This window comes from Radiobacillus sp. PE A8.2 (genome assembly GCF_045635475.1).
Classification (GTDB): domain Bacteria; phylum Bacillota; class Bacilli; order Bacillales; family Amphibacillaceae; genus JBJGXI01.
This window is the reverse complement of sequence record NZ_JBJGXI010000036.1, coordinates 1-54,961: the sequence shown is the minus strand read 5'-3', so window position 1 is coordinate 54,961 and position 54,961 is coordinate 1. Positions and strand designations below refer to the sequence as shown.

Sequence of the window (54,961 nt, the reverse complement as noted above, 5' to 3'; positions counted from 1 at the left end):
ATCCTAAGAACCTAGTGTTGTGGTAATAGCAACACCGCCTGTTAGGTACATATACACAAAAGGTGTATAGAACGAAACAGGACGAGGTGATGACACACCTCTTAACCAAAGGCTAGTTCAAACCAGAAACGGACTGCGAACGCGATAGCACTTTAGAATTCCATTGCTTTAGCTATGGGAGTGTCAAGTGATGATTTTTCTTATGAATAATATGATAAATACAATGAATAAGGCGATGGTAATTAAACTCAGCCAATACCAATGTAGCCAAATGATATTTAAAATAGCTAATATCACTACAACTGAAAATGCGCTTACTATCTTTCTGGTAGTCTTACTTTGATTAGTGGCCTTTTCAAAAAACAAGCCCATTGTTACCGCCTCCGATTCTTAAGATAAGATTTCCCACATACAAATTATCACCACCGGTATTAGCCTTTTTCTCATCATACCATATTAGTTCGTTTATATAGCATTAAGCTTAAGAACAATAAAAATGACTACTAATTGCAATGCAATCAAGTAGTCCTTTTTAGGTAACGATAATAACCCCAATTTATCTATAATAGGGATTTGCCTGGTAATGTGGATGAGGCTGGTTTGGATAATACGCTTGGTTTGCATAAGGTTGCGTCATTTGTTGATTACAATCTTTATACGGTCCGATATACGTGGAGGGCTTCACATTAGCTATCATGTTATTCCACTGGTTTTCATCGATACAATACGTATGAGCGATGATGTTTGATGGTGTGAATTTTAACAGATCGGATCCTAATATTACTTCTGGTGTTGGTGCATCAAAAATCGCTAACAAATGTGTCTGGTCAACGGTCGCAACCTCATAATGCCACCAGCCCTGTGGCACATTGGCGACTTGGCCAGGTGTAATCGGAAAATTGAGTATTTGTTTTGTATATGGATTCATAATCGAAACCGTTGCCGCACCAGATATACAATAAACTAACTCAGCTGCATTTTGGTGATAATGCGGCTCAACAACATTATCTTTACTCATGAAAATATCGAGCAAAGAAGTGTTTTCCAAAGAATTAAGCTGATTAATTCCTAAGATATTGATGTAGTTGTTCTTGTCTTTCGTAAACAAATTGCTCTTATTTACATCAAATGTATATTGCATTGCAGGAGATGTATGATCCCTGTTAGTACTCATTTTTGTTCACCTCGGGTAAAATATTTGCTACTATATGCTATGTGTTGTTTACAAAATAGGTGAATGCCTTGGTTATATATTAAATTTAAGTAATGTTACGATATAACTATTCAAGGAAGAGGTGGACGCATCATGATTACAGCTAAAGAGCGTTTACTCAAAATAATCGAAGAAATACTAGAACAAGAAGTCGATAAAATTCTTGACTATGCAGAGTATATAAAAGCAAAGAAAGAAAAAACCTTATCTAAAGATTTATCAAAGGCAAGTGAAAGTAGTTTAGATTTCTGGGACAATGATATTGATGACGAGGTTTGGAATGATGTATAAGCAGGGTGAGATTGTTTTAATCCTTGTTCCGTTCAGCGATTTGTTAAATAGAGAGCAGCGACCTGTTCTTATAGTCGGATTAAACCGTCTCCGAACTATAGATGGATGAGATAACTGTATAAGGTAATTATGAATGACTTAGTTAGCTATTGAAACGCAATTCTAATATTCTGAAGTATTACTCTTAAATTGACATTCAACAATACCATAACAAACGCTTGGATGTTTTATCCAAGCGTTTCGTGCTATTGCACATCGATAGGTGAATCTACATACTCCGCTTCTTCATCATTTCCCTTTTATGCAATGTATGCTTTGTTCCCCATTCATGCATGGCCATTAAGATTGGTTCTAGGCTTTTTCCGTATTCGGTGATCGAGTACTCCACTTTTGGTGGTACTTGAGGATAGACGACACGTGCCACAATATCTTCTTCCTCTAATTCACGCAATTGTTTTGTGAGCATTTTTTGTGTGATACCGGGCATGGTGCGTTTCAATTCGCTAAATCGCTGTGTACCTTCTTTTAACAAATTGAGTAAAATAATTGGCTTCCATTTACCGACTAATATACTTAATGCATCTTCTACACGACATAATTCAGGCTCTATTTTCATTACAATCCTCCATTGGTATCCTTTTTGATACTATATAACAAAAAAGTGCGTACTTACATTATCCGTTGATTTCCTCCATAATAACATTATTGTGTTTAAATTAGAAGTTGAATCGAAAGTCATGTGCAAGGAAACCTAAGTGAACATTAACTATATATATTATATAAGGATAGGTGAAATAATTTGGAAAAATATCGTATTGACCCAAGTAAAGGATTGGAATTTGGCATATATACATTAGGGGACCACTTACCAAATCCGTTAACAGGGGAACGAATTTCTGCAAAACAGCGTGTGCAGGAGATTATTGAATATGCAAAGCTTGCTGAACAGGCAGGCATTGATTTCTTTAGTGTTGGGGAGAGTCACCAGGATTATTTTGCTACACAAGCACACACAGTCGTACTGTCGGCGATTGCACAAGCGACTGAAAAGATAAAAATCGCAAGTTCTTCCACGATTATCAGTACTTCTGATCCGGTTCGTGTTTACGAAGATTTTGCAACGATTGATTTGATTTCAGGAGGACGCGCAGAGATCGTCGCTGGTCGTGCTTCAAGAATAGGGTTGTTTGATTTATTAGGCTATAACGTTCGTGATTATGAAGAGCTGTTTGAAGAAAAGTTTGATTTACTACGCAAAATTAATGAAGAGGAAGTTGTCGACTGGAGTGGAGAATTTCGCGCACCATTGAGAAATGCCAAAGTTCTTCCGCGTCCACAAAGTGGCTCGTTACCAATCTGGCGTGCAGTTGGCGGATCACCTGCAAGTGCGATAAAAGCGGGGTATGCTGGTGTACCGATGTTTATGGCGCATTTGGGTGGACCGGCTACTGTATTTAAACGAACAGTTGATGCCTACCGGGAGGCTGCTTCGCGTGGAGGGTTTGATCCAGCAGAATTACCGGTTGCAACAGCAGGATTTTTCTATGCAGCAGAAACATCGCAACAGGCCTTAAAAGATATGTATCCGCATATTAATGAAGGGATGAAGCACACAAACGGTCAAGGATTTCCGAAGCAGCATTTTGCACAAGGTGTTGATCCGCATAATATTATGAATATTGGTAGTCCACAGGAAATTATCGAAAAAATCCTTTATCAGCACGAGTTATATGGTCATCAGCGTTATATTGCGCAAATTGATTTCGGTGGCGTACCATTTGAACGTTTAATGAAAAATATCGAACTAATTGGAAATGAGATTTTACCTACAATTAAAAAGCATACGGCAAAAAAATAGGAGGTAGTCAGCAATGAAAATTGTCGGTTTATCCGGGTCCAAGGTAGGCTCAAAAACGAGGACTGCAATGGAATATACCGTAAAAGCACTTCAAGAAAAATATCCGGAGACGGATGTAACATTTATTGATTTAGCGGAATACGATGTCCAATTTAGCGATGGACGCAATTACATGGACTATGAAGGGGATACCCAATACGTAGCGAAAACGATCATGGAAGCAGATGCGATTATTATCGGGACACCAATTTTCCAAGCATCGATTCCAGCAACGTTGAAGAACATATTTGATTTACTTCCGGTTAATGCATTTTTAGATAAAGTAGTCAGTATCGTTGTCACGGCTGGATCAGCAAAGCATTACCTAATCGCCGAGCAACAACTAAAGCCGATTCTTTCTTATATGAAAGCACAAATTGTTCAAACGTATGCATTCATTGAGGAAGCCGACTTTTATCGAAAAGAAATCACCAACGATGACGTGTTATTCCGCATCGATCGCTTAGTTGAAGACACAGTCGTGTTAACCGAAACATTTAAGAAAATACGGGATGAAAAAGAAGCAGAATACGGGTTTTAAGAGTGCACGCATATCGCCAATTGGGGATATGCGTTTTTTGTTAACAAAAGATATAATAGAATAGGACAAAAAGGGAGGAATCAACATGAATGCTTTATTTGAAAACTTTGCATCCTTATTTGAAGTGGACTGGAGCACAATAACCGAATATATGCTAACGCTTCTAACTACAATCATCATAACCTATGCGTTGGTTTATTTAATCCGCTTCGTTTTTCGTCAAATATTTAAACGGACAACGATCCTGAGTGATAAAAAAGAACAAACGATTGAATCTGTAATACGAAATACAGGGCATTATATTGCCTTTTTCATTATTACCCTTGCTGCGATTAAACCGTTTGTTAATGTACAAGAATTATTGTTGGCAGGCGGAGTCATCGGTATCGTGATCGGTTTTGGGGCGCAAAAGTTAATTCAAGATATTTTAGCAGGCGGCTTTTTCCTGTTCGAAAAGCAATTTCAAAAAGGTGATTTCGTACATATTAATGGTGAAGTTAACGGCGGCACAGTAGAAGAATTAGGATTCCGTGTCGTGAAAATTCGTCTGCTAAACGGTAAATTAATGATTGTCCCTAACGGCGAAGTTCGAAAGCTAGAAAACGGAAATGTCGAAAAAAGACGTGTGTTCGAAAGTGTGATTGTTAGTTTTAATGAAAATCCAGCCACTGTTAAACAATTACTCACGGAAGTTTGCGATGAATTGAATAAATTACAGCAAGATTATTTAAGAAAAGATAAGCTAACTGGTGAATTTATCGAAATCTACCAAGTACACGGCCTATCCTCCTTAGACGCGAGTCCATTAGGATTTCGCTTTTCAATCAAAGCAACCGTGAAGGATGACAATTACTTAGAAGCAATGCAACAAGCAAAGGAATTGTTAGCGCAAAAGATATATGAACACAAAATACAAATGCCAACGCAGCATGTCTATGTAAAGCAGGCGGAGTAGTGCGCTGATGGTGGCTGTCTAGTTTATGTGGCATACTTGGAGTAAGATGTCTTTGCTTCTTTTGTTAGATTTGATTAGCTGATCGGGTATGTTTTTAGATGTATTCCGGGCAAACGTACTCGATCAACGAATGAACGAGTATGTTTATGTAGTGATGAAGGGAGAACGTACTCGATCAGCGAATGAGCGAGTATGTTTTTGCAGTGATGAAGGGAGAACGTACTTGATCAGGTAGTGAACGAGTATGTTTATGTAGTGATGAAGGGAGAACGTGCTCGATCAGCGAATGAGCGAGTATGTTTTGCAGTGATGAAGGGCAAACGTACTCGTATATCAACTAATCGGACAAGAGATCCCGCCCAAGTAGTCAAAAGCTGTCTAATTAACCTCCCAATCGGACAAGAAATCCCGCCCAAGTATTCAAAAGCTGTCCAATTACCCTCTACTCGGACAAGAGATTCCGCCCAAGTATTCAAAAGCTGTCCAATTAACCTCTACTCGGACAAGAGATCCCGCCCAAGTATTCAAAAGCTGTCCAATTACCCTCTACTCGGACAAGAAATCCCGCCCAAGGAGTCAAAACCTATCCGTTAGCCGAACAAGACCTCATCCCCTAACAGAAAAACATACCTAATCAACCAACCGTCCACCCCAACCAATCACCAAATCCCCACTCTCCTAATCAAAAAGCATAATAAACCCAAGCTAAGTAGAAAATAAAACAACTACCTATATGTTAGTATGAAGATAATACGACAAAATGATGAAAAGGGGATAAGATGACAAAGGCACATGATCAAGCTTTAACAGGATGGCACTTGGAAAATAGTTACTCGCGTCTACCAGCGTCATTTTTCTCAATACAAAAACCGACACCTGTCCAAGCACCGAAATTGGTTAAGTTTAACGAACCATTGGCAGCAGAATTGGGATTAGATGCCGAAGATCTACAAACGGATGTTGGTGTGGCGGTGTTTGCTGGTAATGAAATTCCAGAGGGGAGTGAACCTCTTGCCCAAGCATACGCAGGTCACCAATTTGGGAACCTTACGATGTTAGGTGACGGTCGGGCGATTTTGCTAGGGGAGCAGATTACACCGCAAGACGAGCGTTTTGATATTCAACTAAAAGGTTCAGGTAGAACACCATATTCACGAGGTGGGGATGGTCGAGCATCACTTGGTCCGATGCTACGCGAATATATCATTAGCGAGGCAATGCATGGACTGGGCATTCCTACTACAAGGAGCCTTGCAGTAGTTTCAACCGGTGAGCCGGTAATTCGCGAAACAGACTTGCCTGGTGCAATTTTAACCCGTGTGGCTGCAAGTCATATTCGTGTTGGAACATTTCAATATGCAGCAGGCAAGGGTGATGTCGAAGCGTTGAAGGCGCTAGCCGACTACACAATACAACGTCACTTTCCTAGTATTGCGACTAACGATCATCCATATCTCTCGCTATTGCAGGAAGTGATCAAGCAGCAGGCGTCGTTAATTGCAAAATGGCAACTCGTCGGCTTTATCCATGGTGTAATGAATACAGATAACATGACAATTAGTGGGGAAACAATTGATTATGGACCATGTGCATTCATGAATACGTATGATCCGGCAACGGTTTTCAGTTCTATTGACAGAAACGGGCGCTATGCTTATGCTAATCAACGCCCGATTGGCGGATGGAATTTAGCTCGGTTTGCCGAAACACTGTTGCAATTACTAGATAAGGATCAGGACAAAGCGGTCGAAATGGCGCAGCATGAGATGTCACAGTATATGCCATTATTTCAATCAAATTGGCTCGCAGGTATGAGGGCAAAACTAGGGATTGTTGATGAGGAAAAAGATGATGAGAAGCTTGTCGAAGATTTGTTGGATATTATGGAAAATAATCGTGCTGACTATACAAACACGTTTCGTGCTTTAACGTATAATAAACCGGAAGATTCTGCGCTGTTCGATAAGCCGGAATTTGAAAAATGGAAAAAAACGTGGCAAGCGAGACGAGACAGACAGCAGGCATCGAAGGAAGAATCACAAACATTAATGGAAAATAGCAATCCGGCAGTGATCCCGCGTAACCATCGGGTTGAAGAGGCGCTAGAGTCTGCAGTCGAACACGGGGATTACAGTGTAATGGAAAAATTGCTTGATGTGCTTTCAAATCCTTATGGACACAAAACTGAGCAGGAAGAATATTGCTCGCCGCCACCTGCATCATCGTTACCATACAAAACATACTGTGGCACGTGATTGCGAGACGAAGGGACGGATTTCAACTTCAGTCGCTGTTTTTCGATAAATATTGCCCGGGCAATTTTTGATATAAAGGGGAGATTTACATGAAGTATTTTAAATCACAAATGAAACAATTGGTTGAAAATAATCCACCGTTGCAAAAGCGATTAAAAGAAGTTATGAAAGAACATGAATTGGAACAAAGCTTTGCGCTGAAAGCTTTATATCATAGTGAAGTAGCTGCAGGCGGAAAATATCAAGCTGCATACCAAGCACTGGACGCTCCTAAATAATAAATGCCAGGTGACATCCAGTTCATGGATGACACCTGGCATTTATTATTATGCGAAAATCGGCCATTTGTTCTGATCGGCAATCACTTTCATATCATCGTCTGGATTTACGACGACAGGGTGGTGAACGTAATTCAATAATGGGATGTCGCTCTCGCTGTCTGCATAAGCCCAAATGTCATCCGATGAAGCTTGTTCCGATTCGACCCATGCTTGTACTTTTTTTACTTTTTCATCACCATTAATAATTTGTCCGATTTCACCAGTGCAGAGCCCGTTCGAATCAAAAAGTAATTCGGTGCTAATCACATGAACTTCCAATTGTAATTCTTTAGTGAAGGCCATTAAGAATGGGTGAAGTGCACCAGACAATACGATTACCGTATCACCGTTGCGCTGATGTTCAACGATTTGCTCAACTAGCTGTTTGTTAACATCCAGTATTCCAATGTCAACAAGTTGCTGGAAAAACAGCTCCATTTCTGCATTTGTTTTACCTTTAAATGTCTTAGCAAACGCTTTGAAAAATTGGTGTTTAAACGACGTTTTTCCTTTTGGACTGACTGCTATTGCTTTCATTAACCCTACGGACAAAATACCCCATTGCTTTGCAGTAAAGGTCTTCTTGCCTACTTCGAACATCACTTTAAAAGAGTTACCTTGATAAAGTGTGCCGTCAAAATCTACTGTTACAATTGCCAAACCGAATCACCTCCATTATTAATGTAAGTATATGGTAGTTGCCCATCAATGTAAACATCACTTCATCTATTTCGCGTCTATCAGCGGCCAAATTCGTACATCTATCTTTTTAGAAAAATGCAAAACAGGCTGCTCGTTTTCCACTTGAATCCCTTGCTTAGCCAACAAAGTATTCTGGCTAAACTCTGCTTCTGCTTTTTGCAGTTGCCAAGGCTGGTGCAGGATATCACAACGAAGCGGCTGCCCTTTTTTATCTAACGTATATAAGCAATAGCGCTCGGACATCCAAGCGTCAAAAGTACCTTGCTCCGCGTAAAAAGCTTCAGAAATAGGGCGATAGCTGCATTTCAATTGAACGGTATTGTCACTTTGTCGTGTACTACTATAGTCAATCTCAGAACCGTCAATCTTCGCACTCATATCCGCGTAAACATATGGCAAGTGGTACAACTTTTTCGCTAGTTGGACTGCCAACCAGTGAGCAGCATCGAGGCTGAAAAAGTACACGCCAGGCTTGCCGTTTAGTGTAACATATGTGCGTACATTTAACTCAGGGAATTTGTCCGTGCCAGGGATTGCGGGCAGACCACGTAAACGAATGCCCGACATGTGAAAGGGAACAAGACCTACCCAGTATGTGCCATTATAATCGTCTAAGGGTAAACGATCAGGGACTAGCTTACGGAGCACGCTGTATTCAACCGGATAATGCGCAAATAAAAGATCGTTCCATGTTTGCTTCATCACCCAAGGTAGTTTTGGTAATGACCATGGACGATGACTAGCAGCCCATGGATCGATTTTACTATGCGTTTCTTGCACCATCTCTTTCATCCCCCTTTTTATTCATTATAACCTTCTTATTTCATCCCAGATAGGGAAGATGCTAATCATTTCACACTTGTAACTTAACTTTGTTAGAAACACTAACAAATATGTTTTACGTGTTGTGTAAATGAATGTGGAATATAATTTTGTTTAATTATATCTATAGTGAAGTTAAACTCATAATAGTCATTTTTAGTCAGTCCCATCCACACTTCTTCATAACAAACGATCCGAAGATAATGATAGAATTAACTGAGTTAATTAGGAAGGGTTCAGCTTCATATGATTCTGTAAATAATTTTCTAAAAATTCGGAAATTAATTTGTATTGACATGTAAAAGGAGCATTTTTACATGTCAGATAAGGATACCATCTCACCGAACGTAAGCAATAACAATGTTCACCCGATCCAAAGCTATATCTGGTTCAGCTGATCACATATAAAAAAATTCAGTAAATAAGGGAGAAATACAATGAAAAGTAAAGGGAGATAACATCGCGGTTTGCTGTTTCAGTGCTGATCATGCATGTTTTGGCGACTTGTGGAAAAATGCTTCAGGAGATAGCGATGAACTAACACCTGTAAAGATCCAACTAAAAAGGGTTCCACAAGCACAATTTGCTAGATATTTGTTGCACTAGAAGAAGGGTTAGATGTCGAAATGTTTACTAGGTGGACCTGATATTGTTCCAGAACAACAAGTTGCAAATGGCGCTACAGATATTGGTATTGACTGGTTAGCAAGTTTTTTGCCACACTAGTAACAAGGGTTGCCATTGATTGAAATTGCCTTAATTTATCAGAAGAGTGGTTTAGTGTTAGTTTAAAAGGCAGAAATAAGAATTTTATTCTCAGAGGATTAGCAGGCAAACAAATGAAGCAGCCTACACCCATGAAATTATGGAAATGGCTACAGAGTAAAACGACAATATCAAGACCTTAATCCTAGAATCTTAGGGTTAAGGTTTTTTAGTCGTTAAAAAATTGGATAGCTAATGTTAACAAACCAACCTGCCATGTTACGATGAAAGTTAACTAGATTAAGATCATTAGACTGGAGGGAATAGTCGTGAAAAAAACAATCAAAATTAGTTTCATTACACTGACTAGTTCAGCCATCATCTACCTAGGTATGGCATATGGGTTAACGATTTTTAGCACAGTAAAAGCTCCATCGGGCGACCTTGAGAGTCTCAAATTTAACGAATTACAAACAAATCAACAACAGTTGCCAGAATTACAGACGTATCAAACGAGAGATGGTTCCGAATTATCTTATCGTTATTATGAATCAACGGCAGAGCAAGTGCTTATTTTCATTCACGGGTCGGGTTACCATAGTGAATATTTGCAGGAATTAGCTACTTACTTATCAGAAGAAGGTGTTGCCAAGGTGTATACACCAAACTTGCGAGGACACGGTCCTGCCCCGGAAACTCGAGGGGATATTGCATACATTGGGCAGATTGATGATGATATTTACGATCTAATTGATTTCGTCGATCAACGTCATCCCGAACAACCGATTATACTTGGCGGTCATTCAAGTGGTGGCGGCACGGTTATTCGCACGGCGGGTGGAGACGCTAGTCATGAGGCAGTCGAACGCTATCTGCTAATCGCACCATATATACATCATACCGCCCCGACGAACAGCAGTGATAAAAACGAGTGGGCTAATGTGAACACGCCACGCATGATCGGACTAAGCATGTTAAATCAAATTGGGATTACACATGTGAATGATTTGGATGTGATTTCCTTTAATATGCCAAGCGAATACCGAGACCAAACAGAAACGTTAGCATACAGTTATCGACTACAAACGTCGATGCACCCACGCAGTGATTATCAGAAAGACATTTCCTCGATGAATGGAGAAATATTTGTCGTGGCCGGAAGTGAAGACGGATCTTTTTTAGTCGATCAATATCAACAAGTGTTTGCAGAGCATCCTAATACAAAAATTGAAATCATGGATGGCTTATCTCATTTTGGACCGATTTTTGATGAGAGTGCACAAAAAGAAATTGCTGCATGGCTGCAGGATTGAAAATGAATCGCAGTAAAAATGGCAGGTGCTGGTGGTGTATCTAGTAAGTCGGTGCTTTCATATAGCTGGAAATCCTAATAGTAGTTTTTAATATGGATTATTTCCTAAAGAACATTATTGTAAAACTGCGCCAGCGCCTCGCCTATTTAGATGAGATACAAGCTAGTAAAACACATAATCCCTATAGGTTTCCAGTCATGGTGTTAATAATTTGAAATTATTAGAAGAACTCCTCTTTTATTGTTATAATAAGGATATCGAATTGATTAGTGAACTATTTTTCACAGTCCCCAAAGACGCCTTATATGTACCCTCTCTACCACATTCAACAATCCACATTCTTTGCACAATCATCTCCCCATCAATTTCCAAGATAAAGAATTTCTTTAATATGATAAAATGAAAGAAAATACGTTGTTTAATAACGAACTTTGTAGGTAGGTGGATACATGTATAAGCGTGTGAAAGAAGCTACATATTTAACTGCAGAAAAAGCTTGGAGCTACCGAGCTATTTTGCGTTACTTTTATATACAGCACGAACGGATGCGAGAGTTTTTATTCCCGGAAGAAATCTATGAATATCTTAGAAAATCAGATGAGTTTCATGATTATAGCGAGGAGTCACTTCATCAAGATTTGGATGCGCTCGTAAGATGGGGCAATTTGATTGCCAGGCAGGAATCTGGTAAATCGAGAACAATTGAGGAATTTAAAAAGAAGCGATTTCGCTATCAGTGTACGCCGTATACGGTTGAATTTGAACGGATGCTCGTCCAGCTTGAAAGCATGGGTGAAACATTTGGTGGGTCATTAGAGCGGACGCAATTTGAGCGTTTGTACCAGGCGTTAGGTAAGATCGAGCAAATTGCTTTAGTACACAAGCAAGAAACAGATGAAGAATGTGCCCAGTTGTGGGAAGATGTTATGTCTTACTTGCGTCAAATTATTCAAAATACGTCAGATTACATGGCCTATATTAATAGTGAAGAAGTCGAGGATCGCATGCAAACAGAGGCATTTCTCGTTTATAAAGACCAGTTTACGACCTATTTGCGAGATTTCATCATTGCTCTCCAAGGAACGGCGTTACAAATTCAGGATTTGTTGTTAGGTTTAGCAATGAAAGAGCTTCGAGGATTTTTTAAGCAAGTGCAACAGCATCAGGAGCAGACCTTTCGTTTTGATGATGATAAACAGGAAGATCCATATGAGGAGTATAAAGAAAAGTGGTCGAGCCTTAAGGCATGGTTTCTCGGTAATGAGCATGGTGAGAGTGAGTATGAGATGTTGCAGCAGCGGACGAATGAAACGATTCGGCGAATTACACGAGTAGTGCAACGACTTGGTGAGCGACATCAGCATTTTCGTAGCCGAAAGAAGGACTATCTCCACCTTGCCAGATGGTTTGGCACAATCGAAGACATCGACCGTGCACACGAGTTATCTTCAGTTGCTTTTGGCGTGTTTCATACCCGACACTTTTTCATTGATCACATTCCGACAGATGACATATATGTTGACGTGTGGGACGAGGCGCCGATGGTTCATGAGACAAAACCGATTGTTCGTAATTACCGGGAGAAAACGAAAGCCGGTGCGGTCACAAGCAATCGCGTGAAAAAAGAAGAGATGCAGAAAATTCATCTCGAGCAAAAGCAACGCGAGAAAAAAATGATCGAGCAATATATACAAGGAAACGAAATTAAAGTGGAAGATTTACCAATAGTAGAACCGCACGTAAGGAAGCTGCTGCTTTCCTGGTTGGGAAAAGCGATGGCGAAGAAGGATAGAACAATTAAAACAGAGATTGGCAAAAATGTTCATGTTGTTTTAGAAAATGAACGAATTCGTCTTCATGCAGATGATGGAGTATTAGAGATGCCAAAGGCAACGTTTCAGTTTGTTGATGAAGAAGAGGTGAAAGCATAATGGCGGAGCAAGCAACGTTTGATGAGCGTACACAAGACGCACTAGGAATTTTATTTGAGCAGTTTTGGGTACTGCGTGCAGATGATCCCACCACTTATCAACTCATCCGCGAGCGGGAGAAAAAGTTAAAGCGCTATGTTAGTGAGCGATTCGGTTTTGATTTAATCGTGCACCAGCACTTTATTAAACTAGAAAAAATTCCAGTCGACCCTAAGGCTTGGATGGGTATTCAGCAATTTGTTTCATCAAAGGACTATGCGATCTTTTGTTGTGGATTGGCGTTTACGGAGCGACGTTCGGTTGATGAGCAATTTTTGCTATCTGATATTACGGAAGATATTCAAGATATGTACCCAGGAGAGTTTCCACTCGATTGGACGAATTATCAACATCGTAAGTCACTCGTACGGGCGCTGAAAAAAATGGTTGAGTTGAAGATTATTAAAGCGGTTGATGGAGATATCGATATGTTCGCGAATAACGAAGATCAGGAGGTATTATATGAAGTAACGGTGTATGCGCGTTATTTTATGCGGTCGTATCCAGAGGATTTATTTCATTTCCAATCAACACGAGAGATTTTAGATACAGAGTGGCAACGGCAGCAAACAGATGAGCGCAGAAAACGGGTGTACCGGAAGCTGATGTTCTCACCAGTTGTTTACCGTGAAGGAGAGAACGACCAAGATTTTGCTTACATTCGTAACTACCGCAACAGGCTACGTGATGATTTGGAGGAGAATACACCGTTCCAATTAGAAGTGTTTAAAAATGCCGCATTTCTTGTGTTACCAGAACGAAAGCAACGGTATACGCTGTTTCCAGATCAAAAAGCGGTGATGAGCATTGCGCTCCATTTTGCAGCTTATTTGCGGGAGCGTCTAGGAGAATATGAAATAAGTGCGTTAGGTGAGATCAAATTAACAACAACGGAATTTACGCAGATGGTGGAGGCAATTAAAGGCTTGTATGGACATGGGTGGAGTAAGCAATACCGCGATATGAGTTATACAGCTGTGGCAGAAGAGCTGCTCGCCTTGTTCAAGGAATGGGAAATGATCGTAGCAGAAGCTGATACAGGGTTGCTTTTTATCAAACCAGCAATAGGACGTGTCGTTGGGCATTATCCAGCTGATTTTGAGATGGAGGTGAAAGGTAATGAATAAATGGAAAATGAATCGCGCGGGGTTATTGAACTTCTGGTATTACGATGAAGAAGTGTTTGACTTTTCTGATGGGAAACTATTATTGCGAGGAAGTAATGGTTCAGGAAAATCAGTAACGATGCAAAGCTTTTTACCTGTATTGTTAGACGGTAAAAAGTCCCCAGACCGATTAGACCCATTTGGCTCCAGAGCTAGGCGAATGGAGGATTACCTACTCGGGGAAAAGGAAATTGTTAATAGAGACGAACGGACAGGTTATTTGTTTCTTGAGTTTAAACGTCAAGACACTGAGCAGTATACAACGATCGGTATAGGATTACAGGCAAAACGAAACAAACAAATGAAGTTTTGGGGCTTTGTGATTACAGATAATCGCCGGATAGGGTACGATCTTGAGTTATATAAGTATGAGCAACATGCAGGCGAAAAACAGAAAATACCGTGCTCTCGGATAGAATTAGAAAACAGACTTGGTGAAGGCGGACAAGTTGTTCAAACGCAGACAGATTATATGAAGCTAGTAAACAAATATATTTTCGGCTTTGAAACAATCGAAGCTTATGAAGATTTAATTAAGCTGTTAATTCAGTTAAGAAGTCCGAAGCTATCGAAGGATTTTCGTCCGACGGTTATTTACGAAATACTGGAGGCGGCATTACCTCCGCTCACTGACGACGATCTTCGCCATTTGTCAGATACGATTGAGCAGATGGATCAGACGAAACAGCAAATTGAGCAACTTGAGCGTGAAGTACAAGCAATTACTAGTCTGAACCAGGTGTATACGACGTACAACAGTCGAATAATCGCTGATCAAGCGAATGAACTAATTAATGCGACAAAGCGTGTGAACAAGGAAGAAAAAGCTCACGAGCAACTCTTACAAGAAAAAGGCCAATTAGAAACTGATATTGCTACGTTAAACCAGGCGATTCTGGAATTAAAACAGCAACAGGAAACGAATGAAAAACAAAAAGAGCGCCTACAACAGCACAAAGTCTGGAATTTGCAAAAAGAACTAAATGAAGCCAAGCAATCCTGGAATGAGCAAAGTCGCGACCTTAATCGCAAGCAAAAGCAACTAGAGGAACGTCGCCAGAGGGAAAACAATTTAATGCAAACGAAAATTGCGTTAGAAGCCGATATGGAAGCACGACTACAAACGATTAAGGATACATGCATCGATTTGGATAACGATGCAGAAGAAGCTTCGTTTACGAATCATACGATGAACAAGCAGGATTTTGATCGGCATCAGCATGAAGCGTTCAATTTTTCCTTGTGGATCAAGGAAACACAACAGCATACGAGTACGTTGGAGCAAATTGCTTCCGATTTTCGAACGTTTGAAGATTTAAAACAGAAATACCAGGAAAAAGACAAAGAGTTAGCAGGGGAACAAAAGCAATTCGATGACGCAGCACATCAAGAACAAGCATGGGTACAGTTATTTGAAGAAGATAAGCAGCAAAAGTTAAATGACATGTATAATTGGGTACAGCAATCGGATTGGTTAACACCGGGGGAAGCGGCGTTTCAAGAAGCTTCACGTGCGATTCATTCTTTATATGAACCTACGCCATATGAGTTAGTCCGAGCGCCATTCCGAGAGGCAGTCTTTCAGTATGAACAACAGCAAAGACAAAAGCTATCAGAGTTGACGTTTGCAAAAAATCAACTGGGCGAGCAGCTAACAGACAAGCAAACCGAATTGCAAGAATGGAAGGATAAAAAAGATCCTGAACCAGCTACCGATCCGTTAACGAAGGAAGCTAGAGCAAAATTACGAGCAGCTAATGTCTCGCATGTGCCATTTTATGCGGCAATTGAATTTCATGACCATGTTGAGTCGGATGTTCGTAAAAGGATTGAGGCAGCGATGATTGATAGCGGTATGTTGGATGCGTTGATTACAGGTGAAAAAGTGGAAATAGAGCATGATCGTGTGCTCGTAGCCGAACCGAATATTATGGGATACACGCTTGCTGATTTCCTTAGACCAGACTTGGATAGTGATCATCCGATCGCTGCTAGCTCTGTTGATGATGTGCTTAGAAGTATTGTGATTGCAGAAGCGGAACCTTCTACATTTTCAGTTTCGGAAGACGGCCACTATCAGCTTGGTTTGTTAAAGGGGCATGCCGTTCCAGTTGATGATGTTCGTTATATCGGACGAACGGCACGGAAGCGATTTAGACAAGCGCAAATTGACCGTATTCAGGAAGAATTGTTCGATTTACAAGAGCAAAAACGCGACATTACCGTGCAAATCGAAGCAGTGGAAGCGTCGATTGCCGAGGCACGGACAAAGCTTGGACAATTCCCAGATGATCAAGATTTGCAGGAGAACTTTAAGCAAATTTCAGAATCGCGCTTAAAAATGAAGCATCACAAAGAGCGGATGCAAGTATTGTCAGAACAGCTAAAGACAATACATGACGATTATTCTCGTGTGAAAAGTGTGATTGACAAACAGACACGTCTGTTTAACATCGAAGTAAATCGTGCTGCATACGAGGAAGCAATTACAGTTATCAAGCGTTATGACAAGGATTTGTCGAGGGTTGAGAAAGAGCATATTAAATATGTGCATATCATCGAACGCCAAACCGATATTGCAACACAATTACAGGATCTCGTTGATTTGATGGACGAGCTAAAAGGTGAAATTAATATTGCAGAAGATCAAACAGAGCGATTGCAGCAAAATATTGCCCAAATTGAAACACAGCTTGAAGCAGAAGGTGTAACTGATATCAGGCAGCAAATCGCTAACGTACAACAAGCCTTGCAAGAGATCCATGCTAGCTTAGACGCCAAAAAAACAACATTGCCAAGAAAAGAGTCGGATAAACAGCACTTGCTCGGTGATATCCAGTCAAAACAAAAACAAGTGGAGTTTTGGAAAAATATGAAGCAAGCATGGGCACAAACCTTTGAACAAGAACTAAATCGAGGTTATGTGAACGCGGATGTTGACGACAAAGAGTTTGTCGTGGTTGCAGGAAATATAGTCAGTGCACACGGTTTATTGCTAAAAGAAAAAGATGCTAGTAAACTTGCGGGTCAGCTGACAAGTGAATATTATAAGCAACAAAGTGACTTAATGGAGTACCGGATGAGTACGTATGATGCGGTTGCCAGTTTGCCGGAATGGATGAATAGCATTACAGACGAAGAGCAGCAGCCACATATAGAACAGTGGAAGCAAAAAGCTAGCCGCCGTGTGATTGAACTAGATTATCAAGGTAAACAAGTTAGTCCTTATACAGTGCAACAGCAAATCGCAGATGAGCAAGCGCGCCAAGAAAGCTTGCTTGATGATCAGGACCAAGCCTTGTATGAAGAAATCTTATTCAAATCTGTTGGTCAAAAATTGCGTGCTCGGATTCGTCGTGCCGAGCAGTGGGCGAAAAAAATGGATACGCTTATGTCAACACGTGATACTTCATCTGGATTGTCGTTCTCAATTCGTTGGAAACCACGTACCGCCGATTCTGAGGCGGAGTTGGATACGGTTGACCTTGTGCAGCTATTAAAGCAAGATGCACGTCTGTTAAAGGAAGAAGATTTAGAAAGAATTACCGTTCACTTTCGCTCGAAAATTGCGAAAGCAAAAGAGCTGATGGGAAATAATACCGAGATCCAGACACTTCTGCAAGTATTAAAAGAAGTACTTGATTATCGTAAGTGGTTCTCGTTCGTGTTATACTTCCAACGCGAGGGTGAGTCGAAACGAGAGTTAACGAACAACCAATTTTATAAATTTAGTGGTGGGGAAAAAGCGATGGCCATGTATATCCCATTGTTCACTGCTTGTTACTCACGTTATTTAGAGGCGGATGAACAGGCCCCTTACATTATTTCGTTAGACGAGGCTTTTGCCGGTGTAGATGAAAATAATATCCGAGAAATGTTTGAAATCGTTGAGCACTTAGGCTTTGATTATATTATGAATTCACAAGTACTTTGGGGCGATTATGATACAATTTCGCAACTATCTGTCTGTGAATTGGTTCGTCCCAAAAATGCTGATTTTGTGAGTGTTATTCGTTATTATTGGGACGGAAAACAATTGGATTTACAGCTTCCTGAGAGTGAGGAACAGGATATCGAAGACGAAACCTATGTGTAATAAGGTTGTTGAACATGTAATATAAGGGAGATGAATATCTCTATGATCAATCAAGCGTTAGATTATTTTAGCGGCGATGCGGGTCATCGTCGTCTCTTTTTACTTTTTAAGAAAAAATATCAATCATTAGGTCGAATTGGCGGCACCGTAAACATCACAGGTTTTCATGAGCAGGAGCTCGCTACCATCGCCAGTTTTTTTGGGATTACACAATCAGAATTGAAGCAAAACGGTAAGGTGGCGTTGGAACAGTTTCAGCAACAATTACAGCGAACTAAATTTGAAGGAATTGGATTGAAGGAGCTATTAGAGGCTCATTTTGGGGAGACTCTCATTTCTAATAAACAAGCAAAACAGCTAAAGGAACAGCAGCAGGTTGCGCTGCTTGAACAGCTACAGCGAGATTTTCCCGCTTTGTCATTTTGGTTTAGCCACCTGCTAGCGAAAACGGCAGATTCATATTGGATTTATCGTTTGGTCGAGGATTCTGATCAAACATTTATTCAAATGACAGAACAATTACATAAAGCGATATCGCAGTTGCCTGACCGTTTAGAACGGTTGCCGATGTTTAGTCAACGGATTACGCGCAATCCACATGCTTTTGACCGGAATACGAATTTAGGGAAACTATGGATTCATGTGCTAGCTGTTGATCGTGGGTTTGATGAAAAATTGATAGTGCCAGCAGATAGTGAAGGTATGAATGAGTTGCTTTTACATTATTGGATTTTGCGTGACGACATCACCAATTTTGTAACGTGTGCGAATCTGTTGGCAGAATCGGCTAATGAAGCAGATCCGCTGTGGGTAGCGGCCGCAAAAAAACAAAGTGTCATGAACGTCCCGCTCAGGGAACTGGTGAAACTTGATCGTATTTATCCATCAAATCATAAGCAAAAAGTCTGGATTGTTGAGAACTCAGGTGTTTATTCAAGTATTTTAGATGAAGTGCCACATGCACCACTAGTATGTACACATGGGCAATTTAAACTGGCTGCGCTTATGCTGATGGATATGTTGGTTAAAGAAAATTGCTATTTGTATTATGCAGGAGATTTGGACCCGGAAGGCCTCGGTATGGCAGCAAGGCTACTTCAACGTTATCCTGATCACGTGAAGCTATGGCACATGGATGTTGCTGCCTACCATACAACAAAAGCAGATGTTACATTGTCACAAGAAAGATTAAACAAGTTAGCTAGCATAAATGTAGACTGTCTCCGCCCTGTTGTTGAGGCGATCAAGCGTACTAAAAAAGCGGGCTATCAAGAAGCGTTAGTTGATAAAATGATTGCTGGATTGCGATCGGAAAAGTAGTTGCATAACCTAATCCGTCAGAGTGAAACCTATACAAAAGACGGATGACATAAAAAGTGAGGGCTAAACATGACTGAAGCAAGATTTAATGACTATAAAATTAGTGACGATATAACTAGAGCACTATCGATACTGAAATATGAGACACCTACCGAGGTACAAAGGGAAGTTATTCCGAAAGCACTGGACAAGCAAGATCTTGTTGTTCGTTCGCAAACAGGAAGTGGGAAGACGGCTGCTTTTGGGATTCCACTTTGCGAGAATATCGAGTGGGAAGAAAAGAAGCCACAAGCACTTATTTTAACGCCAACTCGAGAATTAGCGGTACAAGTACGAGAAGACGTAACAAACATCGGCAGGTTTAAACGAATCAAAGCGATGGCGGTTTACGGGAAAGAACCATTTTCTAAGCAGCAAGAAGAATTGAAACAAAAAACACATGTCGTTGTAGGAACACCTGGTCGAGTCATGGACCATATTGAGAGAGAAACACTCGATTTGGAGCAAGTCAAATACCTTATTATTGATGAAGCAGATGAGATGCTTAATATGGGTTTTATTGACAAGGTAGAGGCAATTATCAAACAGCTCCCATCAGACCGCGTGACGATGGTATTTTCAGCAACATTACCAAAAGACGTAGAAACGCTTTGCTATAAATACATGAAAGATCCGGTCAATATCGAAATTGCTGCGACAGGAATCACAACGGACACAGTCGAGCACAAAGTGATGGAAGTAAAACAGGAACAAAAGCTTTCCATACTTAAAGACATAACAGTCGTAGAAAATCCGGATAGTTGCATTATTTTTTGTAATACGAAAGAAAACGTCGATACCGTGTTTGCGGAACTCGAAGGATCTGGTTATGCATGTGAAAGACTTCATGGGGGCTTGGAGCAAGTTGACCGATTCGCTGTCATGGATGGTTTTAAAGCGGGAAACTTCAGGTATTTGATTGCAACCGACGTAGCTGCCCGAGGAATTGATATTGACAATGTATCGCTCGTCATTAATTATGACGTACCGATGGAAAAAGAAAGCTATGTGCACCGAACAGGAAGAACAGGACGAGCAGGTAAGCAAGGGAAAGCAATTACCTTGGTTAACTCCTATGATAATAAATATTTAAAAGCAGCCGAAAGATACGTTGGTTTTGAGCTTACGGAAACAGAAGCACCGAGTCCTGCGGAGGTCGCTAAAGGAAAAGCTGCTTTTGAAGAAAAAATGGCGGGCCGCCGCATCGTTAAAAATAATAAAACAGCACGCATTAATAAAGATATAATGAAGCTACATTTCAGTGGCGGGAAAAAGAAAAAAATTCGTGCAGTGGACTTTGTCGGGACGATCACAAACATTCCTGGGGTATCAGCCGAAGACATCGGCATCATCACGATTCAGGATAGTTTTTCCTACGTGGACATCCTTAATGGAAAAGGATCACTCGTCATGCAAGCAATGGAAAATACAACGGTTAAAGGGAAGAAATTGAAGGTAAGCAAAGCGGTTAAATAATTGATTGAAGTTCTGCAAATGGGTCATTTTTGCAGAACTTTTTGTTTTTTTACAGATTTGGCGAGAATGTCTTTCAACAACTCCTAAACTTTGAGAGGTATTAAATCATATTAAATGTGACAAAGTGGATTGATTTAAGCCGTTAGGGCTGGTGAATGCGAGGAACTTAAGTAAAATAGTCTTGTTAAACTACCAAATAAAGTAAAAAAAGTAGATATTTCCTCCAAAAAAGAATGCTATTTTACTAGGAAAGTGATAAAATAGGACTAGAAAATTAATTGAGATATTCATTGAAAAGGCAAACTCATTGAAAGGTGAGGACGCAAAGCTTCAGACCTAAAGGGAAACCTATGGTGGCTGGGCAGCCAAAGGAATGACGGCTTAAAGGTTATTTCCATAGGGAATAACCTTTTTGTTAACTATTTAATAACTTGTAAACGATATCTTTTAATAGAAGAACCGGAGCTTTCTCAATGAAGAATAATATGAAGCTGTGAGGGATAACTATGCTATCAACGAAACGTTCAGCAACACTTTTCTTGATCATTGTTGGACTCGTATATTTGGGTTGGGTGTCTATTTTTAAGGAGAGTGAATCGATTAAGGCCTTGGGAGTTTTGCTATTGTTCACGGCAGCGGGACTGCTTAGTTCGTTGTGGTTATTTAAAGCATATCGAATTCTGCTTCATGAACACCGGTATTACTGGTTATTATTAGGTATTGGTGTGTGTACTTATACAATCGCGAATATTGTTAGACTTTTGTCATGGATAACTGAAGGTACGTTACAATATACGAGCATTGCAACAGGAATTTGGCTAATCTCCAATCTTGTTTTTCTTGTTGCACTCATTTACAAGATTAAGTTAATTAATATTCGCAGGTCTAATAATACTCATCTATTCAATCTTGCTATTAACATGATTTTTGCTGTTGCAATTAGCATCCATTTTTTAATTCAACCGTTTATAGATTTGATGGTTGGATCTGCGACGGATTTAATTGTAGCGGTTGTGTATCCAGTTATAAGCTTATGTATTATATATGTGACAGCAAGTCTATACTACTTATCTAAATATAGCGAAGCTAAAAAGCTAATCTTTTTTGTTGTTATTGGTTTTACGTTTCTGATCTTAGGTGATTGGTACTATGTTTATCATCTACTCACGCATGGCAGTCATCCAGGCAATTTAGCTGAATTACTATGGTTGTATGCTATTCTTTTGATTGGTCTTGGAGGGGGACACGCGCAAACAAAAAGTGTAATTCCGAAATGGGAGATAAAAAATTATATTGATGGAAAAGAGCATATAGTTTCTTTCATCAGTGTAATCATACTATTATTGTTTGTGATAAATAGCTATGAGTGGAAATTCAATGCACTTAGCGCAGGTTTGTCTGTAAGTACGATACTAATGATAGTTAGACAGATTTATGTTATGAAATATAATAAAAACATATTTAAAGAATACAGGTATTTAGCATATCATGACCCTTTAACAGGGTTGAAAAATAGAACTAGATTCCAGCTTGATTTAGACAAGACAATGAAACAGGTGGAAAGTGGGTCCATATTACTTCTTGATCTAGACCGTTTTAAACATGTAAATGACAGCCTTGGTCATGATGTCGGCGATCAAGTATTAAAAGAAGTATCACGTCGATTGCGCCATACGGTTAAACAAAGTGGGAAAGTTTATCGGATGAGTGGAGATGAATTTATCATCATTATGCCTGGCGTAGGAACCAATGGTACGTTGGATTTAGCAAAAGGAATATTGAAAGCATTTCAGAAACCATTTGTCTTTAAAAAACACAATATTATTATGACGCCAAGTATTGGTATAAGTTTGTATCCAGAACACGGATCTAGCAGTGGACAGTTACTCAAACGTGCAGATGTAGCAATGTATGAGGCAAAGCAAACTGGAAAAAACAATGCTAAGCTATTTAGCGGAGAAATGGACGAAGTTATTTCTAGAAAAATGACAATTGAACATGATCTGCGCCATGCGATTGAGAAAAACCAATTTAAGATTTATTATCAACCGAAAGTAGAGATTGAGACTGGAAAGGTAGTTGGTACGGAAGCATTATTACGTTGGCAGCATCCAGAACTTGGTGTAATCCCCCCAGATGAATTTATTGCAATTGCGGAGGAAAGTGGGCAAATTAATAAAATTGGTGACTGGGTACTTTTCAAAGCTTGTAAACAAAATAAGGCTTGGAATGATCGTTACCATAGTGATCTTACCATATCGGTCAATGTGTCTGCTCGTCAGTTAGAAAGTTGCGAATTTGTTAAATGGGTTAAGGAAATTATAAAGGAAACGAATATACACCCTAAAAATATAGAATTAGAGCTAACCGAATCGATCATGCAAAATACCGAGCATTCGACAAAAGCACTAGAACAATTACGGGAAATCGGAGTGAAAACTGCCATTGATGATTTTGGCAAGGGATACTCTTCTCTGCATATTTTAAAGGCTTTGCCAATTGATACAATCAAGATTGATAAAATATTTATCGATGATATTACAGATGCTAGAACCCAGTCAATGATTGAAACGATTATTAACTTAGGTAGGAATTTATCGCTTGAAGTTGTTGCTGAGGGAGTCGAACATGACCATCAGCTAAAAACATTATTGGCATATAATTGTAAATATGGTCAAGGATATTTATTTTCCAAGCCTATTAAAGCTAACGAATTAGAAAAAATGCTAGAAGAACAGATCACCTATAAAGTAAACTAAACCCTTTCGAGCAAGAAAGGGTTTTTTTATACATATGGTAGCGTGGGGTGCAGGACTACGAGGGATTGCACCATACTGCACGGGAATTGCACCAGACAGCGACGTAATTGCACCACAACTCATGAGAATTGCACCAAACCCACCCGTGATTGCACCACGCCACACCGTAATTGCACCAAACCCCGCCACCCAAGGCTCTAGCGAAAGTGTCCCCCGTGCATTTGCTGCATCTGCCACACTTTCAGGCGTTGTTTATCTTTTGCTTTCATTTTTTTGAACACGCTTTTGTCCGGTAACTTTTTAAACAAATCGTAGCCTGGTCTGCCTTTTTTATCGTTTGTATTTACTTCTAATAGCCATAAGTTCCCGTGTTCATCAATTCCAAAATCTACTCCAATATCGATGAATGGGTAGTAACGGTCTAGAATCTGGGCAACCCCTAACGCCGCATTAGCTAAATTATCTTTGATCATCGTAACGTGTGTGTTATGAAACAAATCTTGCAAGACACTTTCTGTTGTCACAACCCCTCCACCGTGCATAAATAGGTTGGAAACAATCGATTGTTTACCGCCAATTCGGATTAAATCTCCAGCATACAACCAGTGCCCATGCTCATCCCGTTGCAGATGAACGCGAATATCAAAAGCACGTGTATCATACGAAATGATCGGTGCCTGTTGTTGGATGATGGCCTGAGTGTTTTGGTATTTCTCATATAAGCTCTGCTTCAGTGCCTGGTTATTAGGAAGAACCCCGCCAGAACCATCAGGGTGTTGCGCCGCATAGCCGTTTAAAACACGCTTTATGAACGTAATATGCTTACCCGCCCATGTATCTACGGGCTTAATGAAAAATGGTACGTCTCCATATAAAAATTGATCCAAAGCTTGTTCTGTCAGATATTCTGTATAAGGCATCGTAAAAGGAAGATCATGTTGGGATAGCAGTTTATACATCTCCCATTTATTAAAATACAGGCGCTCTTTATCAAAGATGGCGATCATGCTCGCCCCGCTATTCTTCACCGTATGATTGTCCATTACTATAGTCGCCCCTTAATCAGTGATTGTAGTATATCCGTATGTTTAAGATGGGCATTTGGTTACTCAAAATCCTTTATTGATTATTCGAAAAAGTTATTTATTCTTTTGTTGACACGCCCAATTGTCATAATGATTTTCATGGGGTATACATCCGATTTATCCTTGGCTATTATGATCCTGCCCGTTATCACACCAATACTAGTATTTATGTTGTTTCCGTATTTTTGTAGGTTTCGATCAATCTATCGTTCAAATTTCAGGTAGTCATTTTTATTCAAGGATTCATACACACGTTAAAACCAATGGTTACTGCTGTGTTGTTGATGTGGAACAAATGCAGGTTCTTCTATTCTTTTCATTTTGTTTCATCTCATATAGGACTTTTCTACAGCATTCCATTACATTATGTTTACACTACAAACGGACAACTCAACTTCGGCTAGTTACGGCATACACTAGTAACAGAAGGTAGGTGCGAGCAATGTTTCGTAAAATCCTTATCTTTGTTACTAGCATTGTGATTTTTTTAATTAGTTATTTTGTAGGATTGCTCATATCTAGTGAACATGTTGATGACCAAGTAATTGTTGCGGTTTTGGATACAGGAGTGGATTACACTCACGTTAAGTTAAGAGATAATATGTTAACTGGATTCGATTTCATTGGGTTCGACCGCGATCCGATGGATGATCATGGTCACGGTACTCATATTGCTGGATTAGTAGAAAAAGAGGCACCCGCTGCTAAGATTTTACCTGTTCGGATGTTAAATACTGATGGGGTGGCTTACGGTCTATCGTTTTTAGCCGTTCCTTATGCGATTATTAATGGTGCGGATGTTATTAATATGAGCTATAGCGAAACACCCAACCCTTTAACACGGCTGTTTATTTACATCGGCCATAAAAAAGGTGTCATCTTTGTTGGAGCGACAGGAAATGATGCAAGTAACGAAGAGATCGTATATCCAGCAAAGTACAAACAAGTCATATCGGTTAGTGCAATCGATGAAAGAACAGCCGAGCTCTATAGCAACGCCAACATTAGTAATGATACAAACGTATTGGCTCCTGGTGTACATCTAAAATCTACCGGTCTTAATAACAATGAAATCTATAAATCAGGTACGAGTATGTCAACAGCAATTGTTAGTGGGTTAATCGCTAAGAAATTACAAACACAACCACATATGTCTAAAGATGATATGTTAGCCTACTTAAATGAAAATAAGGATCGGTTATCAGATAAGGACTACACAGTTGTCATTCCAGAAAAAATACAGTCACTTGAAGATAATGATTTATATTTTAAAATGGAAAATCTTCACCGGATTGCAAATAAAAGAAATATATTTATTAACATTGATGCGCTCAACTATAAAGAAATATCTGTGTATAATAATCAGATCTTAATTAAGGAAATCTCAACCCAAGTAGATTTAATCGATCTCAATTTAGAAGACGGTGTACATTCTCTTGTTATGCAAGTTAAGGGCGAAAGCGAAATGAGGACGATAGAGAAAATGCTGATTATTGATACAAAAAAGCCCAATATTAGAGCTATGAATATTTATACACATAACAATGAGTACGCTTTCAGTTTTAGAGTAGATGATTTGACTACTAAGTCTGTAATGCTTAATGGAAAAGAAATCGCATGCTCATCGGGATGTCGCGAGCGTAAAGTTGATAACTATTATGAATATATCGGATCGCTACAAAAAGAAAACACGCTTTACATTACCGATTATGCGGGACATGAAACAGTTTTTACATTTCTAACAGAAGAGTACTTGGAAAATAATAGGGTGATTGTTGGTAATTTTAGAATTGATTGATACAAAAAGAGTCCTAAAAGTGCGTGTTCAAAAAGGACTCTTTTATGTACTATTCATTTCATTGATATTATTCACTAAAAATTAAACCTAAACTTTACATTTGTCATAATAAAGAAATTCCTGCTCCGCAATTTCATAAAATAAGGAAAGGTAGGTGCTTTTCGCATGTATCGAAAATTCCTTGTTTTATTAACTTCTGTTATTCTTTTTCCACTTAGCTATCTCACAGGTGCACTTATTTCTAGTGAGCATCATGATGATGAAGTGATTGTTGCTGTCCTCGATTCTGGTGTTGATTATACCCATGCAAAATTAAGTGGAAATGTGCTAAATGGCTTTGATTTTGTTGAGTTTGACGAAGATCCTATTGATGTTCATGGACATGGCACACATATTACGGGTTTAATTATTAACGAAGCTCCTGATTCGAAAATCTTACCTGTTCGTATTTTAGATGAAAATAATACTGCCTATGGTCTGTCGTGTATAGCAATTCCTTATGCGATTATTAATGGTGCAGATGTAATCAATATGAGTTATAGTGAAACACCAAATCCACTTACCTATATGTTTATTAAGATTGGACAAATGAAGGGAGTCATTTTCGTTGCTGCAACAGGAAATGACGCGCTTGAGGACAAGATTGTCTATCCTGCCAAATACAAGGAAGTTATATCTGTGAGTGCAATTAATGCCAATACAAGTAAACTGTACGCTTATGCCAATATTAGTAACGATACTAACTTGTTGGCCCCTGGTGTTAATGTAAGATCGACCGGTCTGAATAATAAAGAAATATATAAATCAGGGACGAGTATGGCAGCAGCAACCGTAAGTGGGTTGATTGCCAAGAAGCTACAAATAGATCCACATATGTCAGATGAAGAGATGCTTTCTTATTTGGAGGGAAGTAAAATCGGGTTATATGAAGGCGGTCAGCCAGTACTTTTGCCACACAAACTGCATGCTAAAAAGTAACCTATTTGATTTTCGGTAAAAAAACAGACATCCGTAAAAAAACAGACATCCGTAAGAAAACGGATGTCTAACACTAATTATTCCCAGTATTTTGGTTTGTCAAAGGTGGAATAAAGATTATCTTCGTACGCACGCGTTATTGGTTCATTAGGGTTGAAGTCTGCACCTTGTTTTACTTGTTCTTTCGTAAGATCTACAACAACCTTTTTCTCATCCCAATTAATATCTTTAATCCAATCAGTAGCAATTAAAACAAATTTGCCGACTAGTATATTTTTTGTCTCAACGACGAAATAAGTTATTTTCCAATTCGCATCATCAACGACGAAATCAGATACATGTCCTATTTTTCCATCTTCAGCTTCAATACTATAGCCAAACACGTCACCTTTTATTTCATTGGAACTTCTTAAATGGAAATCGTACTCCTTTTCAACGTCATTATCGTCGAGTAAGCCATCACGCTCTGCGTTAGCTAGAGCATAAGGATTATCAAAACCTCTCCAAGGACCTAAGCCGTTCCAATAGGTTGGCCATCCATAATACGTCGCTAAATCAATCTCAACCTGTTTGGAGACAGGCTCATCGTTTGATTTGTGTGGTGCATTTTTAACTGTTTCTTTGGATGCCAACACATTAACTGTACTATTATTCATATCTACATGGTCAAATCCAATTGGAGATAGTAATACTTTTTTCCCTGGTAACCATTTTCTAGTATCCGCTACTAAATAACGGATCGTCCAGTGCTGATCATCAAAATAGAGATCTTTCACACCACCTAACTCTTCATCAGATGCTTGAACGTTTAGCCTTTCAATCGTAGATGCTAAATAATAAATAAATTGGCCTCCTTTTAGCCTCATTTAGAATAATTTTTAATATGTTCTTACTCTGTCTATTACCACTTGGACGTTTTTTTAAACATTTTGAAGAGGCAAAATTCTAGTAATAAATAAGTAACGAACTTGTAATCAATTTAGTGCATAACTTATCTTTCTGCTAATATAATTTATCGATAGGAGCAATGGTTATGAAATGGTCCGAAACTTACATTTTTAAATTTCTTTCATCAGCTCCTTACTAGGGAATTGGAGGCATTTGAATATGAAATGTAAGAATTGTAATGGGATTGGTATTTACACATGTAATAGCTGCGCTGGAGAAGGAATTGATTACGGGATTCACAAATGTGATACATGCAAAGGGGAGGGTGATATTTCCTGTGGCCACTGTGGTGGAAAAGGTAAGGTAGGATTTACGAAATGGTTTAAATCAAGTTAATTGCAATAATAAAAGAGGGGCTATGCTCGATAATAAAATCGAGTGTAGCCCCGTATAAAATTATTTATTTTCGACTATAGTTACGATTACTTTTTCAATCCGTTTTTCACTAACTTGAGTAATTTCAAATTGGATATGTTGATAGGTGATTGTAGGAAGGTCGGTCTGCTTCGGAATGTAGCCGAGTTGTCCCACTAAAAATCCATTTAACGTCTCATAGTCATCACTCTGTAAATCAATGCCTAATACTTCCTCGATGAGATATAGACTCGTTGTACCAGAAATAGCATAGTGATTTGCACCTATTTCTTCTATGTCAAGTCCATTTGGATTGTTATGCTCACTATCTATTTCCCCAACAATTTCTTCAATCACATCTTCAATGGTTACTAATCCATCTGTGCCGCCATATTCGTCCAATACAATTGCAATGTGAATATTGTTTTTTTGCATCTCTGTAAAAACGACATCAATACCTTGAGTTTCCATTACGAAATAAGGCTCTTTAACCATTTCTCTTAAGTTAAATGATACGTTACCTTCACCTAAAAATTGAATCAAATCTTTTGCATACAAAATTCCAGTAATGTTGTCTGTGTTATCCTCATAAACAGGAAAACGAGTGAATCTTTTTTGGCTCACTATTTGCGCTATTTCATGTAGTGTAGCGTCAACTGGAAAGGAAGTCATATCAGTTCGATGCGTCATGATTTCAGACACTGTCTTGTCATTAAACTCAAATATGTTGTTAATCATTAGCTTCTCCGCACTTCTTATCGTTCCTCTTTCACCACCAACATCGACCATCATACGAATTTCCTCTTCGGTAGCTTCCTCGTTTTCGGCATTCGGATCAACACCAAATAACCTTACTACGGCGTTTGTCGAAATATTTAGTAGCTTTACAAAAGGATAGCTAACCATTAGAAGAAAGGTTAATGGTCCGACTGCAAAATTTGAAATAGCTTCGGCCTTTTGGAGTGCAAGCTGTTTCGGAACTAGCTCACCAATAACTAAGGTGAAATAAGACAACAATATCGTTATTGCGATTACCGATAGCATGTCGAGCAAGCCTAAGGAAAGTGGAACACCAAGATCGTACAACCGTTGTGCAAAAGGATCAGCAAAGCTGTCGGCTGCGAATGCACTAGCTAAAAAACCAGCCAATGTAATGCCAATTTGAATGGTTGCAAGAAAGCGCCCAGGTGATGCAAGTAGGTCATAAAGCTTTTTTGCCTTTTTATCTCCGGCATCAGCCATTTTCTTTACTTTGTTATCGTTAAGTGATACTAAAGCAATTTCTGAAGCAGCAAAAAATGCATTTGTAATAATCAACACAATCAGAATAACTATTGCAGTAATCAAATAAAGTACCTCCATTTAATATGTAATCACCGTGTACCATTCATATTATGATTGAAAAACTTTCTTTTTTAAAGTTATAAGCTACTCTTTATATCTAATTTAGAGTAGCTTATAGAGGTTGTTCAAAATATGCCAAATGATTGTCCCAATCAAATAAGCCTTATATAATGTGAATGACGAAATATTGACTAAACAAAAATATTATAAAAAGGAGAAGAAGCAGGGGTGTCGAACTGTAAATAGTGTTGTGTACCTAATAAACAAAGGATGTGAGCATGTGCAGTTCATCGAAGGATTACCTAGGCACGAAAAGCTGATTTATAAGGAGATAACATTGCTTTCTAAGCAGGAAAAAGCAGTGTTAAAGCAGTTAATCATTGATGCATCCAAGGATCACATCACGCTTGTCCCTCATATGACACCGATTATTCAGTCTTTGCTAAAAAGAAAACTAATTTATAGAAACCACTTTTATGTCGGCAAGAATTATTCAATCAGAGTGCTTCCAGAGGCTCTACATTTAATGAGTCGTTTAAAGTATAGTCTAGGCGAAAACAAATAACAAACCCACGATTCGGAATCGCGGGTTTTGGTAGTGCACGTTATTTTGTTAAATCTTTCAAAATATTATCGATCATTTGTGTGTTGGCGATTGGACCTGTGTACAACCAGCTTGCTGTTGATTCATATTCATAAATATTACCGTTTTGAACAGCAGGAATGTTTTGCCAGATATCTTGTTGCAGCATCTCTGATCCAGTACCTTTATCACTATTAATTAAGAATATATGATCGGCATCAAGTTCAGCAAGTTTCTCTAGTGAAATCTCAGACCAATTCGTTTCCGTATTCGCAGAGATTTCTTGAACAACATTAGGTGCTGTTAAACCAAGATCACCGTACATAACATCGCCGCTGGATAACGTTTCACTTACAATGTAGAACGTGTTGCTGAACAACCATAGAGCTGCTGCAGATTCAGAGCCAATTTGTTCTTGAATTTGTGCTTTTGCTTCAGTAGCTTTTTGCTCATAATCAGCAAGTACTTGCTCTGCTTCTTCCTCTTTACCAAACACTTTACCAACTTCAAGTAACTCATCGCGCCAATCATTATTTTGCGCTGATCCAATCACATATGTTGGTGCAATTCGACTATACTGATCGTATTTATTACCCTCTACCATTGACGCTGAATCCATAATAATTAGATCCGGCTCAAAGCTTGCTACTGCTTCAAATGGAAGGTCACTTGGAATCGTCGGTACATCAGCCAAAGATTCCTGCAAATAATCTTGGACATCTTCTCCTTCACGAACAGACCATTGTGCGACTGGTGTAATACCTAAAGCCACCAAGTAATCTTCTAAATAGGATGCAACCACTCGTTTAGGTTCTGCTGGAATGGTTACTTCATTACCCATTGCATCCGTCAATGTGCGCTCTGTTGCCTCTGTTGTTGATTCATCTTCTGGTTCTTCGTTCTCAGCAGCTCCATTTTCATCGGCAGCAGGTGTTTCATTATCTTGCTGTTGATTATTTTCATCTCCCGCATTTCCTCCACATGCAGCTAATAACAATAAAACCGCCATCATAAGCATCATTATGTAAAACTTACTATTATTTTTCAAACTAATACAACCCCTTAATTCAATTTTTAACAACAAACTAAATGATAACAATTCTCATTTTCAATAGCAACTATTATTTTTCAAAGTTTGCCCCATGTCTACTTTTATACTATAATGATAACGGTTCTCAATAGTGCGATCATGGGGAGAAATAAGAAAATGTCTAATAAAACATCAGAACACATACATACAGAACAACCGCAGATCAAATCAAGACCTGTGATTGCTACGTTTATTTTATTTGGGGGAGTGGCGATTTTGTTGCTCTCCATGGGATTATCGGTTATGTTCGGCGCTGCCGACATCGATTTTATAACGATATGGCAAAGCATCACGAGCTTTGATAAGAACTTATCATCACATCTAATTATATGGGAACTGCGCATACCCCGGGCGCTTGCTGCTGCATTAATCGGCGCTGGCCTGGCAATTTCCGGTACGTTGATGCAAGGGATGACTCGTAATCCACTTGCATCTCCGTCAATCATGGGAGTAACGGCTGGGGCAACTTTTATGATGGCGATAGCGCTTGTTGTGATGCCGAAAGCATCTAATCTTATCATGATGCTCTGGGCATTTGCTGGTGCAGGTATCGGCGTTATGATCGTATTTGGAGTAGGCTCGATTTCGAAGACAGGCTTGACGCCGGTAAAACTAGCCCTTGCTGGTACGGCTGTTACCGCCTTGTTGAGTTCATTGTCATCTGCCATTGCAATTCATTTTAATGTCGCGAAAGATATTAGCTTTTGGTATGCAGGTGGTGTTTCCAGTGTGCAATGGATCCACGTTAATCTACTTTGGCCAGTTGCTCTAGTTGGTTTTGTAATTGCATTTTTACTAGCCGGGTCGATTACGGTGTTAAATTTAGGAGATGATGTTGCCAAAGGTCTTGGTCAACAAACATTTTTAATTAAATTAACTGGTACGCTCGTTGTTTTACTATTAACTGGTGCTGCTGTTTCGGTAGCTGGAACGATCGGCTTTATTGGATTAGTAATTCCACATATTACTCGCTTTCTTGTCGGCGTGGATTATCGTTGGATTGTACCATGCTCGGCAGTGTTGGGCGCATTGTTATTGGTAGTTGCTGATACGTTGTCACGGATGGTGAATCCCCCATTTGAAACACCGGTAGGAACAGTGACCGCCTTAGTTGGTGTCCCTTTCTTTCTTTATTTGGCACGGCGTGAGGGGGGATCGATGTAATGAGAATACCGAAAAGTGGAACAAAAGGAACATGGCTTGTTGCGATTATTTTAATCGTCGCTATAATCGTTACATTTTTAGTCAATTTGAACCTAGGTGTCATATCAATCCAACCGATTGATGTTATCAAGACCTTATTGGGGTATGGAAATGCAAATGATAGTATGGTGCTATTTTATTTTCGGTTGCCTCGGATTGTAATAGCGATACTAATCGGTGCTGGAATGGCGATATCTGGAGCAATATTACAAAGTGTTACCCACAATGATTTAGCGGACCCTGGTATTATTGGTATCAATGCTGGGGCAGGTTTTGCTGTTGTCTTGTACATCTATTTATTTCAAAACAGTACGCCGGATTTATCATCCCTTTCTATATTTATGTTACCATTATGCTCGCTCGCTGGAGCACTTGTTGCGGCATGTTTAATTTATGCTATCTCTTGGAAAAAAGGCATTTCTCCGATTCGGTTAATTTTGGTCGGCATTGGGATCAACAGTGCATTTGCAGCATTAATCATTATGATTCAATTAAGAATGGACCCAAATGATTTCACAAGAGCACAAGTCTGGCTGTCTGGTGATATTTCTGGCACGGATTGGACGTATGTGCTTGCGTTATTGCCATGGATTGTCATTCTTATCCCACTGGCGTTGTATCAATCGAACGTTCTAAATGCTTTACATTTAGGTGATGACATTGCCAAGGGACTAGGCACGAATGTGGAACGGCATCGGTTATTTCTGCTCTTTATTGCTGTTGCACTTGCGGGTTCAAGTGTGGCTGTTGGTGGTGGTATTGCTTTCGTAGGACTTGTTACCCCACACCTTTCAAAAAGATTAGTCGGTGTTAAGCATCAATCATTTCTTCCAATTACTGCGTTAATGGGGGCATTGTTGCTCGTCATATCTGACACAATCGGGCGCAATATTTTATCGCCTTCTGAAATACCCGTAGGACTGATCGTTTCAATGGTCGGAGGTACTTATTTTATTTATTTGTTAATGAAAAGCTAAAATCGGACAGCTTGGGAAAGGGAGTTTGACATGGAGGAAAATGAGAATGATGTGATTATTATTGGCGGGGGAATAACAGGTTTATTTACGGCTTTTTATTGTGGCATGCGTGATCTGAGTACAACATTAATCGAATCAGGCCCTCAACTTGGTGGTAAAGTGCTGCAATTTCTACCGGAAAAGTTGATCTATGATGTTGGGGGGATCCCACAAATTACTGGTGATGGCTTAGTTGACCAAATGAAGCAGCAAGCAAGTATGCATCATCCAACAATCGTAAACAATCAGTGGGTTGACATGATAACGAAAGATGCTGAGGGTATATTTTCAGTAGTATCAAAGGACGGAACCACGCATCAAGCAAGAGCGGTTATTGTGGCAACTGGTACGGGGAAATTTGATCCAGTAAAGTTAGCAATAGACAATATCGCAAGCTACGAACAAAATAGTTTCCACTATACAATTAGCAATCCACAGCAGTTCGCTGGAAAACATGTTATTGTTGCTTCAAATAATCGAGTAGGGGTAGATTGGGCGCTAACGTTAGAAAGTATCGCCGCAAAAGTTTACCTCATTAACAATAAAGGTAAATTTCAGCATGCTGCAGACGAAGAGCTTGCACGTCTCAACAGTTCGTCTGTAGACGTTAAACTAAATAGTTCGATTGAACAGCTACACGGTGAAAATGGTTGGTTAGAACAAGTTACAATACAGTCTGACGGCAAAGGGGAGCAGCATATTGCTGTTGACCATTTACTTACTTATAATGGTCTTAAAATGAATCCAGTGCCATTTGATAGTTGGGGACTGGAAACAGACAATAATCGGGTCGTAGTTGATGGTCATATGGCGACAAATGTTGATGGTATATTTGCTGCAGGTGACGCAGTCGTATATCCGGCAAAAACGATGTTAATTGCATCTGGTTATACAGAGGGACTTACGGCTGTGAATAGTGTAAAAAAATATCTCGAGCCGAAAGCACCAGCACAAGTGTATAGCACGGTTATTTATCGGAAATAAAGGCTCTTTTCGTAAAGTTTGTTGTTAAACTTTATAATTGAAGTAAAATGCGACGTAGTACAAAGGTGCTCTTAATCTTAGATATGCACCGCTCCGTCCCTACACTTTGCTTTCCGCGGGGGGCTAGTGAGCCTCCTCGCGCATCCGCGCTCCGGGGTCTCACTTATGCCACTAGTCCCGCAGGACAAGGAAAGCTACGACAGCGATACATCGCACGAAGAAAATTGGGCTTTATTTTCGAGGAGTCAAAGTGTAGGGACTACGCTTCATAAAAGGTGTAACAGTACCCTGAAGCTGTGGAAAAATACGCCACTCCAGCGGGAAAGGAACAGTCTGAAGACCCCGCAGTGAGCGTTCTTTGCGAGGGAGGAGGCTGAGGCGTTCCCCGCGGAAAGGGCGTATTTTTCTACAGCGCCTGTATAACACTACGACGGATATTTGCTAATTTGCGAAATAACGACAATCCATGAAAAACAGCCATCATAAAAAAACCACGGTTCAGTACATATATACTGAATCGTGGTTTTATATTTAAATCTATTCAATTAATTCGTTAGACTCCAAAAATTCTCTAGCAACGGTTTCATAGTCCTCACCGTCAATATCTACTCTAGCATTCATTTGCTGCATTTCAGCTTCGGATATTTGACCGGCTAAACCATTTAACGTTTCTTCTAATTCAGGATATTCTTCCATGATTTCTTGTCTGATGATAATTGCTGCATCGTATTTTGGGAAGAAGCCAAGGTCATCTGTTGTTGTTTGAATATTTTCCCGTTCAATCCGTCCATCAGTAGTAAATGCTGGAATTACATCAACATCGCCCTGGATTAATGCTTGATACATCACATTAGGGTCAAAGCTTTCGGTATTAGCAAAGTTGAAATTGTAGGCTTCTTGAAAGGCATCATACCCGTCTCCTTCACGTTCGTAGAAAGCATGCGGCGCACCAAAGCTAAGATCTTCGGACAAAGCGGCAATATCGGAATACGTTTCTGCTTCAAAATCGGCTGCATCAGTATAAGCAAGTGTGTACGTGTTTTCAAATCCTAACGGCTCAAGCCATGTTGCGTTATAAGCTTCCTCATAGCCCTCACGCACACGATTTAAGATGCTATCACTAGACTCGCCTTCTTCTGCTTGTTCGTTTAGCACAGCTTCTAAACCAGTACCAGTATACTCCACATACATGTCAATTTCGCCATTTTCCAACGCTGGTGTTAAAATAGAAACCTCACCTAAACCATCTTGTAGGTCGACGCTGTAGTCGGTGTTTTCTTCAATATAAATGGCTAATACTTGTGATAAAATATATTGCTCTGTCCAGTTCTTACCGGAAACAACAATCGGATCTTTGCCCCCGCCACATGCGGTTAATAAAAGTGTTATCACGATAAATAAAGCTGCTATTATTTTCTTTTTGCTCACTGGTTCCACTCCTTAGTTTTTAATGCCTTTTGGTGTTACTTTTTTCTCAATAAATCGTAATACAAAATCAAAAAACAATGCTAACAGGGCAACAGGAATCGCACCTGCTAGAACGAGGCTATTGTTCCAAGATTGTAAGCCACGCCAAATCACATCCCCTAAACCACCAGCACCAACAAATGTAGCAAGTGTAGCAACGCCAACCGTAAGTACTGTGGCCGTTCGGATACCGGCCATTAAAAAAGGTAACGAAAGTGGCAACTGAATTTTCCATAAAATTTGCCGTTGGGTCATCCCCATACCTTCGCCGGCCTCGATAATTCCTTCATCGACACCAGTAATACCTGTATATACATTACGTAAAATAGGTAACAGTGCATAAACAATAAGTGCCACAAGTGCCGTTGCCATGCCAATTCCTAACACGGGAACAAGAAAGCCGAACAGTGCAAGGCTGGGGATTGTTTGTAGTACAGCAGTAATACCTATATAAAATTCAGCCACTCTCTTTTTCCGTGAAATATAAATGCCAAGTGGCAAAGAAATGCCGACTGCAATTACAATTGCTATAAAAGATAAGTACAAATGCTCGATAAAGCCTTCGAAAATAAGGTCGCGCCTTGAGATGACAGTATCAAAAAACAGTTGAATAGCTTCCATCTACTCTGCCTCCTCTTGGATTCCTGCCAACTCTTGAAGCAATTGGTTCTTTTCAATGATGCCTGTAGCTTGGGCTGATTGATTTACCACGATTATAGCTTCTGCGTGGTTACTCAGCATCAGGCGTGCAACCTCCTGTAGAGGTGAATTCGTCGAGATTGTTGGATATGTACTTGTACTAATATCTGAAGGTAACTGTTTCATAATAGACGCTGCTTCATGTTTACCTTTATTATTAGCTGCTTGCTTAACGCGTTCCTCTCCGATGAAAGAGTGGACAAACGAATTAGCTGGCCGCTGTAACAATGCTGTCGGTGAGGCAATTTGTTGAATGCTACCATTTTTCATGACGATAATTTGATCAGCAATTTTTACGGCTTCATCAATATCATGGGTAACGAAAACGATTGTTTTATGTATTCGCTCTTGCAGTAGCTTTAATTCATCTTGTAGCTGTTGTCTGCTAATTGGATCAAGCGCACTAAATGGCTCGTCCATTAAAATAATCGGAGGTTCGCCGGCTAGCGCCCGGATCACACCTATCCGTTGCTGTTGCCCACCACTTAATTCAAGTGGATAGCGTTTCTTGAACACGTTAGGATCAAGGCCAACCATATCAAGCAAATCGTCTACTTTTTGCTCGTAATCTTGCTTTTTCCAGCCTTTTAATTTTGGTACTAGGGAAACATTTTCTTCGATTGTCATATGCGGCAGTAAACCAATCCGCTGTATCACATAACCAATATTGCGACGAAGCTCTACGTCATCCTCGTTAGCGACATCTTTTCCATCAATTGTGATTGTACCTGACGTTAGCGTGATAAGCTTATTGATCATTTTCATCGTCGTTGTTTTTCCACAACCACTAGGACCAATCAATGTAACCAGATTTCCCTTTTCTACAGTAAATGAAACATCATCAACTGCAACCGTCCCATCATCGAATGTTTTTGTTACATTGTTAAACGTGATCAAATGAGTAACCCTCCTTTATACTATTTTTTAAATGCCACAATTCGTCGTTTTTTAAACATGAGGTATATATATTTTATAAATGAAGTTGGTGGTAGTCAAAAATCCGGATTCTAGACAGTTTGTTTACAAGGAGAATGATGTGGGTAAAAAGAGAAATAGACCTCACTAATCTACCCCTTAGAAGATTAGTTGAGGTCTATAACCGGTATCAGTATCCAGTGCGGAACCTTTTCTACCTACCATAGTTCCCAGCTATGGTTTGCTTAGTATGTTCGGTTGTTCAATGTTTATGCAATTTTATTTTTCTTCGTTAATTAACTCTTTACGATCTAGACCCTGTGGAGGTTGCTCGAACCATCCTCGTGCAATTAATAAGTTCAATCCATCTTCCCCATAAGTTAATACGTCTGGAAGCAATCGGACGAACTTTGAAGCCAAATCTTTCCGAGTGGAAACAGAGATAGCGTGTCCGATATAATGTATGCCAGTAGAATTTAATGAATTAAGGAGAAACAACATGAGCTTATCAGAAAATGGTGCTTGCGTAGAATCGGTAATTTCCATGCTAACTGGAATGTTTCCTTGCATTCCGTCTTTATGCAAAATATCGTTACAAAGCTGAATTTGCTTCTCTGTTAGTTTTTTTCCTTCTGCCATATACTTTTTAATTTGTTCATCTTTGACGACTTGAAGAAATGCACTCGTCACCATCGTTCCAAAGTAGTTTCTTTCAATGTGAAAAAACAATTCAGTTAACTCCATTACATTCAATGGTCGTTTACTTCCTAACAGGTGAGCCATATATGATTGATCAGTCACATAAGATACGTTGTTCGGATAAGGAATTTTTGGTGGATGATCATAAATACCTTTTGACAGCATAATATCAATCGCCTTTTGGAACAAATCCTTTGTGTCCACAATGCATTGTCCAAAAAACGCAACAATATCTTGACGTGCAACGGTAGCAGTAATATTGCCATAAGTTGCAATCCCAATTTTACTCATGCCATACACAAATGAGAGACTAAATACTTTCATTATATGAAGTCAATTTTATAGTGACCTTACCTAGCTGGTTACACAATTCTTTGACCGTTTTAATTGTCTCGTTTGACTAATTTAAGTTAAAATAGAAGATAAAGGTAATACGTACACTGTTCGAATCTTAGGATTTATCTCGAATTCCCTTGAGTTATTTGTCTTATCTTATATTCTCTGCCTGTGCTTGAGCCTACTTCTCAACATCTTTCCTAGCCATTAAAACGAATTTTGCACACCGAGATATCGATACCTACTATGAAATCTAGCAAACAGTTCCATTCTTCTAATCGCATATTCATCCATTAATCTCCATCTAAAAAAACTACTAATTCGAATTGTTACATATCACCTAGTAACAATTAACAACATTCTTCGTTGAAGCCGTTAAATATAGAAAAGAAAAGGGAATATACTTGTATAGGTAATCATTGAATTATTGTAAACTCGAGAAAAAAGTCCAAACATTAAAAACATATAAACATTATTCTATAGTGAGCATGGAAAGGAATGATGATCAAACTCAGTAAGGATATAATTATAGATTGTCATAAATTGCTGGATATTTGGATGAAAATAGATCAAATACAATTATTAATTATCAGGGTAAGAGGTGATGGATATGACCCCGAAACAAAGACATGATCTATGTGAAATGCTAAGCAAACATACAAAAGCATCATATTTTTATTACGCTGGGCTAAGCGAAGCAGAACTAGAGAAGGAAATCAAACAATTTGGTAGCCAGATGACGAATAACAGTGCCGGGGAACTCGTAAGTGAGTACTATCAAAGTTAAAAGATAGCAAATAAATAAAATGATTCAGTTATCGGGTACGAAATAGAATGGGCAACGGCAATAAGGGATGCTAATTATACAGTGATTCGTATCCCTTTTTTTGTTTCGTTAACGTTGAAGTAGTACTTAAAGAAAGGGTGCATTTTCACTTTCCTTTCGTCAACGTAGCTCCAACTATAATAAGTACATAAATAAGTCCAACATAAATAATAATCACTCTAGTTTCAATCGTTTCGATACCTAGTCCATATAAAAATAGTAACAGAGCTGTGCTTACGATTAAGACGAGATACAAAACGATCATCAAATATCTTCGCATTGCCACAACGCTTTTCTCATTCATACTTAGCTGTTTGTTACTATTTTTGAGTTTCCATAATGATTGAAAGAATTTAACGACGAAGCCTGCAAGCGTTCCAAAAATAATGCCGAGCAGAAATTGAAATCCGGCATTACTTTCTCCTTCTCCAAATAAGTAGCTTATTAATATAACTCCACAAATCAGACTGGCAGCTAAAAATAAATAACCCGGATGTTTATTTTTTTTCTGCACTCACCATTCCTCCTAGAAGGTTAAAAGAGATTTTATATTTACTTTACTGTTAGAGGTGTGAGGATATGCTTTGTAAATGATTTTGATTGCTATAAAGCTAATCGTATAATTAATTCATAAATAAGCAGATGTGAAAAATAGTAAAAAGAAAGTGCTCGAACAGCAATCAATAGCATCCTAGTACGGAAAACCAATTTTGATAAAAAATAAGGAGGTGGTTTTTTCGTCTTTCAATCAAGATACAAAAAGCAGGAAGTGATAGTCACGTCTGTGCTATGATAGAAAAAAACATGTAACAGGGGACTGATGTAAATGTACAAAATGGTTGTAAGTGATATTGATGATACACTATTGACAGATGAAGGTGTCGTATCAGGTGACACAGTAGAAGCAATACATAAGGCGTTGGAAAAAGGTGTGAAAGTTGTGCTAGCTACAGGTAGGATGCACCTTTCTGCTAAGCAAGTGGCAGAAAAGATCGGCCTTGATTTACCGGTAATTAGCTACCAAGGTGCTTCGGTTAAAGAAGTCAAAAGTGGTGAAGTTTTGTATGAACAAGGGGTGCCAACAGAAGTTGCTCAGAAGTTTATCCGGTTTTGTCATGAAAGAGGCTTTCATTTGCAGGTGTACAGCAATGACAAGCTTTATGTTAAAGAAGAGAATGACAAGGTAAAAGCTTATTGCGAACTGAATGACATTCCTTTTTATGTAGAGCCAAAATTTAACGAACGATTTTTAACTGAACCAATTACAAAAATGTTAATTATTGATGATCCAGAAGTGATTAACGAATTAGAAAATGAATTGAAAGCTGAAGGTAATACGGGTTACTATATGACCAAATCAAAACCGAATTTCCTAGAATTTATGCATCAGGACGTAAACAAAGGGGCTGCTGTCCATCAGCTTTGCAAACATTATGGTATTGATCCCGAAGAAGTGATCGGCATCGGTGATAGTTGGAACGATATCCCCTTATTACAAGCCGTCGGTTTACCAGTTGCTGTAGGAAATGCTACCCAGGCATTGAAGGATGTAGCAAAGTATATAACGGTTTCCAACAATGAGGGTGGCGTGAAGGAAGTTATTAATAAGTTTATTCTAGAGAAACAGTAAGGTGATATATAACAAATTGAAAGATGGTCTCAAACGTAAGAACTTATATGAACATATGAAACCCACTGGAATTAGTTAATCACAATTTTCTGTGGGTCTTTTTCGTATAAAATGAATTATCAAAAAATTAGCAATTAATTCCACTTTCTATGATACAATTCGGGTAGACATGTAGTACTTTTAGAATTTGATTCGTCTAATAATATAAGTAGTAAAACAAATGGTGAAAGTAAGGCATTAGGGAGGATAATCAGATGAAAATACATAATAGCTTCTTCGGTGTTTTTTTAGCATTATTCATGTGTGTCGCATTTTTAAGTACAGCGAATCTGGTACATGCCGATGAAGATGACAGACTTGAAATTGAAGTAGAAGCTGGATTAAACGGAAAAGCGAAACAGCAAGTAGGGTTGCCTGTTACGTTAACAATTACGAATAATAAAGCAGATTTTGCAGGTGATCTTGTTATCACATTGCCATTAGATTATTCAACTGTCGTGAACAAGGTAATTCCAGTTAATATTGCAGCAGATACGTCTAAAACAATCCAATTCACGGTTCGGAGTTTAGAGGGAATTGATGCCTTACAACAAAATCCTAACCAAAATGTTCAACAATTTCGGCTTTATGAGGGTGACTGGAAGCTAAGCAAAGAAGTGGAGATATCTAATAGTTTACGGATCTCGCCAAATTTTGTTCAGGGAGACAAGGCTGTGATTGGTGTTCTTAGTGATCGACCAGATAGTTTAAATTATTTAAAACTAATGACGTTTCGAAGAGGAGATCCAGAAGTGATATTCTTAGACGCAAATGCTCTTCCCGAAGCTGCAACAGGACTAGAAGTGCTTGATATGCTCGTGATCAATGACTTTTCAATTGCGGCATTACCAGAAAATGTACAAATAGCTATACAACAGTGGGTAAACAAAGGTGGGCATTTGGTTATCGGTAGTGAACCTGGTCTTAATCAACAGGTAGGCACGCTGCAAACGATGCTTCCGGTAAATATAACAGGTGAACAAGCAGTTCAAGTGTTAGATGGTTATGGGGAAGCAGCTGAAGTGCCGCTGCAACTCGATAATTTTGAGTTATATACAGGTGATTTAGCAACAGGCGCGACCGTGTTACATGCGCAGAATGATATCCCTCTAGTCGCAGAACGAGAATCAGGGCAAGGTGTCGTAACTCAATTCACTTATGACATTGGACATCCGGCGTTTGTAGATTGGCAAGGCAATCAAGAAGTATGGAGTTCACTCACGAGTGGATTAGCAAATTCAGTCTCCAATAACTATAATATGTATGATCAAATCGAGGATACATTAGCACGTATTTCGAGCCGTTTTCCATCGTTGGCTAATTTCAAAGTATCCACACTTTCGATTGCATTTATTATTTATTTAATTGTCATTGTACCAATCGTTTATATCGTATTAAGAAAAATGGACAAACGTGAGTGGGCATGGATCGTAATCCCAGCACTTGCGATCATATCAAGTATCGGATTATACACAGTTGGAGCAAAAGATAGATTAGGAGAGATTAAGACGAATGCAGTATCTGTTATTGCAGTCAATCAAAGTGGCATCGGTAGTGGCTATGGAGCAGTTTCACTGTTATCTAGAGGTGCTGGAACTTACACATTGACAACGGACACAGCTCTTAATCCACTTGCAACACAAGGTGATTATAATAGGGTAGATTCGCTTTCGAACCTGCCGATCGTTGAGCCAAATGGGGAACAAACCGATGTTAGATTTCAACAGGTGGAGTTTTGGTCACCGCGTAACGTAACGTTAGAATACCCGACACAGCAATACGGACATTTTGCTACGAACTTAAGCATAGCAAACAATCAAGTGGGCGGACAAATTACCAACAATTTTGCTTATGATTTTGAAGAAATCTATTTGATTAGCGGTCGTGACTATCAAGAAATTGGTCCATTAGCGGCAGGTGAGTCTGTAGATGTTTCTTTCGATGCAGTCCAAAGCAGGCTGTTCATCAAGCCATATCAAGATATTGCCTATAAACTATATGGTCAGCCGGGTATGATCAATCAATCAGCTGCTGATGAACAATTAAAATCAGAGTTACTATCTAGTGCGATTAACAATAACATGTTTGCAGGAAGCGAAGCGCCATACCTCGTCGCGATTACTAGTCATTCCTTACAAGACGTTCAGGTGAATGGACGTGATACGGAAGAAACGAATCTACATTTATTTACGCAACCAGTAACAGTCGAACTTCCTGAAAATGAAAGTGTCTCCCTTGCTACCGAGCTTCAGACGCCTGATCTGTCCGTGGTGGAGGGTAATATTTATCATAATGGGATGGGGGAAGAACAGCCTTTCTTCGATGCAGAAAGTGGTCTGTATCAATTAACTTATCGGATTCCAAAGGCATTTGCTGAGCGGGGTTTGCAAGTGAATAAATTAGAGGTGAACTTGCAACAGATGTACAGTGAACGAGGGGTCATGTATTCGATTTATAACAGGCAAACAGATAGCTATGAACCTGTGGATCAAACAGGGCTAGTCATTGATCAAAATGTGCATGCTAATTATATAGCAGATAATGAAATTGTAATCCAGGTCGAATTAATGGCACAAGCACCTGTTGACGTACCGATTGTAACCGTGGAAGGAGTGACAAATCCATGATTGAAATAACAGAATTAACGAAGCGATATGGCTCATTTACAGCGCTAGATCATTTGAATTTAACGATTGACAAAGGCACTGTATTTGGATTTGTTGGTCCCAATGGAGCAGGAAAATCAACGACATTTTCAATATTAGCAACCCTGCTAGCGCCGAGCTACGGAACGGCTTATGTGAATGGTTTTGACGTTACGAAAAATCCTAAGCAAGTGCGCAAATATATCGGTTATGTACCAGATTTCTTTGGCGTGTACGACCAGTTCAAGGTTCATGAATACTTAGACTTTTATGGTGCCAGCTACGGGATGCCGAGCAAGGAAAGAAAGGCAATCATTCCCCAGTTACTGGATCTCGTTAATCTAACCGATAAACATGATGCTTACGTTGATTTGTTATCACGAGGAATGAAGCAACGTCTTTGCTTAGCAAGAGCACTAATCCATGACCCTGAAGTATTGATATTAGATGAACCAGCGTCTGGTCTCGACCCAAGAGCTCGAATTGAAATGCGCGGGATTTTACGAGAATTAAAAAATATGGATAAAACAATTGTGATTTCTTCTCACATTCTCCCTGAGTTGTCAGAAATCTGTGATGAACTAGGCGTGATTGAACATGGACGCTTAGCCGCCAGTGGTAATGTGCGTCAAATTGAAAAGCAGCTACAAGCACAGAAAATAATCATGGTAACCGTAAAAGAAGAGGTGCAGCAGGCAATGGCCTTCTTTGAAGATGACCCGAATGTCGTGCAAATCGAGCAGGATGAAAAAGATGAATTTATCTTACACTTAACCTATGAAGGTACGGATGAAGAACAGGTAGGCTTACTGCAAAGAGCTGTTCAACGAAATCTACCAATCTTATCTTTCTCGCAAAAGCAAAGTAATTTAGAAGATATCTTCTTGGAAATTACGAAGGGAGGCGCTGCGGAATGAATCGATTATCAGCGCTTTTGATTAATCCAGTTTTAAATAAAGAAATTAAGTTGCGATTTCGTTCGTTTAAAAATTACGTAGGCATCTTTTTATTCGTTGCTATATGTGGTGCCGTTTGTCTCGCATTTATTTATACAGAAACGCAATTTAGTGGAGACGGCTTTACTAGCTCTGATAGTAGAAATCTATTTTGGCTATTATCGTTTGGTCAGCTTGGCTTAATCGTATTTATTACTCCGGGGCTTACCTCAGGAGCAATAAGTAGTGAAAGAGAAAGACAAACGCTTAATATTTTGTTAACAACACAGCAGTCGTCAACATCGATTATTTTAAGCAAGCTATTCTCTTCGTTATTGTTTTTGCTATTAATGGTGTCTGCTACATTACCGTTATATAGCATCGTCTTTTTATATGGCGGTGTATCACCACAAATGGTGTTGATGGTATTTGGTTTTCATTTGTTAACGATGCTGACAATTGGTAGCTTAGGGATACTATTTTCGACGATCATCAGAAAGACAATGGTAGCAACGATTACTACGTATGGGACGATGCTGTTTTTTACAGTAGGAACGCTGGTTATCTTTTTAATTGCCGTGCGCATCATTATCGGTTTTAACACCGGTGTACAAACGACCAACAATTTCTTGCCTTATTTAGCATTAATGCTAAATCCAATAGCCACGATGTTTAGTGTATATGAACCATCCCTATTTCTCTATGAATTGCAGCAAATAGGAATTAAATGGCCACTTTGGATCGGTTTTGCCTTATCTTATGCAACCATTACTGTGCTCGCATTATTATTGGCCATCAGTCGTTTAAGACCACGAATTAGAACAATGAAAAAGAAGGGATAGCTTATGAATGAAAAGCAACAGTTTTATGAGCTTCTAAAGGAAGTAAGGCGGCGTCTAGGAATACAGCAAGCTATACAAACATTTTATATGGTACTGCTTTCCTGTGCTGGCGCAGCCTTACTTTGGGTTGGTTTTGGTCGAATGATTGTTGTGACGTATATGGAGTTAAAAATCGCGATTACTTGTGCTGTCATTATTGTTGGCTTTGTTATTTATTTTTTGATGAAAAAGCCATCAGACATTGCCGCATCAGATAAGTTCGATGCACAAGGATTGGATGACAGGGTTGGAACAGCACACAGCTTCCTTGAAGACATATCAGAAATTGCCAAGCTGCAACGGAAAGACACGCTAGCGAAAATGAGGTACGTGTTACCGCGTATTAAGCAGGAAAAATTGCAGTGGCTCCAAGTTAAAAAACTGTTAATTTCTATCGCCCTGGCAACCTTAGCATTTCTCGGCATATTATTTCCAAATGATGTGTTAGAGTCTGCAGAAGATACCGAAAAGGAACAGGAAATCGTTAAGGAACAAAAAGAAAAAGTAGAGCAATTGCAAGAAGAACATAACGAACAATTAAATGACCTAGCAAAAGAAGAACTAGATGCGTTGTTGAAAGAAGTGCAAGAAGAGAAGCAAGCAGAAGAAATACAAGAAGATCTATTACGTGCGGAAGAAAAACTGCAAGAGTTAAAGGAAAAAGCGGAGCAAAGTGAAAAGCAATTAAGTGAACTGGAAGAAAAGCTACAAGGCCCGAATCTAGAAGGATTAGCAGAAGCACTTAAGCAAAAAGATGCTGCAGAGATGCAAAATCAAATGGCTGAACTAATGGAACAGCTTGATGATCTATCAGAGCAGGAGCTTCAAGACTTGCAAGAGCAATTGCAGGCCGCTGTTGGGCAATTAGGCTTGGACAGTGAAGCACTTGCGGAAGGACAGCTTTCCAAACAGCAATTGCAAGAGCTGTTAGCTTCGATGGAAGGGCAGTTGTCCGCTTTAATGGAAGCAGCAGGTGATTTGTCGAATTTGACTGCAGCACAAGGCGATCTGCAGGAGCTTGCCAGTCAATTCAATCAACAAATGACAGCCGCTGGACTAGATACGCCAAGTTCTTTAAGCTTTGCTGATGGATCAACGTCAAATGCGTCAGGAGAACAATCCGGAGCCAGTGGTAATAGTGGCGATGCTAATGGCTCTGGTTCGGGAAGTGGTCAAGGTGAAGGTTCAGGCAATGGATCCGGTAATGGCGCTGGTTCTGGTAGTGGCACAGGCAACGGATCTGGAAACGGAGGTTCAGGAACAGGAACTGGATCAGGCAGCGGTTCGGGATCCGGTACTGGTACTGGCAACGGTGCTGGTACAGGAAGTGGAGCTGGTCTTGGTGCGGGCAGTCAGGATCTTCTTACTGTTCCGGAGCAGATCAACGGGCAGAACAATCAAGAAGTGGATACCGGTCAGTTAGGGGATGGTCCGAGTGAACAACAGTTTGATCCGAATGCCCCAATTCTCCCAGGCCAAGTACGCTCGTACAATGAGGTGTATCAGCAATATCAAGAAACGTATCGTCAAGCGATGGAACGGAATGATTATCCAGACCATTTGCAAGGTATGATTAAGGATTACTTTTCAGACATAAACCCAACGGAGGGAGCGGATTAACGTGACAACAAGCCTTAATGAACAATCATTAGTTGAAATAAAACAACGAATCGACAGTGTGAAAACAGAAATCAGTAGCTTCATCGTTGGTCAAAATGACGTGATCGAACAATTACTATGGGGCATATTTGCAGGGGGCCACGTTTTATTGGAAGGGCTCCCTGGTTTAGGGAAAACAATGCTCGTTCGTAAAATATCTGAAGTAATGGATTTACAGTTTTCACGCGTCCAATTCACTCCAGATTTAATGCCTACCGATATTACAGGTACAAACATGATTCAACCGAACGAGACTGGCGGGCAATCATTCGTATTCCATCCGGGACCATTGTTTTCGAACATCGTGTTAGCAGATGAAATCAACCGGGCAACACCGAAAACGCAAAGTGCACTACTCGAGGCGATGGGAGAGCGAACGGTAACGATTATGGGTGAGATGCACGAGCTTCCACAGCCATTTTTTGTTTTAGCAACACAAAATCCAATTGAATTAGAAGGAACGTATCCGTTACCTGAAGCGCAAATGGACCGTTTCGTCATGAAGGTCGATGTGTCTTATCCTACACGGGATGAACTGAAAGAAATTGCTGTTCGGACAACAGGTACTCATGTGCTACAGCTGGACAAGCTTGTCGATGGAGCGTTTGTAGTTGAGGTACAGCAAGCTGCCAAACACATACTCGTAGCTGACCAAGTATTGGATTATGCAGTGAACGTGATTACAGCTAGCCATCCGGATGATGAACATGCACCAACATCTGTTAAAAACTATGTGCGTTATGGCTCAGGACCACGTGGCTTGCAAAGCTTAATTTCATTAGCAAAAGTACGGGCATTATTTGATGGTCGTTATAATGTCTCCGTAGGGGATATCAAAAAGGTAGCATATCCGGTATTACGTCATCGTCTATTTCTTAATTTTGAAGGAGAAGCCGCAGAAGTTTCGATGAATCAGCTAATCGCAGACGTACTTACGGCGGTAGATGAAAGGGCGTGAGCTAGTGCATACATTACTAGCACCAGCACTAACCAAACGTTTAGCTAATTATAAGATCCTTTCAAAGCAAATCGTTCGTGGGGGCCATAAAGGCGAGCGTAGGTCACAACGACTCGGGTCTTCGTTAGAGTTTTCCGATTATCGTTTATATAACCCTGGTGATGATTTGCGTCAAATTGACTGGAATACATATGCGCGAACACAAAAGTATTATATTAAACGTTTTTTAGATGAACAAGAGTTAGCGGTATCTGTTTATTTGGATTGTTCCAAATCGATGGGTGTGAACGGGGACAAGTGGCATCGAGCGCAACAGCTGGCAGCTACGTTTGCCTTTTTAAGCCTGGCGAACGCAGACCGTCTCAGCTTTATGCCTGTTGCTTCCGATTCGCGTGCATATCCTTATACGAAAGGAAAAGCGATGACCAATAAGGTCCTTAATTTTATTGAACAATCAAAATTAGCAACAAGTGACGTTCGTCTTGGCGAGAAACTATTGCCAATCGCCCATCAAGGCCGACAAGGAGCGCTGTCTATATTAATCAGTGATTTCTTGGATGAGCCGGAAGCGTTGTTTGCAGCTGTTAAAAAAATGCAGGCGAAGCGACAGCAAGTGTTACTTTTACAAGTTTTGCTACCAGAAGAACAAAATCCAAATTACGTTGGTGACCTGCAACTAATTGATATTGAAACTGGCGGATTGCGTGAAGTTTCCATGTCTCGAAAGGTGCTCGCTAACTATAAACAGCTGTATAAGGACCATATCAATCAAATCCATACGTTTTGTAAGGAACGTGGTGTCGATTTTATTACATGTTCGACATCAACTAGTTTAGAAGAAACCGTTTTTTCGTTGTTAAGACAGAAAGGCTGGATCGGGAGGTGAGCCAATGGGGGTTCTAGCACCTATTTCTTTCTTGTTTCTACTTGCTATACCTGTGCTACTGTTATTCTATTTCTTCAAAAAACAATATCAAAAACAGACGATTTCCTCGATTTATTTATGGGAACGAACGATGCAGGAATGGGAAACGGATCGTTGGTGGAAAAGACTACAGAAAAATTTACTATTGCTTTTACAGCTTTTGATTTTGCTATTTTTAATTATTGCTTTATTACGTCCTTATTTGTCAGGAAATGAAGTAGGCGGGGACCATCTCGTGATCATTCTTGATTCTTCTGCAACGATGACGGCTGAAGCGGATGGGTTAAGCCGATTTGCTCAGATTAAAACGGAGGCTAAGCAGTTGGTAAGCGAGCTTGGCAGTGATCACAAGGTTAGTGTGATTGATGCGCAACAAGCACCGTTGTTACTTGCTACAAATGATAGTGACCACGGCCGTGTGGAACAGGTGATTAATGATCTATCTGTATCCTATCAGCACGAAAATTTAACAGATAGCATTGGACTAGCACAAGCATTAATTCAGCAAGAAGCAGGGGAAATTCATATATTTACTGATCAGTTTGCTGAACAAGCGTTAACGGACTTGTCTATATCACAACCAATTGTCGTTCATAATCAGGAACCGGAATTAACGAATTACTCAATCCAGGCATTTGGCGTCAAGCAGGATGGCGACACCGTAGCTGCTATTGTGCATGTTAATAACCAATCATCTAAAGCTGAAGAAATTAACGTATCAATTTCAAGTGGGGCGACAGCACTTGAATCGGTTACGGAGACGATACCTGCTAATTCTGAACAAACAGTGATGATTGAAAATTTACCTGTTCATGATTTTTACAAAGCGGAAATTAATCAAGATGATTATGCTTTAGATAATTCAAGCTATGCTTTACTGCAAAAACAACAATCACCATCTATTTATCTAGTAGGAGAAGTAAATGGTTTCTTTGAAAAAGCACTATTGTCAGCTGGATATGCTGTTACTACCCTTACGAAAGACGAGAGTGGTACGTATGCCTACCCTGAACAAAATCAACATAGCATTTATTTGTTATCAGGCGTCGATGCGGAGGATTGGCCGAGTGGACCGAAATTGGTTGTATCTCCAACAGTAGGTGGTCCATTTGCGGTGGAAGAAAAAGTAGAGTTAAGCTACGTACTCCAAGAAACAAAGGACGACCCATTATTGCAGTATAGTGATGCTAACGATGTTTATTTAAGCAAATCATATGCTGTAGGCAACTGGAATCAACTAGAACCGCTTGTGCAAAGTGGTGAACAGACTGTAATTGCAAAAGGCGAGTACGAAAATGCGCCATTTTTGATGATGGCTTTTGATTTAGAAGATTCCGATTGGCCGCTTCATCCAGGGTTTCCGATTTTGCTAGCGAATAGTATCAATTATTTAGCAGAAAGCAATCAACCGTTAGGATATTTCGAGCCGATGGACAATGTTGAAATGAAACTTTCAACCGCTACAGAAGCCGCTGTTATTGAAACTTTAGACGGAAACGACATTCAAACCATAGAATTAAGTGAACCTATGGTAACGATACCAAGTGAGCCGGGTATGTATCAATTACATGAAAAGACGACAACAGGACCGATGTATCGTTCTTTTGCTGTTCAATTGGATGCAGAAGAACGAACGATAGAAACCGCATCATCCTTCTCTATTGATATCGAAGGGCAGCAAACTAGCGATACTAACATAAATAAAATAGAGCTATGGCATTTATTTGCCCTCGTAGCATTACTTATAATGTTTTTCGAATGGGAGGTGTATCGACGTGGCGTTGCAAGTCGATAATCCCATATGGCTATTAGCTTTTATTCCTGTGGTGCTGGTACTGTTTTTATATGTCAAAGACACTAGTATGATCGTTGGAGCTCGAAAGATAATTCTCGTAGCGGTGCGCGCAACTGTATTTACGCTTGTAATTTTAGCGCTGGCAGGTGTGCACATATTGTGGCCGATCGGGCACGTGGCTACCGCTTTTGTTGTTGACCGCTCACACAGTGTCGCTACCCATGAGCAAACAGCATTGGAAAACATCAACGATGCACTTCATCTTAAAGCACCTGAAGACCAAGCAGGTGTAATTACTACAGGTGCTGAGGCAATGGTAGAGATTCCTTTGTCTGATCATGTGAACAGTATCGAAGCATTCGAAACCGAAACAAATCCCGCCTATACGAACTTAGGTGCGGGACTTCAACTGGCAGGAAGTCTTTTTTCCGCCAACGACCAAGGACGCATCGTTGTTATGTCTGATGGCAATGAGAATATCGGTGATGCTGTTCGACAAGCAGACTATTTACACGAGCAAGGCTATATTGTTGATGTCTTACCATTTTCATCGGTTTATAAAGACGATGTTGCGCTATCCAGTTTTAACGTCCCTGAAAATATCTATTTAGGTGAGCAAGCTAAGCTTTCGATGACAATCGAAAGTACGATTGATACGACAAGTAGAATCCGGATTATTCAAGACGGGGAAACGATTATTAATCAAACAGTGGATGTTAAGACTGGCACGAATCAACTAAGTTTCAGTCATTTAGTGTCCAGCGCTGGCTTTCATACCTTCAAGGCAGAAATCACGGCAGCAGGCGATCAAGTGATTGAAAACAATCAGCTAGCAGCTTATGCAGAAACGAAAGGCCTTCCACATGTACTACTTGTGGAAGGAAAACCAGAAGCGGCAAGCAATCTTGAAGCAGCATTGGATGCTTCAGCAGTTCGTGTAGAAACAATCCCGACAGAGCTGTTACCAACGGAGTTAAGTAACTATTTGAATTACGACTCGATTGTATTTAGCAATGTTTCTGCACACATGATGTCGGAAGATCAAATGACGATGATTGAACGAGCAGTTAAGGATTTCGGTGTTGGATTTGTCATGACCGGTGGCGATCAATCCTTTGGTGTTGGTGGTTATTTTAAGACACCGATTGAACAATTGTTACCTGTCGATATGGACATTAAAGGAAAAAAAGAAATGCCATCGCTAGGGCTTATGATGGTCGTTGATAAATCAGGTAGTATGTCTGGTGCAAAAATCAGCCATGCCCGTGAAGCGGCAGCGCGTTCGATCGAGCTGCTTCGTGAACAAGATACACTAGGCGTAATTGCATTTGACTCGGTTCCATGGCAAATCGTAGAGACAGGCCCACTTGATGATAAAGAAGCTGCCATGAACAAAGTTCGCTCGATCATTGCAAGTGGGGGAACCGATATTTTCACACCGACCGCACAAGCGTACGACCAATTGATGAATTTAGAATTACAAAGAAAGCATATTGTACTTTTAACAGATGGGCAATCGGCAACATCGTTAAATTATCAGGAAATGATTGAAGACGGACTTGCTGATGGTGTGACGTTATCAACGGTGGCGATTGGAACCGATGCAGATAGTGCGTTGTTAGAAGAAATGTCTCAGTTAGGTAATGGCCGCTTTTATCAAGTGATTAACGATTCCAGTATTCCAACGATTTTATCACGAGAGACTGCGCTAATAACAAGAACGTATATTGAAGACGACCCTTTTTATCCGAAAATAGCTGGAAATAGTGACTGGAATGGTCATTTCGAAAACGGTGTTCCGCAAATGAATGCTTATATTGCGACAACACCAAAAGGACGCGCACAACAAATGTTAGTCAGCGAAAAGGATGATCCAGTGCTAGCGCGTTGGCAATACGGACTTGGAAAAACCGTCGCATGGACGTCTGATCTTAGTGGGGAATGGGCTGGAGATTGGCCGGCATGGGCAAACTGGTCTAATTTATGGAATGATGTTGTCTCTTGGTCGTTACCACAATACGAAACAGAAGCATACCAAGTAGAGCAAACGGTGGAAGGCAATCAAATTACGTTGGATGTGACAGCACCCGACAGTGATCCGTCGATACTCGATGCAACTTTGATCAGTGATGCTGGTGAGGAAGTTGAATTTAACTTGCAGCCCAAAGCACCAGGCGAGTATCAAGGGACGTTTGAATCGAACGAACCAGGCGTTTACTTTTTGCAGTTATCAGAACAGCAAGGAGACGAAATTGTTGGTTCATTTAAAACTGGAATCATTGTACCCTACTCACAGGAATATGCATTTACACCGACAAATCAACGCTTGCTAGAGGCGATTGCCACTAGTGGTGGTGGCCAAGTAATCGAATCAATCGATGGTGTATTTTCAAACGAAGGCTTAGCACCTCGCTATGACAGACAGAATTTATTTTACTTGCTACTCACACTAGCTTTACTGTTATTTCTATTAGATGTCGCTCTACGAAGATTCCGCTTTAGTTTTGCCTTTTTAGGCAATGTAAATAAAGTGAGAAAAGAAAAGCAAGTGAAACAATCAAAAGCAACAGAACAGCGGTCTTCACAGCTTGGTCAATTAAGACAAGCCTCGAAAAAGAAGACTGAAAGAAAGCCAGTAGAAACAAAAGAACCGATACAGCCAGTACGAGAGCTTTCGGAGAAAAAGCCTGTAGCGAAGCAACAACCGAAGCAAGACAAGCCGGCTAGTAGTAATGCTGGCGAGTCGAGGGAAGAAAAAATGGCACGATTATTAAAAGCAAAAAATCGTCGTTCAAAATAACCCTAGTAAGCACCTGGTAGATTTATATCAGGTGCTTTTGCTATGGATAATTAATCTGGAAGGTGCTTATCGTAACGTTTGGATTATCTAAACTCCATAGTTGAAGTACAATCCGTCGTAATGTAGTGCTCGTGATTTCCGCTCCAGGCAGCCGCTTTCCGCGGGCACGGCTTCAGCTAACTCAGAAGCATAGTGCGCTTCTGAGTGGATCTTCAGCTCGCTCTTTTCCCGCTGGAGTCGGCTGCCTGGAGCTCCAATCAGCAGACGTAAAGAATAATCTCGTTAGCAGCGGAGGAAATGCACTTCGACTCCTCGAAAATAAAAACCAATTTTCTTCGTGCGATGCTTCGCTGTCGTATTTTCCTTGTCCTGCGGGACTAGCGGCTCACTAGCCCCCGCGGAAAGCGAAGTGCATTTCCGGAGCGGTGCAAGCACTCTCCAAGTTAAGACGGAGTTTAGCTATTGTACGTCATATCAACAATCTTTTAGAAAACAACATTTTGTACCAACAAAAACTAGTAACCTTGTA

At 39.8% G+C, this 54,961-nt stretch carries 43 protein-coding genes and 1 riboswitch; of the genes, 30 read left to right on the top strand and 13 right to left on the bottom strand.

The features are described from left to right. Window positions 1-556: 556 nt before the first annotated feature. Window positions 557-1,174, bottom strand: coding sequence for a cupin domain-containing protein (locus ACI6MV_RS17520; protein WP_407271625.1), 618 nt, complete (start codon window positions 1,172-1,174; stop codon window positions 557-559). A 132-nt stretch (window positions 1,175-1,306) separates the two neighbouring features. On the opposite strand from ACI6MV_RS17520, the gene ACI6MV_RS17515 reads away from it, so the two are divergent. After that, complete coding sequence (locus ACI6MV_RS17515; protein WP_407271624.1) at window positions 1,307-1,504, top strand: DUF2281 domain-containing protein; 198 nt, start codon at window positions 1,307-1,309, stop codon at window positions 1,502-1,504. 268 nt (window positions 1,505-1,772) lie between these two features. Here the strand turns inward: ACI6MV_RS17515 and ACI6MV_RS17510 are convergent, their stop codons facing one another. Continuing rightward, window positions 1,773-2,120 (bottom strand): winged helix-turn-helix transcriptional regulator, encoded by a 348-nt coding sequence (locus tag ACI6MV_RS17510; RefSeq protein ID WP_407271623.1) that lies wholly within the window; start codon window positions 2,118-2,120, stop codon window positions 1,773-1,775. A 183-nt stretch (window positions 2,121-2,303) separates the two neighbouring features. On the opposite strand from ACI6MV_RS17510, the gene ACI6MV_RS17505 reads away from it, so the two are divergent. The 5 genes from ACI6MV_RS17505 to ACI6MV_RS17485 all read left to right on the top strand — a co-directional run bounded on the left by ACI6MV_RS17505 (window position 2,304) and on the right by ACI6MV_RS17485 (window position 7,430). Further along, the gene (locus ACI6MV_RS17505) at window positions 2,304-3,362 is read left to right on the top strand and encodes an LLM class flavin-dependent oxidoreductase (protein WP_407271622.1); all 1,059 of its coding nucleotides are present in this window, start codon (window positions 2,304-2,306) and stop codon (window positions 3,360-3,362) included. Between the two features lie 13 nt (window positions 3,363-3,375). After that, window positions 3,376-3,942 (top strand): NADPH-dependent FMN reductase, encoded by a 567-nt coding sequence (locus tag ACI6MV_RS17500; protein ID WP_407271621.1) that lies wholly within the window; start codon window positions 3,376-3,378, stop codon window positions 3,940-3,942. An 85-nt stretch (window positions 3,943-4,027) separates the two neighbouring features. Then, a complete protein-coding gene (locus tag ACI6MV_RS17495; protein ID WP_407271620.1) occupies window positions 4,028-4,897 on the top strand; it encodes a mechanosensitive ion channel family protein in 870 nt (289 codons plus the stop codon). A 779-nt stretch (window positions 4,898-5,676) separates the two neighbouring features. Next, a complete protein-coding gene (locus tag ACI6MV_RS17490; protein ID WP_407271619.1) occupies window positions 5,677-7,152 on the top strand; it encodes a protein adenylyltransferase SelO in 1,476 nt (491 codons plus the stop codon). Window positions 7,153-7,241: 89 nt separating this feature from the next. Continuing rightward, window positions 7,242-7,430: a hypothetical protein gene (locus ACI6MV_RS17485; RefSeq protein ID WP_407271618.1), complete on the top strand. Its 189-nt coding sequence runs from the start codon at window positions 7,242-7,244 to the stop codon at window positions 7,428-7,430. A 48-nt stretch (window positions 7,431-7,478) separates the two neighbouring features. Here ACI6MV_RS17485 and ACI6MV_RS17480 read toward each other — a convergent pair whose 3' ends face one another. Both ACI6MV_RS17480 and ACI6MV_RS17475 read right to left on the bottom strand, forming a co-directional pair. Next, window positions 7,479-8,132 (bottom strand): HAD family hydrolase, encoded by a 654-nt coding sequence (locus ACI6MV_RS17480; protein ID WP_407271617.1) that lies wholly within the window; start codon window positions 8,130-8,132, stop codon window positions 7,479-7,481. Between the two features lie 66 nt (window positions 8,133-8,198). Then, complete coding sequence (locus ACI6MV_RS17475) at window positions 8,199-8,957, bottom strand: YqjF family protein (protein WP_407271616.1); 759 nt, start codon at window positions 8,955-8,957, stop codon at window positions 8,199-8,201. 1,073 nt (window positions 8,958-10,030) lie between these two features. On the opposite strand from ACI6MV_RS17475, the gene ACI6MV_RS17470 reads away from it, so the two are divergent. From ACI6MV_RS17470 to ACI6MV_RS17440, 7 genes are all read left to right on the top strand, one after another. After that, window positions 10,031-11,014, top strand: coding sequence for an alpha/beta hydrolase (locus ACI6MV_RS17470; protein WP_407271615.1), 984 nt, complete (start codon window positions 10,031-10,033; stop codon window positions 11,012-11,014). A gap of 449 nt (window positions 11,015-11,463) precedes the next feature. Beyond that, window positions 11,464-12,945 carry a TIGR02677 family protein gene (locus tag ACI6MV_RS17465; RefSeq protein ID WP_407271614.1) on the top strand — a complete coding sequence of 494 codons (1,482 nt, stop codon included), beginning with the start codon at window positions 11,464-11,466 and terminating at the stop codon, window positions 12,943-12,945. After that, the gene (locus ACI6MV_RS17460; RefSeq protein ID WP_407271613.1) at window positions 12,945-14,111 is read left to right on the top strand and encodes a TIGR02678 family protein; all 1,167 of its coding nucleotides are present in this window, start codon (window positions 12,945-12,947) and stop codon (window positions 14,109-14,111) included. Before ACI6MV_RS17465 ends, ACI6MV_RS17460 begins: the two co-directional genes overlap by 1 nt. Next, window positions 14,104-18,246 carry a TIGR02680 family protein gene (locus tag ACI6MV_RS17455; protein ID WP_407271612.1) on the top strand — a complete coding sequence of 1,381 codons (4,143 nt, stop codon included), beginning with the start codon at window positions 14,104-14,106 and terminating at the stop codon, window positions 18,244-18,246. Before ACI6MV_RS17460 ends, ACI6MV_RS17455 begins: the two co-directional genes overlap by 8 nt. A 42-nt stretch (window positions 18,247-18,288) precedes the next feature. Continuing rightward, entirely contained in the window at window positions 18,289-19,566 is a 1,278-nt protein-coding gene (locus ACI6MV_RS17450) for a TIGR02679 family protein (RefSeq protein ID WP_407271611.1), read from the top strand. A gap of 69 nt (window positions 19,567-19,635) precedes the next feature. Beyond that, complete coding sequence (locus ACI6MV_RS17445; protein ID WP_407271610.1) at window positions 19,636-21,081, top strand: DEAD/DEAH box helicase; 1,446 nt, start codon at window positions 19,636-19,638, stop codon at window positions 21,079-21,081. 287 nt (window positions 21,082-21,368) lie between these two features. Then, window positions 21,369-21,451, top strand: a riboswitch (cyclic di-GMP riboswitch). A gap of 136 nt (window positions 21,452-21,587) precedes the next feature. Next, on the top strand, window positions 21,588-23,840 hold the full coding sequence (locus tag ACI6MV_RS17440; protein WP_407271609.1) for an EAL domain-containing protein: 2,253 nt from the start codon (window positions 21,588-21,590) through the stop codon (window positions 23,838-23,840). 197 nt (window positions 23,841-24,037) lie between these two features. On the opposite strand, the gene ACI6MV_RS17435 is transcribed toward ACI6MV_RS17440, so the two are convergent. Then, entirely contained in the window at window positions 24,038-24,883 is an 846-nt protein-coding gene (locus tag ACI6MV_RS17435; RefSeq protein WP_407271608.1) for a YheC/YheD family protein, read from the bottom strand. 484 nt (window positions 24,884-25,367) lie between these two features. Between ACI6MV_RS17435 and ACI6MV_RS17430 the strand changes: the two genes are divergently transcribed. After that, entirely contained in the window at window positions 25,368-26,723 is a 1,356-nt protein-coding gene (locus ACI6MV_RS17430; protein ID WP_407271607.1) for a S8 family peptidase, read from the top strand. A 165-nt stretch (window positions 26,724-26,888) separates the two neighbouring features. Next, window positions 26,889-27,701, top strand: a complete 813-nt coding sequence (locus tag ACI6MV_RS17425) for a S8 family peptidase (protein ID WP_407271606.1) — start codon at window positions 26,889-26,891, stop codon at window positions 27,699-27,701. 77 nt (window positions 27,702-27,778) lie between these two features. Here ACI6MV_RS17425 and ACI6MV_RS17420 read toward each other — a convergent pair whose 3' ends face one another. Next, window positions 27,779-28,567, bottom strand: coding sequence for a PRC-barrel domain-containing protein (locus ACI6MV_RS17420; RefSeq protein WP_407271605.1), 789 nt, complete (start codon window positions 28,565-28,567; stop codon window positions 27,779-27,781). A gap of 241 nt (window positions 28,568-28,808) precedes the next feature. Here ACI6MV_RS17420 and ACI6MV_RS17415 point away from each other — a divergent pair, with 241 nt between their 5' ends. Continuing rightward, on the top strand, window positions 28,809-28,985 hold the full coding sequence (locus tag ACI6MV_RS17415; RefSeq protein ID WP_407271604.1) for a hypothetical protein: 177 nt from the start codon (window positions 28,809-28,811) through the stop codon (window positions 28,983-28,985). Window positions 28,986-29,045: 60 nt separating this feature from the next. Here ACI6MV_RS17415 and ACI6MV_RS17410 read toward each other — a convergent pair whose 3' ends face one another. Further along, complete coding sequence (locus ACI6MV_RS17410) at window positions 29,046-30,350, bottom strand: hemolysin family protein (protein WP_407271603.1); 1,305 nt, start codon at window positions 30,348-30,350, stop codon at window positions 29,046-29,048. Between the two features lie 184 nt (window positions 30,351-30,534). Between ACI6MV_RS17410 and ACI6MV_RS17405 the strand changes: the two genes are divergently transcribed. After that, a complete protein-coding gene (locus ACI6MV_RS17405) occupies window positions 30,535-30,912 on the top strand; it encodes a hypothetical protein (RefSeq protein WP_407271602.1) in 378 nt (125 codons plus the stop codon). A gap of 40 nt (window positions 30,913-30,952) precedes the next feature. Here ACI6MV_RS17405 and ACI6MV_RS17400 read toward each other — a convergent pair whose 3' ends face one another. After that, a complete protein-coding gene (locus tag ACI6MV_RS17400) occupies window positions 30,953-31,978 on the bottom strand; it encodes an iron-hydroxamate ABC transporter substrate-binding protein (RefSeq protein ID WP_407271601.1) in 1,026 nt (341 codons plus the stop codon). Window positions 31,979-32,137: 159 nt separating this feature from the next. On the opposite strand from ACI6MV_RS17400, the gene ACI6MV_RS17395 reads away from it, so the two are divergent. Genes ACI6MV_RS17395 through ACI6MV_RS17385 form a run of 3 tightly spaced genes read left to right on the top strand, consistent with a single transcriptional unit; the run spans window position 32,138 to window position 35,223 of the window. Further along, a complete protein-coding gene (locus ACI6MV_RS17395; RefSeq protein ID WP_407271600.1) occupies window positions 32,138-33,184 on the top strand; it encodes a FecCD family ABC transporter permease in 1,047 nt (348 codons plus the stop codon). Continuing rightward, complete coding sequence (locus ACI6MV_RS17390; RefSeq protein ID WP_407271599.1) at window positions 33,184-34,200, top strand: FecCD family ABC transporter permease; 1,017 nt, start codon at window positions 33,184-33,186, stop codon at window positions 34,198-34,200. The genes ACI6MV_RS17395 and ACI6MV_RS17390 overlap by 1 nt, the downstream gene beginning before the upstream one ends. Before the next feature lie 30 nt (window positions 34,201-34,230). Then, entirely contained in the window at window positions 34,231-35,223 is a 993-nt protein-coding gene (locus ACI6MV_RS17385; RefSeq protein WP_407271598.1) for an NAD(P)/FAD-dependent oxidoreductase, read from the top strand. A gap of 537 nt (window positions 35,224-35,760) precedes the next feature. Here the strand turns inward: ACI6MV_RS17385 and ACI6MV_RS17380 are convergent. The 4 genes from ACI6MV_RS17380 to ACI6MV_RS17365 form a co-directional block, all read right to left on the bottom strand. Then, entirely contained in the window at window positions 35,761-36,651 is an 891-nt protein-coding gene (locus ACI6MV_RS17380) for an ABC transporter substrate-binding protein (RefSeq protein WP_407271597.1), read from the bottom strand. Between the two features lie 12 nt (window positions 36,652-36,663). Then, a complete protein-coding gene (locus ACI6MV_RS17375) occupies window positions 36,664-37,311 on the bottom strand; it encodes an ABC transporter permease (protein WP_407271596.1) in 648 nt (215 codons plus the stop codon). Continuing rightward, on the bottom strand, window positions 37,312-38,286 hold the full coding sequence (locus tag ACI6MV_RS17370) for an ABC transporter ATP-binding protein (protein WP_407271595.1): 975 nt from the start codon (window positions 38,284-38,286) through the stop codon (window positions 37,312-37,314). It lies immediately after the preceding gene. Window positions 38,287-38,583: 297 nt separating this feature from the next. Beyond that, window positions 38,584-39,327, bottom strand: a complete 744-nt coding sequence (locus tag ACI6MV_RS17365) for a DUF3231 family protein (protein WP_407271594.1) — start codon at window positions 39,325-39,327, stop codon at window positions 38,584-38,586. 655 nt (window positions 39,328-39,982) lie between these two features. On the opposite strand from ACI6MV_RS17365, the gene ACI6MV_RS17360 reads away from it, so the two are divergent. Then, the gene (locus tag ACI6MV_RS17360) at window positions 39,983-40,126 is read left to right on the top strand and encodes a hypothetical protein (protein ID WP_407271593.1); all 144 of its coding nucleotides are present in this window, start codon (window positions 39,983-39,985) and stop codon (window positions 40,124-40,126) included. 145 nt (window positions 40,127-40,271) lie between these two features. On the opposite strand, the gene ACI6MV_RS17355 is transcribed toward ACI6MV_RS17360, so the two are convergent. Further along, complete coding sequence (locus ACI6MV_RS17355; protein WP_407271592.1) at window positions 40,272-40,679, bottom strand: hypothetical protein; 408 nt, start codon at window positions 40,677-40,679, stop codon at window positions 40,272-40,274. Window positions 40,680-40,991: 312 nt separating this feature from the next. Here ACI6MV_RS17355 and ACI6MV_RS17350 point away from each other — a divergent pair, with 312 nt between their 5' ends. The 9 genes from ACI6MV_RS17350 to ACI6MV_RS17310 all read left to right on the top strand — a co-directional run bounded on the left by ACI6MV_RS17350 (window position 40,992) and on the right by ACI6MV_RS17310 (window position 54,432). Beyond that, window positions 40,992-41,795 carry a Cof-type HAD-IIB family hydrolase gene (locus ACI6MV_RS17350; protein ID WP_407271591.1) on the top strand — a complete coding sequence of 268 codons (804 nt, stop codon included), beginning with the start codon at window positions 40,992-40,994 and terminating at the stop codon, window positions 41,793-41,795. A gap of 254 nt (window positions 41,796-42,049) precedes the next feature. Then, complete coding sequence (locus ACI6MV_RS17345; RefSeq protein WP_407271590.1) at window positions 42,050-44,461, top strand: hypothetical protein; 2,412 nt, start codon at window positions 42,050-42,052, stop codon at window positions 44,459-44,461. Next, complete coding sequence (locus ACI6MV_RS17340; RefSeq protein WP_407271589.1) at window positions 44,458-45,396, top strand: ABC transporter ATP-binding protein; 939 nt, start codon at window positions 44,458-44,460, stop codon at window positions 45,394-45,396. The genes ACI6MV_RS17345 and ACI6MV_RS17340 overlap by 4 nt, the downstream gene beginning before the upstream one ends. After that, entirely contained in the window at window positions 45,393-46,256 is an 864-nt protein-coding gene (locus ACI6MV_RS17335; protein WP_407271588.1) for an ABC transporter permease, read from the top strand. Before ACI6MV_RS17340 ends, ACI6MV_RS17335 begins: the two co-directional genes overlap by 4 nt. Window positions 46,257-46,259: 3 nt before the next feature. Beyond that, the gene (locus tag ACI6MV_RS17330; protein WP_407271587.1) at window positions 46,260-47,915 is read left to right on the top strand and encodes a hypothetical protein; all 1,656 of its coding nucleotides are present in this window, start codon (window positions 46,260-46,262) and stop codon (window positions 47,913-47,915) included. A 1-nt stretch (window position 47,916) separates the two neighbouring features. Beyond that, window positions 47,917-48,912, top strand: a complete 996-nt coding sequence (locus tag ACI6MV_RS17325) for an AAA family ATPase (protein ID WP_407271586.1) — start codon at window positions 47,917-47,919, stop codon at window positions 48,910-48,912. Window positions 48,913-48,916: 4 nt separating this feature from the next. After that, window positions 48,917-49,798 (top strand): DUF58 domain-containing protein, encoded by an 882-nt coding sequence (locus tag ACI6MV_RS17320; protein WP_407271585.1) that lies wholly within the window; start codon window positions 48,917-48,919, stop codon window positions 49,796-49,798. Between the two features lie 4 nt (window positions 49,799-49,802). Further along, on the top strand, window positions 49,803-51,632 hold the full coding sequence (locus ACI6MV_RS17315; RefSeq protein WP_407271584.1) for a vWA domain-containing protein: 1,830 nt from the start codon (window positions 49,803-49,805) through the stop codon (window positions 51,630-51,632). Next, entirely contained in the window at window positions 51,613-54,432 is a 2,820-nt protein-coding gene (locus tag ACI6MV_RS17310; protein ID WP_407271583.1) for a VWA domain-containing protein, read from the top strand. Before ACI6MV_RS17315 ends, ACI6MV_RS17310 begins: the two co-directional genes overlap by 20 nt. Window positions 54,433-54,961: the final 529 nt, after the last annotated feature.

What these genes read in the sequence shown, in the direction of transcription:
- ACI6MV_RS17445 (WP_407271610.1), top strand. Translation starts at nt 19,636, where the DNA reads ATGACTGAAGCAAGATTTAATGACTATAAAATTAGTGACGATATAACT.
- ACI6MV_RS17415 (WP_407271604.1), top strand. Translation starts at nt 28,809, where the DNA reads ATGAAATGTAAGAATTGTAATGGGATTGGTATTTACACATGTAATAGC.
- ACI6MV_RS17315 (WP_407271584.1), top strand. Translation starts at nt 49,803, where the DNA reads ATGGGGGTTCTAGCACCTATTTCTTTCTTGTTTCTACTTGCTATACCT.
- ACI6MV_RS17510 (WP_407271623.1), bottom strand. Translation starts at nt 2,120, where the DNA reads ATGAAAATAGAGCCTGAATTATGTCGTGTAGAAGATGCATTAAGTATA.
- ACI6MV_RS17475 (WP_407271616.1), bottom strand. Translation starts at nt 8,957, where the DNA reads ATGGTGCAAGAAACGCATAGTAAAATCGATCCATGGGCTGCTAGTCAT.
- ACI6MV_RS17385 (WP_407271598.1), top strand. Translation starts at nt 34,231, where the DNA reads ATGGAGGAAAATGAGAATGATGTGATTATTATTGGCGGGGGAATAACA.
- ACI6MV_RS17395 (WP_407271600.1), top strand. Translation starts at nt 32,138, where the DNA reads ATGTCTAATAAAACATCAGAACACATACATACAGAACAACCGCAGATC.
- ACI6MV_RS17495 (WP_407271620.1), top strand. Translation starts at nt 4,028, where the DNA reads ATGAATGCTTTATTTGAAAACTTTGCATCCTTATTTGAAGTGGACTGG.
- ACI6MV_RS17465 (WP_407271614.1), top strand. Translation starts at nt 11,464, where the DNA reads ATGTATAAGCGTGTGAAAGAAGCTACATATTTAACTGCAGAAAAAGCT.
- ACI6MV_RS17345 (WP_407271590.1), top strand. Translation starts at nt 42,050, where the DNA reads ATGAAAATACATAATAGCTTCTTCGGTGTTTTTTTAGCATTATTCATG.
- ACI6MV_RS17390 (WP_407271599.1), top strand. Translation starts at nt 33,184, where the DNA reads ATGAGAATACCGAAAAGTGGAACAAAAGGAACATGGCTTGTTGCGATT.
- ACI6MV_RS17490 (WP_407271619.1), top strand. Translation starts at nt 5,677, where the DNA reads ATGACAAAGGCACATGATCAAGCTTTAACAGGATGGCACTTGGAAAAT.
- ACI6MV_RS17450 (WP_407271611.1), top strand. Translation starts at nt 18,289, where the DNA reads ATGATCAATCAAGCGTTAGATTATTTTAGCGGCGATGCGGGTCATCGT.
- ACI6MV_RS17330 (WP_407271587.1), top strand. Translation starts at nt 46,260, where the DNA reads ATGAATGAAAAGCAACAGTTTTATGAGCTTCTAAAGGAAGTAAGGCGG.
- ACI6MV_RS17435 (WP_407271608.1), bottom strand. Translation starts at nt 24,883, where the DNA reads ATGGACAATCATACGGTGAAGAATAGCGGGGCGAGCATGATCGCCATC.
- ACI6MV_RS17430 (WP_407271607.1), top strand. Translation starts at nt 25,368, where the DNA reads ATGTTTCGTAAAATCCTTATCTTTGTTACTAGCATTGTGATTTTTTTA.
- ACI6MV_RS17375 (WP_407271596.1), bottom strand. Translation starts at nt 37,311, where the DNA reads ATGGAAGCTATTCAACTGTTTTTTGATACTGTCATCTCAAGGCGCGAC.
- ACI6MV_RS17365 (WP_407271594.1), bottom strand. Translation starts at nt 39,327, where the DNA reads ATGAAAGTATTTAGTCTCTCATTTGTGTATGGCATGAGTAAAATTGGG.
- ACI6MV_RS17360 (WP_407271593.1), top strand. Translation starts at nt 39,983, where the DNA reads ATGCTAAGCAAACATACAAAAGCATCATATTTTTATTACGCTGGGCTA.
- ACI6MV_RS17440 (WP_407271609.1), top strand. Translation starts at nt 21,588, where the DNA reads ATGCTATCAACGAAACGTTCAGCAACACTTTTCTTGATCATTGTTGGA.
- ACI6MV_RS17420 (WP_407271605.1), bottom strand. Translation starts at nt 28,567, where the DNA reads ATGAGGCTAAAAGGAGGCCAATTTATTTATTATTTAGCATCTACGATT.
- ACI6MV_RS17335 (WP_407271588.1), top strand. Translation starts at nt 45,393, where the DNA reads ATGAATCGATTATCAGCGCTTTTGATTAATCCAGTTTTAAATAAAGAA.
- ACI6MV_RS17520 (WP_407271625.1), bottom strand. Translation starts at nt 1,174, where the DNA reads ATGAGTACTAACAGGGATCATACATCTCCTGCAATGCAATATACATTT.
- ACI6MV_RS17515 (WP_407271624.1), top strand. Translation starts at nt 1,307, where the DNA reads ATGATTACAGCTAAAGAGCGTTTACTCAAAATAATCGAAGAAATACTA.
- ACI6MV_RS17460 (WP_407271613.1), top strand. Translation starts at nt 12,945, where the DNA reads ATGGCGGAGCAAGCAACGTTTGATGAGCGTACACAAGACGCACTAGGA.
- ACI6MV_RS17455 (WP_407271612.1), top strand. Translation starts at nt 14,104, where the DNA reads ATGAATAAATGGAAAATGAATCGCGCGGGGTTATTGAACTTCTGGTAT.
- ACI6MV_RS17340 (WP_407271589.1), top strand. Translation starts at nt 44,458, where the DNA reads ATGATTGAAATAACAGAATTAACGAAGCGATATGGCTCATTTACAGCG.
- ACI6MV_RS17500 (WP_407271621.1), top strand. Translation starts at nt 3,376, where the DNA reads ATGAAAATTGTCGGTTTATCCGGGTCCAAGGTAGGCTCAAAAACGAGG.
- ACI6MV_RS17485 (WP_407271618.1), top strand. Translation starts at nt 7,242, where the DNA reads ATGAAGTATTTTAAATCACAAATGAAACAATTGGTTGAAAATAATCCA.
- ACI6MV_RS17350 (WP_407271591.1), top strand. Translation starts at nt 40,992, where the DNA reads ATGTACAAAATGGTTGTAAGTGATATTGATGATACACTATTGACAGAT.
- ACI6MV_RS17425 (WP_407271606.1), top strand. Translation starts at nt 26,889, where the DNA reads ATGTATCGAAAATTCCTTGTTTTATTAACTTCTGTTATTCTTTTTCCA.